The sequence below is a fragment of the Serratia sp. PL7 genome (assembly GCF_945957435.1).
In genome coordinates this window covers 1-57,403 of record NZ_CAMFLB010000003.1, presented here as the reverse complement: position 1 = coordinate 57,403, position 57,403 = coordinate 1, and the positions used below count along the sequence as shown (strand labels likewise).

Annotated in this window: 52 protein-coding genes (1 of these 52 cut by a window edge); 36 read left to right on the top strand and 16 right to left on the bottom strand. The window is 61.0% G+C overall.

The window, feature by feature from the left end; all coding sequences use genetic code 11:
- The 4 genes from aceF to yacL all read left to right on the top strand — a co-directional run.
- On the top strand, window positions 1–382 hold the 3' portion of the coding sequence (gene aceF / locus N6G83_RS18390) for a pyruvate dehydrogenase complex dihydrolipoyllysine-residue acetyltransferase (protein WP_197832261.1). 1,502 nt of this gene lie to the left of the window's left edge; 382 of the gene's 1,884 nt are visible here — the last part of the coding sequence; its start codon lies off the left edge, out of view; the stop codon is at window positions 380–382.
- 233 nt (window positions 383–615) lie between these two features.
- A complete protein-coding gene (lpdA, locus tag N6G83_RS18385; RefSeq protein ID WP_004937500.1) occupies window positions 616–2,040 on the top strand; it encodes a dihydrolipoyl dehydrogenase in 1,425 nt (474 codons plus the stop codon).
- A gap of 515 nt (window positions 2,041–2,555) precedes the next feature.
- The gene (acnB, locus tag N6G83_RS18380) at window positions 2,556–5,153 is read left to right on the top strand and encodes a bifunctional aconitate hydratase 2/2-methylisocitrate dehydratase (protein ID WP_049205547.1); all 2,598 of its coding nucleotides are present in this window, start codon (window positions 2,556–2,558) and stop codon (window positions 5,151–5,153) included.
- A gap of 139 nt (window positions 5,154–5,292) precedes the next feature.
- Entirely contained in the window at window positions 5,293–5,655 is a 363-nt protein-coding gene (yacL, locus tag N6G83_RS18375) for a protein YacL (RefSeq protein ID WP_004937507.1), read from the top strand.
- Between the two features lie 32 nt (window positions 5,656–5,687).
- On the opposite strand, the gene speD is transcribed toward yacL, so the two are convergent.
- The 3 genes from speD to N6G83_RS18360 all read right to left on the bottom strand — a co-directional run bounded on the left by speD (window position 5,688) and on the right by N6G83_RS18360 (window position 7,846).
- Window positions 5,688–6,482 (bottom strand): adenosylmethionine decarboxylase, encoded by a 795-nt coding sequence (speD, locus tag N6G83_RS18370; protein WP_004937510.1) that lies wholly within the window; start codon window positions 6,480–6,482, stop codon window positions 5,688–5,690.
- Between the two features lie 27 nt (window positions 6,483–6,509).
- Window positions 6,510–7,373 carry a polyamine aminopropyltransferase gene (gene speE, locus N6G83_RS18365; RefSeq protein WP_043141308.1) on the bottom strand — a complete coding sequence of 288 codons (864 nt, stop codon included), beginning with the start codon at window positions 7,371–7,373 and terminating at the stop codon, window positions 6,510–6,512.
- Window positions 7,374–7,498: 125 nt separating this feature from the next.
- Window positions 7,499–7,846 (bottom strand): YacC family pilotin-like protein, encoded by a 348-nt coding sequence (locus N6G83_RS18360; RefSeq protein ID WP_004937515.1) that lies wholly within the window; start codon window positions 7,844–7,846, stop codon window positions 7,499–7,501.
- Window positions 7,847–8,063: 217 nt separating this feature from the next.
- Here N6G83_RS18360 and cueO point away from each other — a divergent pair, with 217 nt between their 5' ends.
- Together cueO and hpt are read left to right on the top strand one after the other, a co-directional pair.
- A complete protein-coding gene (gene cueO / locus N6G83_RS18355) occupies window positions 8,064–9,707 on the top strand; it encodes a multicopper oxidase CueO (protein WP_147823233.1) in 1,644 nt (547 codons plus the stop codon).
- A gap of 98 nt (window positions 9,708–9,805) precedes the next feature.
- Entirely contained in the window at window positions 9,806–10,342 is a 537-nt protein-coding gene (gene hpt / locus N6G83_RS18350; RefSeq protein ID WP_048234659.1) for a hypoxanthine phosphoribosyltransferase, read from the top strand.
- 38 nt (window positions 10,343–10,380) lie between these two features.
- On the opposite strand, the gene can is transcribed toward hpt, so the two are convergent.
- Window positions 10,381–11,037, bottom strand: a complete 657-nt coding sequence (gene can, locus N6G83_RS18345) for a carbonate dehydratase (protein ID WP_016930066.1) — start codon at window positions 11,035–11,037, stop codon at window positions 10,381–10,383.
- Window positions 11,038–11,247: 210 nt separating this feature from the next.
- On the opposite strand from can, the gene N6G83_RS18340 reads away from it, so the two are divergent.
- The 3 genes from N6G83_RS18340 (at window position 11,248) to N6G83_RS18330 (ending at window position 14,396) form a co-directional block, all read left to right on the top strand.
- On the top strand, window positions 11,248–12,171 hold the full coding sequence (locus N6G83_RS18340) for an ABC transporter ATP-binding protein (protein WP_015379030.1): 924 nt from the start codon (window positions 11,248–11,250) through the stop codon (window positions 12,169–12,171).
- Window positions 12,168–12,938: an ABC transporter permease gene (locus tag N6G83_RS18335; protein ID WP_260515637.1), complete on the top strand. Its 771-nt coding sequence runs from the start codon at window positions 12,168–12,170 to the stop codon at window positions 12,936–12,938. Before N6G83_RS18340 ends, N6G83_RS18335 begins: the two co-directional genes overlap by 4 nt.
- Window positions 12,939–13,115: 177 nt before the next feature.
- Complete coding sequence (locus N6G83_RS18330; protein ID WP_049208402.1) at window positions 13,116–14,396, top strand: polysaccharide deacetylase family protein; 1,281 nt, start codon at window positions 13,116–13,118, stop codon at window positions 14,394–14,396.
- 34 nt (window positions 14,397–14,430) lie between these two features.
- Here the strand turns inward: N6G83_RS18330 and panD are convergent, their stop codons facing one another.
- From panD to panB, 3 genes are all read right to left on the bottom strand, one after another.
- Complete coding sequence (gene panD / locus N6G83_RS18325; RefSeq protein WP_004937544.1) at window positions 14,431–14,811, bottom strand: aspartate 1-decarboxylase; 381 nt, start codon at window positions 14,809–14,811, stop codon at window positions 14,431–14,433.
- 145 nt (window positions 14,812–14,956) lie between these two features.
- A complete protein-coding gene (panC, locus tag N6G83_RS18320; RefSeq protein WP_049296228.1) occupies window positions 14,957–15,811 on the bottom strand; it encodes a pantoate--beta-alanine ligase in 855 nt (284 codons plus the stop codon).
- A 23-nt stretch (window positions 15,812–15,834) separates the two neighbouring features.
- Window positions 15,835–16,629: a 3-methyl-2-oxobutanoate hydroxymethyltransferase gene (gene panB / locus N6G83_RS18315; protein WP_025304226.1), complete on the bottom strand. Its 795-nt coding sequence runs from the start codon at window positions 16,627–16,629 to the stop codon at window positions 15,835–15,837.
- A 166-nt stretch (window positions 16,630–16,795) separates the two neighbouring features.
- Here panB and qseB point away from each other — a divergent pair, with 166 nt between their 5' ends.
- Together qseB and qseC are read left to right on the top strand one after the other, a co-directional pair.
- Window positions 16,796–17,458, top strand: a complete 663-nt coding sequence (qseB, locus tag N6G83_RS18310) for a quorum sensing response regulator transcription factor QseB (RefSeq protein WP_004937550.1) — start codon at window positions 16,796–16,798, stop codon at window positions 17,456–17,458.
- A complete protein-coding gene (qseC, locus tag N6G83_RS18305) occupies window positions 17,455–18,813 on the top strand; it encodes a quorum sensing histidine kinase QseC (protein WP_089181280.1) in 1,359 nt (452 codons plus the stop codon). The genes qseB and qseC overlap by 4 nt, the downstream gene beginning before the upstream one ends.
- Before the next feature lie 5 nt (window positions 18,814–18,818).
- Here qseC and folK read toward each other — a convergent pair whose 3' ends face one another.
- The 6 genes from folK to thpR form a co-directional block, all read right to left on the bottom strand.
- Entirely contained in the window at window positions 18,819–19,319 is a 501-nt protein-coding gene (folK, locus tag N6G83_RS18300; RefSeq protein WP_043141296.1) for a 2-amino-4-hydroxy-6-hydroxymethyldihydropteridine diphosphokinase, read from the bottom strand.
- Window positions 19,319–20,866, bottom strand: coding sequence for a polynucleotide adenylyltransferase PcnB (pcnB, locus tag N6G83_RS18295; protein ID WP_071826146.1), 1,548 nt, complete (start codon window positions 20,864–20,866; stop codon window positions 19,319–19,321). Before pcnB ends, folK begins: the two co-directional genes overlap by 1 nt.
- A gap of 61 nt (window positions 20,867–20,927) precedes the next feature.
- On the bottom strand, window positions 20,928–21,839 hold the full coding sequence (gene gluQRS, locus N6G83_RS18290; RefSeq protein WP_025304222.1) for a tRNA glutamyl-Q(34) synthetase GluQRS: 912 nt from the start codon (window positions 21,837–21,839) through the stop codon (window positions 20,928–20,930).
- A 72-nt stretch (window positions 21,840–21,911) separates the two neighbouring features.
- Window positions 21,912–22,367 (bottom strand): RNA polymerase-binding protein DksA, encoded by a 456-nt coding sequence (gene dksA, locus N6G83_RS18285; RefSeq protein ID WP_004937569.1) that lies wholly within the window; start codon window positions 22,365–22,367, stop codon window positions 21,912–21,914.
- A 183-nt stretch (window positions 22,368–22,550) separates the two neighbouring features.
- Complete coding sequence (gene sfsA / locus N6G83_RS18280) at window positions 22,551–23,258, bottom strand: DNA/RNA nuclease SfsA (protein WP_060448072.1); 708 nt, start codon at window positions 23,256–23,258, stop codon at window positions 22,551–22,553.
- Complete coding sequence (thpR, locus tag N6G83_RS18275) at window positions 23,255–23,797, bottom strand: RNA 2',3'-cyclic phosphodiesterase (RefSeq protein ID WP_043141288.1); 543 nt, start codon at window positions 23,795–23,797, stop codon at window positions 23,255–23,257. Before thpR ends, sfsA begins: the two co-directional genes overlap by 4 nt.
- 189 nt (window positions 23,798–23,986) lie before the next feature.
- Between thpR and hrpB the strand changes: the two genes are divergently transcribed.
- The 7 genes from hrpB to N6G83_RS18240 all read left to right on the top strand — a co-directional run bounded on the left by hrpB (window position 23,987) and on the right by N6G83_RS18240 (window position 35,675).
- Window positions 23,987–26,425, top strand: coding sequence for an ATP-dependent helicase HrpB (gene hrpB / locus N6G83_RS18270; RefSeq protein ID WP_260515632.1), 2,439 nt, complete (start codon window positions 23,987–23,989; stop codon window positions 26,423–26,425).
- 118 nt (window positions 26,426–26,543) lie between these two features.
- Window positions 26,544–29,036, top strand: coding sequence for a bifunctional glycosyl transferase/transpeptidase (gene mrcB / locus N6G83_RS18265; protein ID WP_025304218.1), 2,493 nt, complete (start codon window positions 26,544–26,546; stop codon window positions 29,034–29,036).
- A 250-nt stretch (window positions 29,037–29,286) separates the two neighbouring features.
- Entirely contained in the window at window positions 29,287–31,479 is a 2,193-nt protein-coding gene (gene fhuA / locus N6G83_RS18260; RefSeq protein ID WP_043141280.1) for a ferrichrome porin FhuA, read from the top strand.
- A gap of 47 nt (window positions 31,480–31,526) precedes the next feature.
- The gene (gene fhuC / locus N6G83_RS18255; RefSeq protein WP_260515630.1) at window positions 31,527–32,324 is read left to right on the top strand and encodes a Fe3+-hydroxamate ABC transporter ATP-binding protein FhuC; all 798 of its coding nucleotides are present in this window, start codon (window positions 31,527–31,529) and stop codon (window positions 32,322–32,324) included.
- Window positions 32,324–33,232 (top strand): Fe(3+)-hydroxamate ABC transporter substrate-binding protein FhuD, encoded by a 909-nt coding sequence (fhuD, locus tag N6G83_RS18250; protein WP_141998950.1) that lies wholly within the window; start codon window positions 32,324–32,326, stop codon window positions 33,230–33,232. The genes fhuC and fhuD overlap by 1 nt, the downstream gene beginning before the upstream one ends.
- Window positions 33,229–35,217, top strand: a complete 1,989-nt coding sequence (gene fhuB, locus N6G83_RS18245) for a Fe(3+)-hydroxamate ABC transporter permease FhuB (RefSeq protein ID WP_049296223.1) — start codon at window positions 33,229–33,231, stop codon at window positions 35,215–35,217. Before fhuD ends, fhuB begins: the two co-directional genes overlap by 4 nt.
- 305 nt (window positions 35,218–35,522) lie before the next feature.
- The gene (locus N6G83_RS18240) at window positions 35,523–35,675 is read left to right on the top strand and encodes a Hok/Gef family protein (RefSeq protein WP_188016089.1); all 153 of its coding nucleotides are present in this window, start codon (window positions 35,523–35,525) and stop codon (window positions 35,673–35,675) included.
- Window positions 35,676–35,798: 123 nt separating this feature from the next.
- Here N6G83_RS18240 and metK read toward each other — a convergent pair whose 3' ends face one another.
- Window positions 35,799–36,953, bottom strand: a complete 1,155-nt coding sequence (gene metK / locus N6G83_RS18235; protein ID WP_016926681.1) for a methionine adenosyltransferase — start codon at window positions 36,951–36,953, stop codon at window positions 35,799–35,801.
- Window positions 36,954–37,851: 898 nt separating this feature from the next.
- Between metK and speA the strand changes: the two genes are divergently transcribed.
- From speA to N6G83_RS18220, 3 genes are all read left to right on the top strand, one after another.
- Window positions 37,852–39,828, top strand: a complete 1,977-nt coding sequence (speA, locus tag N6G83_RS18230; RefSeq protein WP_004937600.1) for a biosynthetic arginine decarboxylase — start codon at window positions 37,852–37,854, stop codon at window positions 39,826–39,828.
- Window positions 39,829–40,022: 194 nt separating this feature from the next.
- Window positions 40,023–40,943 carry an agmatinase gene (gene speB, locus N6G83_RS18225; RefSeq protein ID WP_004937606.1) on the top strand — a complete coding sequence of 307 codons (921 nt, stop codon included), beginning with the start codon at window positions 40,023–40,025 and terminating at the stop codon, window positions 40,941–40,943.
- Window positions 40,944–41,278: 335 nt separating this feature from the next.
- Complete coding sequence (locus N6G83_RS18220; protein ID WP_197825159.1) at window positions 41,279–41,431, top strand: Hok/Gef family protein; 153 nt, start codon at window positions 41,279–41,281, stop codon at window positions 41,429–41,431.
- 109 nt (window positions 41,432–41,540) lie between these two features.
- On the opposite strand, the gene N6G83_RS18215 is transcribed toward N6G83_RS18220, so the two are convergent.
- Window positions 41,541–42,782 carry an MFS transporter gene (locus tag N6G83_RS18215; RefSeq protein WP_049296214.1) on the bottom strand — a complete coding sequence of 414 codons (1,242 nt, stop codon included), beginning with the start codon at window positions 42,780–42,782 and terminating at the stop codon, window positions 41,541–41,543.
- 398 nt (window positions 42,783–43,180) lie between these two features.
- On the opposite strand from N6G83_RS18215, the gene N6G83_RS18210 reads away from it, so the two are divergent.
- The 14 genes from N6G83_RS18210 (at window position 43,181) to N6G83_RS18145 (ending at window position 56,287) form a co-directional block, all read left to right on the top strand.
- Window positions 43,181–43,498: a non-heme iron oxygenase ferredoxin subunit gene (locus tag N6G83_RS18210; RefSeq protein WP_004937614.1), complete on the top strand. Its 318-nt coding sequence runs from the start codon at window positions 43,181–43,183 to the stop codon at window positions 43,496–43,498.
- A gap of 2 nt (window positions 43,499–43,500) precedes the next feature.
- The gene (locus N6G83_RS18205; RefSeq protein WP_004937617.1) at window positions 43,501–43,809 is read left to right on the top strand and encodes a recombinase-like helix-turn-helix domain-containing protein; all 309 of its coding nucleotides are present in this window, start codon (window positions 43,501–43,503) and stop codon (window positions 43,807–43,809) included.
- Between the two features lie 20 nt (window positions 43,810–43,829).
- Window positions 43,830–44,873 carry an aromatic ring-hydroxylating oxygenase subunit alpha gene (locus tag N6G83_RS18200; protein WP_060434497.1) on the top strand — a complete coding sequence of 348 codons (1,044 nt, stop codon included), beginning with the start codon at window positions 43,830–43,832 and terminating at the stop codon, window positions 44,871–44,873.
- Window positions 44,870–45,625, top strand: a complete 756-nt coding sequence (locus tag N6G83_RS18195; protein ID WP_025304203.1) for an SDR family oxidoreductase — start codon at window positions 44,870–44,872, stop codon at window positions 45,623–45,625. The genes N6G83_RS18200 and N6G83_RS18195 overlap by 4 nt, the downstream gene beginning before the upstream one ends.
- Window positions 45,626–45,662: 37 nt before the next feature.
- Window positions 45,663–46,457 (top strand): IclR family transcriptional regulator, encoded by a 795-nt coding sequence (locus tag N6G83_RS18190; protein WP_004937625.1) that lies wholly within the window; start codon window positions 45,663–45,665, stop codon window positions 46,455–46,457.
- Between the two features lie 109 nt (window positions 46,458–46,566).
- Window positions 46,567–47,508, top strand: coding sequence for a VOC family protein (locus tag N6G83_RS18185; RefSeq protein WP_089196252.1), 942 nt, complete (start codon window positions 46,567–46,569; stop codon window positions 47,506–47,508).
- Window positions 47,505–48,716 carry an NAD(P)/FAD-dependent oxidoreductase gene (locus N6G83_RS18180; protein ID WP_260515623.1) on the top strand — a complete coding sequence of 404 codons (1,212 nt, stop codon included), beginning with the start codon at window positions 47,505–47,507 and terminating at the stop codon, window positions 48,714–48,716. Before N6G83_RS18185 ends, N6G83_RS18180 begins: the two co-directional genes overlap by 4 nt.
- A 23-nt stretch (window positions 48,717–48,739) precedes the next feature.
- Window positions 48,740–49,996 (top strand): MFS transporter, encoded by a 1,257-nt coding sequence (locus N6G83_RS18175; RefSeq protein ID WP_043141251.1) that lies wholly within the window; start codon window positions 48,740–48,742, stop codon window positions 49,994–49,996.
- A 168-nt stretch (window positions 49,997–50,164) separates the two neighbouring features.
- Complete coding sequence (locus N6G83_RS18170) at window positions 50,165–50,689, top strand: cupin domain-containing protein (protein WP_004937634.1); 525 nt, start codon at window positions 50,165–50,167, stop codon at window positions 50,687–50,689.
- Window positions 50,689–51,507 (top strand): alpha/beta fold hydrolase, encoded by an 819-nt coding sequence (locus tag N6G83_RS18165; protein ID WP_049208797.1) that lies wholly within the window; start codon window positions 50,689–50,691, stop codon window positions 51,505–51,507. The genes N6G83_RS18170 and N6G83_RS18165 overlap by 1 nt, the downstream gene beginning before the upstream one ends.
- Window positions 51,504–52,298, top strand: coding sequence for an SDR family oxidoreductase (locus N6G83_RS18160; protein ID WP_043141245.1), 795 nt, complete (start codon window positions 51,504–51,506; stop codon window positions 52,296–52,298). Before N6G83_RS18165 ends, N6G83_RS18160 begins: the two co-directional genes overlap by 4 nt.
- 15 nt (window positions 52,299–52,313) lie before the next feature.
- On the top strand, window positions 52,314–53,108 hold the full coding sequence (locus N6G83_RS18155; protein WP_025304196.1) for an aspartate dehydrogenase: 795 nt from the start codon (window positions 52,314–52,316) through the stop codon (window positions 53,106–53,108).
- 16 nt (window positions 53,109–53,124) lie between these two features.
- Window positions 53,125–54,594, top strand: coding sequence for an aldehyde dehydrogenase (locus tag N6G83_RS18150; RefSeq protein ID WP_049208798.1), 1,470 nt, complete (start codon window positions 53,125–53,127; stop codon window positions 54,592–54,594).
- A 52-nt stretch (window positions 54,595–54,646) separates the two neighbouring features.
- Window positions 54,647–56,287 carry a thiamine pyrophosphate-binding protein gene (locus N6G83_RS18145; RefSeq protein ID WP_025304194.1) on the top strand — a complete coding sequence of 547 codons (1,641 nt, stop codon included), beginning with the start codon at window positions 54,647–54,649 and terminating at the stop codon, window positions 56,285–56,287.
- Window positions 56,288–56,328: 41 nt separating this feature from the next.
- On the opposite strand, the gene N6G83_RS18140 is transcribed toward N6G83_RS18145, so the two are convergent.
- On the bottom strand, window positions 56,329–57,081 hold the full coding sequence (locus N6G83_RS18140) for a M48 family metallopeptidase (protein ID WP_016930039.1): 753 nt from the start codon (window positions 57,079–57,081) through the stop codon (window positions 56,329–56,331).
- Between the two features lie 238 nt (window positions 57,082–57,319).
- Here N6G83_RS18140 and N6G83_RS54935 point away from each other — a divergent pair.
- A partial coding sequence (locus N6G83_RS54935; RefSeq protein WP_134267863.1) for a hypothetical protein occupies window positions 57,320–57,403 on the top strand: 84 nt, incomplete at its 3' end.

Sequence of the window (57,403 nt, the reverse complement as noted above, 5' to 3'; positions counted from 1 at the left end):
CGGCCTGGTGGTTCCGGTGTTCAAGGACGTGAACAAGAAGAGCATCACCGAGCTGTCTCGCGAACTGATGGCCATCTCCAAGAAAGCGCGCGACGGCAAGCTGACCGCGGGCGAGATGCAGGGCGGCTGCTTCACCATCTCCAGCCTGGGTGGCATCGGGACGACCCACTTCGCGCCGATCGTCAACGCGCCGGAAGTGGCTATCCTGGGCGTCTCCAAGTCTGCGATGGAGCCGGTCTGGAACGGTAAAGAGTTCATGCCGCGCCTGATGATGCCGATGTCGCTGTCCTTCGACCACCGCGTTATCGACGGTGCCGATGGTGCGCGCTTCATCACCATCATCAACAACATGTTGTCCGACATTCGCCGTCTGGTGATGTAATGCAAAAGGGGCGCAGCATGCTGCGCCCCTGATGATTCTGTAGCAGTTTTGTCGGATTTTGCACAACTCGACAAAATTGTTGAGACACGGGTCACTCGAACACGCTTTGCAGATTATTAACAATTCTGTAAACTGCTCGCGGTGTAAGCGTCCCGGTGGATGAAGGGCGTTATGAGATCGATTAGCAATAAAAATGACGTCTGACCCGCCGGACAATCAATTAAGAGGTCATGATGAGTACTGAAATTAAAACTCAGGTCGTGGTACTTGGGGCGGGCCCGGCAGGTTACTCTGCAGCCTTTCGTTGCGCTGACTTAGGTCTTGAAACCGTTCTGGTTGAACGTTATTCCACTCTGGGCGGGGTTTGCCTGAACGTGGGATGTATCCCTTCCAAAGCACTGCTGCACGTTGCCAAAGTGATCGAAGAAGCCAAAGCGCTGGCCGAACACGGCATCGTTTTCGGCGAGCCGAAAACCGACATCGACAAAGTGCGCGTCTGGAAAGAAAAAGTCATCACTCAGCTGACCGGCGGTCTGGCTGGCATGGCGAAAGGCCGTAAAGTGAAAGTGGTCAACGGCTTGGGCAAGTTCACCGGCGCTAACACCCTGGTTGTGGAAGGCGAAAACGGCCCAACCACCATCAACTTCGACAACGCCATCATCGCTGCAGGTTCTCGTCCGATCCAACTGCCATTCATTCCTCATGAAGATCCACGCGTGTGGGATTCCACCGATGCGCTGGAGCTGAAAACCGTCCCAGAGCGTCTGCTGGTTATGGGCGGCGGCATCATCGGCCTGGAAATGGGCACCGTATACCATGCACTGGGTTCACAGATCGACGTCGTTGAAATGTTCGATCAGGTTATCCCGGCGGCAGATAAAGACGTGGTGAAAGTCTTCACCAAGCGTATCAGCAAGCAGTTCAACCTGATGCTGGAAACCAAAGTGACCGCGGTAGAAGCCAAAGAAGACGGCATCTACGTCACGATGGAAGGTAAAAAAGCGCCGGCAGAACCACAGCGTTACGACGCGGTGCTGGTGGCGATCGGCCGCGTGCCGAACGGCAAACTGCTGGATGCTGGCAAAGCCGGTGTTGAAGTTGACGAGCGTGGCTTCATCAACGTCGACAAACAGCTGCGTACCAACGTGCCGCACATCTTCGCTATCGGCGACATCGTCGGTCAGCCGATGCTGGCGCACAAAGGCGTGCACGAAGGCCACGTTGCCGCAGAAGTTATCGCCGGCATGAAGCACTACTTCGATCCGAAAGTGATCCCATCCATCGCTTACACCGAGCCGGAAGTGGCATGGGTGGGTCTGACCGAGAAAGAAGCGAAAGAGAAAGGCATCAGCTACGAAACCTCCACCTTCCCGTGGGCGGCTTCCGGCCGTGCGATCGCTTCCGACTGTGCAGACGGCATGACCAAACTGATCTTCGACAAAGAAACTCACCGCATCATCGGTGGCGCGATTGTCGGCACCAACGGCGGTGAACTGCTGGGTGAAATCGGTCTGGCTATCGAGATGGGCTGCGACGCGGAAGACATCGCGCTGACCATCCACGCTCACCCGACCCTGCACGAATCCGTGGGCCTGGCGGCGGAAATCTACGAAGGCAGCATCACCGACCTGCCTAACCCGAAAGCCAAGAAGAAGTAATTCTGCTGGTTTGACCGGTTAACAAGCGGCTCCTGAGAAGGGGCCGTTTTTTTTTTGCTCAGATGCAGAACGCGGTTTTTTGTGGCCGCTGCGCCAAATTCCGATCCTCATGCTTATATCCGTTTTAATTATGTGGATATAATGCCCTGTTTGTCCGGCAGCCGATTACGCTGCGCTCAACGATTCAGCAAAGATTTAATGTTGCTTTTATGTGAACGAATTAACAACCGTTTCAAATCCTGATATGCTGGCTGAGCGGAACCGGGCACTGTACCTTACAGTCCAGGACATCGACAGCAGTGCCCCGTCAGGATAGATGGCATCAATATCGCCGTGCGCTCTACCCATCAGTCTTTCATGCTGTAACGCTGTTTGACCGTGCTTGTTTGCCCCAATCACCGTTTCGGGGCCTTTACGGGCCGATCGCCTAGCCACAGAGTGAAACCCCAAGGGTATAAACCCGGTTTGCATATACGCCAGGCACAATAAATGACAATGAGAGCGAGGAGAACGTCGTGCTAGAAGAATACCGTAAGCACGTAGCCGAGCGTGCTGCTGAGGGCATCGCCCCTAAGCCGCTAGACGCCACCCAAATGGCCGCGCTGGTCGAACTACTGAAGAATCCGCCAAAAGGCGAAGAAGAATTCCTGTTAGACCTGCTGATTAACCGTGTTCCACCGGGCGTCGACGAAGCCGCCTACGTTAAAGCAGGTTTCCTGGCGGCCATCGCCAAAGGCGAAGCGACATCCCCCCTGGTTACCCCCGAGAAAGCCATTGAACTGTTAGGCACCATGCAGGGCGGTTATAACATTCATCCGCTGATCGATGCCCTGGACAACGAAACGCTGGCGCCTATCGCCGCCAAAGCGCTGTCCCACACGCTGCTGATGTTCGACAACTTCTACGACGTGGAAGATAAGGCCAAGGCCGGTAACCCGCACGCCAAGCAGATCATGCAGTCCTGGGCCGATGCCGAATGGTACCTGTCGCGCCCTGAGCTGGCGGAAAAGATCACCGTCACCGTGTTCAAAGTCACCGGCGAAACCAACACCGATGACCTTTCTCCGGCGCCGGACGCCTGGTCGCGTCCTGACATCCCGCTGCACGCGCTGGCGATGTTGAAAAACGAACGTGAAGGCATCGTGCCGGATCAGCCGGGCAGCGTTGGCCCGATCAAACAGATCGAGCTGCTGAACAAGAAAGGCTTCCCGCTGGCCTACGTCGGCGACGTGGTCGGCACCGGTTCCTCCCGTAAATCCGCCACCAACTCGGTGCTGTGGTTCATGGGTGATGACATCCCGCACGTGCCGAACAAGCGCGGCGGCGGCGTGGTGCTGGGCGGCAAGATTGCACCTATCTTCTTCAACACCATGGAAGATGCTGGCGCATTGCCGATCGAAGTGGACGTGTCCGAGCTGAACATGGGCGACGTGATCGACGTTTACCCGTACAAAGGTGAAGTACGCAACCACGAGACCAGTGCGCTGATCGCCAACTTCGAGCTGAAAACCGACGTGCTGCTGGATGAAGTGCGCGCCGGCGGCCGTATCCCGCTGATCATCGGCCGCGGCCTGACCACCAAGGCGCGCGAAGCGCTGGGCCTGCCGCACAGCGACGTGTTCCGTATCGCCAAACCGGTTGCCGCGAGCAGCAAAGGCTTCTCGCTGGCGCAGAAAATGGTCGGCCGCGCCTGCGGCGTCGCCGGCATTCGCCCTGGCGAATACTGCGAACCGAAGATGACCTCCGTCGGTTCTCAGGACACCACCGGCCCGATGACCCGCGATGAACTGAAAGACCTGGCCTGCCTCGGCTTCTCCGCCGATCTGGTCATGCAGTCGTTCTGCCACACCGCCGCGTACCCGAAACCGGTCGACGTGACCACGCACCACACGCTGCCTGACTTCATCATGAACCGCGGCGGCGTCTCGCTGCGTCCGGGCGACGGCGTGATCCACTCTTGGCTGAACCGTATGCTGCTGCCTGACACCGTCGGCACCGGCGGCGATTCCCACACCCGCTTCCCGATCGGCATCTCCTTCCCGGCCGGTTCCGGCCTGGTGGCGTTTGCCGCCGCGACCGGCGTGATGCCGCTGGATATGCCTGAGTCGGTGCTGGTGCGCTTCAAAGGCAAAATGCAGCCGGGCATCACCCTGCGCGATCTGGTGCACGCCATCCCTTACTACGCGATCCAGCAAGGGCTGCTGACCGTCGAGAAGAAGGGCAAGAAAAACATCTTCTCCGGCCGCATTCTGGAGATCGAAGGCCTGCCGGACCTGAAGGTCGAGCAGGCGTTTGAGCTGACCGATGCGTCCGCCGAACGTTCCGCCGCCGGTTGTACCATCAAGCTGGACAAGGCGCCGATCGAAGAGTATCTGAACTCCAACATCGTGCTGCTGAAGTGGATGATCTCCGAAGGCTACGGCGATCGCCGTACGCTGGAGCGCCGTATTCAGGGCATGGAAAAATGGCTGGCGGATCCGCAACTGCTGGAAGGCGATGCGGATGCGGAATACGCAGCGGTGATCGACATCGATCTGAACGAGATCAAAGAGCCGATCCTGTGCGCGCCGAACGATCCTGACGATGCACGCCTGCTGTCCGACGTGGCCAACAGCAAAATCGATGAAGTGTTCATCGGTTCTTGCATGACCAACATCGGCCACTTCCGCGCGGCCGGCAAGCTGCTGGATCAGCACAAGGGCCAGCTGCCGACCCGTCTGTGGGTGGCGCCGCCAACCAAGATGGATGCGGCTCAGCTGACCGAAGAAGGCTACTACAGCGTCTTCGGCAAGAGCGGTGCGCGTATCGAGATCCCGGGCTGCTCGCTGTGTATGGGCAACCAGGCGCGCGTGGCGGACGGCGCGACGGTGGTATCCACCTCGACCCGTAACTTCCCGAACCGTCTGGGCACCGGTGCCAACGTCTATCTGGCGTCTGCCGAACTGGCCGCGGTAGCGTCCCTGTTGGGCCGCCTGCCGACGCCGGACGAGTACCAGACCTATATGGCGCAGGTCGACAAGACGGCGGCGGATACCTACCGCTACCTGAACTTTGACCAGCTGGGGCAGTACACCGAAAAAGCCGACGGCGTGATCTTCCAAACCGCCGTGTAAGCCGCTATATTGCGCAACTGTTTAACGGGAGGCCTTGGCCTCCCGTTTTATTTTGCTCAGTTGCCAACTTTGCGAGCGCTCACTGAGTTAGTCCGCCATTTATGTTTACACTAAGAAAAAGGGCTCAGGAGGGCATGCTATGGATTACGAATTTCTGCGTGACGTCACCGGTCAGGTGATCGTCAGATTTTCGATGGGGCATGAAGCGATTGGCCACTGGATCAACGAAGAAGTTAAAGGCGATTTCAACCTGCTGGACCGGATTGAAGCCGGTGCGGCCGAGGTCAAAGGCAGCGAGCGTCAATGGCAGCTGGAAGGCCATGAATATACGCTGCTGATGGATGGTGAAGAAGTGATGATCCGCGCCAATCAGCTGGAGTTTGAGGGCGATGAAATGGAAGAGGGGATGAACTACTACGACGAAGAAAGCCTCTCATTCTGCGGCGTTGAGGACTTCCTGCTGGTGTTGAAGGCCTATCGTTCTTTCATGCTGAAGTACTAAGCATCAGGGCGCGGCGTGCCGCGCCCTTTCCATCACAGATGCGGAATATTGCGGCCGTAATAGATTTCCTGCATCTCTTTCCATAACAGATCGGTGATCTGCTTGCGTTCGGCTGCGCTCAACGCCTCCGGCTCCGCGTTAAACAGGTAGTGCTTCAGATCGAAATCTTTCAGCAACATCTTGGTATGGAAGATATTTTCCTGGTAAACGTTCACGTCCATCATGTGGTACAGCGCCTTGATGTCTTCCGACATAAAGTTCTGGATCGAATTGATCTCGTGATCGATGTAATGTTTCACGCCGTTCACGTCGCGGGTAAAACCGCGCACGCGATAGTCCATGGTGACGATGTCGGATTCCAGTTGGTGAATTAAGTAGTTCAGCGCCTTGAGGGGCGAAATGACGCCGCAGGTCGAGACCTCGATATCGGCGCGAAAGGTGCATAGCCCGCCTTCCGGATGGCTTTCCGGGTAGGTATGTACGCAGATATGGCTTTTGTCCAGGTGCGCGACGACCGTATTCGGCAACGGGCCTGGGTGTTCCGACGTATCGACGTCTTTCGGATCGATGGGCTCTTCGCTGACCAGGATGGTGACGCTGGCGCCCTGCGGCTCGTAGTCCTGACGCGCGATGTTCAGAATATTGGCGCCGATGATCGAGCAGGTCTCGCTCAGGATCTCGGTCAGCCGGTTGGCGTTATATTGTTCGTCTATGTAGGCGATATAGCCGTCGCGATCGTCCGCGGTTTTGGCATAACAAATATCGTAAATACAAAAACTCAGGCTCTTGGTCAGGTTGTTGAAGCCGTGCAGTTTTAGCTTATGCAATTTAGGCCACCTCCTTTATCTTCTCGCTTAACGTGTTACGTTCAGGGCATTGAGCAAATATTGCGGCAGGGCAAAGCTGCCGACGTGAATTGCCGGGTTGTAATAACGGCAGTGTAGGCCGCTTTGGTTAAAGCGCTGTTGCAGAGTCGGCAGATCGATCTGGCGCAGTGCCGGGTTCTGGCTCGCCCAGGCAAAGGTCATGATGCCGCCGTAATAGGTCGGGATCGCCGCCTGATAGAAGCTGACGTCGCTAAAGTAGCGGCTCAGTTTGGCGTGGCTGTTGATTGCCTCGTCCTGTTGCAGGAAGCAGACGCCGTTCTGCGCAACGAAAATGCCGCCCTCATTCAGGCAGCGGGCGCAGCCTTCATAAAACGCCGAGGTGAACAGGCTTTCGCCGGGGCCGATCGGATCGGTGCAGTCGGAGATGATCACATCGAACGTTTCGTCGGTTTGATTCACGAAGTTGACGCCGTCGTCGATCACCAACTTGAAGCGCGGATCGTCATAGGCGCCGGCGCTGTGGTTGGGCAGGTATTGGCGGCAGAACTCGACGACACCGGCGTCGATCTCGACCATGGTGATCTGCTCCACGCCAGGATGCCGGCTGACTTCGCGCAGCATGCCGCCGTCGCCGCCGCCGATGATCAGCACTTTCTTCGCCTGGCCATGCGCTAGCAGCGGCACGTGGGTCAGCATTTCGTGATAGATGAACTCGTCACGCTCGGTGGTTTGCACCACGCCGTCGAGCGCCATCACGCGCCCCAGGACCGGGTTCTCGAAGATCACCAGATCCTGATGATCGGTCTTCTCGCGGTACAGCACCTTCTCTACCGAGAAATACTGGCCGAAGCCCGTATGCAGCGTTTCGTACCAAATTTCTTTCTGGGTCATGTGCGGGAAACTCCGTAATAACAGCCATGAAAAATCGGCGCAACATCATAGCTAACTCTGTCTGGCGATGCACGGTTGAATTTCAGACAGAGAGAGCGAAAGGCGGGTGGGGGAGAGGGGCGGAATTAGTTGGCGTAGGCCAGCAGGCTCAAAGAGTCGCGCGCCAGCGATTTGCACTTCTTAGGCGTTGGAATGGCGATGCCGCTGAGATCGCGATAGCTGTCTTCGCCCAGCGCCTTCATGTTAAAGCTGTTGTAGTTGCTCAAATCCCAGCGGTTTTGTTGCGCGAAATAGACAATGGCGCGTTTGATTTGCGCATTTGGCAAATCGTTGTAGCCGCAATCATTTTTCAAATAAATAAATACCGCCGTCAGATCGGCCAGATCTTCCGCCTCGGATTCATTCAGCGCCAGACTGGCGTTGGAGAAGCCCAGCATCGCCAGCAACAGCATCGATAACGTTGTTTTTTTCATCATGAAATAGGCCTGTTTGTCGTCTGCTGACGTTACCACACTTGCCTGTAAAGGCACCAAATTTTATTGCTGCCGGGCCGGCGTCGCGCGTGCCGGTCATACTCTCTTGATTGTGAGGCATAGCTTAAAATACCGCCAGGAAAGGCTTGACCTTCCGCCTGGGGGAAGGTTTAGGCTGACGGCATTGAGTTATGTCACTGAGAAAAGGGAGTCAGCGATGTTACGCCGTGATTTTATTAAATTAACCGCTGCGCTGGGCGCGGCGAGCGCATTGCCGTTATGGAGCCGGGCCGCCTGGGCGGCCGATCGGCCGGCCTTGCCGGTACCGCCGCTGTTGATGCCGGACGCGCAGGGAAAGATTGCGCTGGCGCTGCAGGCGGGTGAAACCCGCTGGTTGCCCGGTGCCGCCACCAAAACCTGGGGATTCAACGGCGCGCTGCTCGGGCCGGCGGTGAAGCTGCAGCGTGGCCAGCCGGTGACGGTCGATATCAAAAACAGCCTGGCGGAGGCCAGTACCGTCCACTGGCACGGGCTGGAAATTCCCGGCGACGTCGATGGCGGCCCGCAGGCGCTGATCCACCCCGGCGCGACGCGCACGGTGAATTTCACCGTCGAACAACCGGCCGCTACCTGCTGGTTCCACCCGCACACGCACGGTAAAACCGGCAGCCAGGTGATGATGGGGCTGGCGGGGTTGGTGCTGCTGGAAGACGATGAAAGCGCCAAACTGCCGCTGCCGAAAACCTGGGGGCAGGATGATATTCCGGTGATCCTGCAGGATAAGCGGCTGGGCAAAGACGCGCAGATCGAATACCGCCTGGACGTGATGAGCGCGGCGGTAGGCTGGTTTGGCGATCGCATGTTCACCAACGGCGCGCAGTATCCGCAACATCTGGCGTCGCGCGGCTGGCTGCGTCTGCGTTTTCTCAACGGCTGCAACGCCCGCTCGTTGAATCTGGCGGCCAGTGACAACCGTCCGCTGTATGTTATCGCCAGCGACGGCGGTTTCCTGGCGGAGCCGGTGAAGCTGACCGAGCTGCCGATGCTGATGGGCGAACGCTTTGAAGTGCTGGTGGATGCCTCCGACGGGAAAGCGTTCGATATCGTGACGCTGCCGGTGAAACAGATGGGCATGACGCTGGCTCCGTTCGATCAGCCGCTGCCGGTGTTGCGCATTCAGCCGTCGTTGGCACAGGGTATCAAAACCATGCCGGACAGCCTGGTGAAGCTGCCGACATTGCCTGCCACCACTGGTATCCAGGAGCGTTGGCTGCAGCTGATGATGGATCCGCAGCTGGATATGCTCGGCATGCAGGCGCTGATGGATCGTTATGGTCACCAGGCGATGGCCGGCATGAGCATGAATCATGGCGCGACGGGCGCTGGAGACATGAAAGGCATGGAGAAGGGCGGCATGCAGGGCATGGACCACGGCAACATGAAGGGCATGGATCATGGCAAGATGGCCGGGATGGATCACGGCGGCGCGCAGAGCAAAGCCAAACCGTTCGATTTCAGCCACGGCAACATGATCAACGGCAAGGCCTTCGACATGAACAAACCGATGTTTGCCGCCAAACGGGGTCAGTATGAAAAATGGACCATTTCCGGTGAGGGCGACATGATGCTGCACCCGTTCCACATTCACGGCACCCAGTTCCGTATCCTGTCGGAAAACGGCAAACCGCCGGCGGCGCATCGCAGCGGCTGGAAGGACACGGTGCGCGTCGAAGGTTGGCGCAGCGAAGTGCTGGTGCGTTTCGATCATCCGGCAAGCAGCGAACATGCGTATATGGCCCACTGCCACCTGTTGGAGCATGAAGATACCGGCATGATGATGGGCTTTACCGTCGACGACTGATCGCGGTTCATCGCTCAGGTGGCGGTGCGCTCGCGTCGCCACCGGCGAAAGGCTATGCTAAACTCTGCGCCTTTCTTCCGGCAACTGACCTGAATACTATGAAACACACTGTAGACGTAATGATTTCCGAGCAGGAAGTTAAGACCCGTATCGCCGAACTTGGCCGCCAGATCACCGAACATTACCGCGACAGCGGCAGCGACATGGTGCTGGTCGGGCTGCTGCGCGGCTCCTTCATGTTCATGGCCGATCTCTGCCGCGCGATCGACGTGCCGCACGAAGTCGACTTTATGACCGCCTCCAGCTACGGCAGCGGTATGTCCACCACCCGCGACGTGAAGATCCTCAAGGATCTGGACGAAGACATTCGCGGCAAAGACGTGCTGATCGTGGAAGACATCATCGATTCCGGCAACACGCTGAACAAAGTGCGCGAGATTTTGGCGCTGCGCGGGCCGAAATCGCTGGCGATTTGCACCTTGCTGGACAAACCTGAGCGCCGTGAAGTGCAGGTGCCGGTCGAATATGTCGGCTTCTCGATCCCGGATGAGTTCGTGGTGGGGTATGGCATCGACTACGCTCAGCGCTACCGTCACCTGCCGTACGTCGGCAAAGTGGTGCTGCTGGACGAGTAATTGGATGTGGGGCGCGGCAAGCCGCGCCCGCGGCGGGGTTATACGCCTTTATCCTGCTTCAGTTTGGCTATCGCTTTGCGGTAGCCCATCTCCAGGCTCTCGCGGCTGGTCGCCAGCACTTCCATATCGCGCAGACGGCCGTCCTGAATGCCGTACACCCAACCGTGAATCATCACCTTCTGGCCGCGCTTCCAGGCGGACTGCATGATGGTGGAGTGGCCCAGGTTGTACACCTGCTCAATGACGTTGATCTCGCACAGCATGTCGAAACGCTGTTCCGGCGGCAGCTCGCCCAGCAGCGAGCTGTGCTTGTACCACAGATCGCGAATGTGCAGCAGCCAGTTGTCGATCAACCCCAGCTCCGGGTTTTCCACCGCCGCCTGCACGCCGCCGCAGCCCAGGTGGCCGCAGATGATGATGTGTTCGACTTCCAGCACATCTACCGCATACTGCACCACCGACAGGCAGTTAAGATCGGTATGGATAACGAGGTTCGCCACGTTGCGATGGACGAACAGTTCACCCGGCTCGAGGCCGGTCAGGCGTTCTGCGGGAACGCGGCTGTCAGAGCAACCAATCCATAAGAAGCGGGGCTTTTGCGCCTGGGCTAAACGTTCAAAAAATTCCGGGTCTTCCTGACTGATATTGGCCGACCAGGCCTGGTTGTTGGCGATAAGCTCTTCGATTTCTTTCATGAAGGTGATTGACCCGTAACGAACAGATTGCGTTGGAGTAATATAGGGTAAGCGTCACAATTTGGAAATCGGAACAGTGGTGCAACCTCATTTACCGCACGGATTCGACGCAGTGAAAACGCCGTCGATGCTAGGATTATTGTTAGTGTTTCAAGCCTCGCAAACAGGGGCGCGGCGGCATACTCATCGTCATAAGGTACTATTTTACATATGAATTATGCACTGGAATTAGCGCAGCTGACCAAGACTTACGCCGGTGGCGTCAAGGCGCTGCGCGGCATCGACCTGAGCGTCGAAGCGGGGGATTTTTATGCTCTGCTGGGGCCAAACGGCGCCGGAAAGTCCACCACCATCGGCATCATCAGCTCGCTGGTGAACAAAACCGCCGGCAGCGTGCGGGTGTTCGGTTATGACATCGATAAAGACATCGTCAACGCCAAGCGCCAGCTCGGCCTGGTGCCGCAGGAGTTCAACTTCAACCCGTTTGAGACCGTGTTGCAGATCGTGGTGAACCAGGCGGGTTACTACGGCGTCACGCGGCGTGAAGCGATGGCGCGCGCCGAGAAATACCTCAATCAGCTGGATCTGTGGGGCAAGCGCAACGAGCGCGCCCGTATGCTGTCCGGCGGCATGAAGCGCCGTCTGATGATCGCCCGCGCGTTGATGCACCAACCGAAGCTGCTGATCCTCGATGAGCCGACCGCCGGGGTGGATATCGAACTGCGTCGCTCGATGTGGGGCTTCCTGAAAGAGCTGAACGCCCAAGGCACCACCATCATCCTCACCACCCACTATCTGGAAGAGGCGGAAATGCTGTGCCGCAACATCGGCATCATCCAGAACGGGGAACTGGTGGAAAACACCTCGATGAAAGGGCTGCTGGCCAAGCTGAAGTCGGAAACTTTCATCCTCGATCTGGCGGCGAAGAGCCCGCTGCCGAAGCTGGACGGTTACCACAGCCGCCTGACGGATACCTCGACGCTGGAAGTGGAGGTGATGCGCGAGCAGGGGCTGAACGGCCTGTTCGCCCAGCTAAGCGCGCAGGGCGTGCAGGTGCTGAGCATGCGCAATAAGGCGAACCGCCTGGAAGAGCTGTTTGTCACCCTGGTTAACGGCAATGGAGAGAAAGCATGACGCGTTTGTATTGGGTGGCCTTACAAAGCATCTGGGCCAAAGAGGTAAACCGCTTCGCGCGCATCTGGATCCAGACCCTGGTGCCGCCGGTGATCACCATGACGCTGTACTTCATCATCTTCGGTAACCTGATCGGTTCGCGCATCGGCGATATGCACGGCTTCAGCTACATGCAGTTCATCGTGCCCGGCCTTATCATGATGGCGGTGATCACCAACTCCTATGCCAACGTCGCCTCGTCGTTCTTCAGCGCCAAGTTTCAGCGCAACATTGAGGAACTGCTGGTGGCGCCGGTGCCGACCCACGTGGTGATCGCCGGCTATGTCGGCGGCGGCGTGGCCCGCGGTATCTGCGTCGGCGTGCTGGTGACCATCATCTCGCTGTTCTTCGTGCCGCTGCAGGTACATGCCTGGTGGGTGATTGCGCTGACGCTGTTGCTGACGGCGATCTTGTTCTCGCTGGCGGGGCTGATCAACGCGGTGTTTGCCACCACTTTCGATGATATCAGCCTGATCCCGACCTTCGTGCTGACGCCGCTGACTTACTTGGGCGGGGTGTTCTACTCGCTGTCGCTGCTGCCGCCATTCTGGCAGGCGGTGTCCAAGCTGAATCCGATCGTCTATATGATCAGCGGCTTCCGCTACGGCTTCCTCGGCATCAACGATGTGCCGCTGGCGTTCACCATGGCGGTGCTGGTGGCGTTTATCGCGCTGTTCTATCTGCTGTCCTGGTATCTGATCGAGCGCGGCCGCGGCCTGCGCAGCTGATCATATCGCGCTCCCGCTTTCCCGGCGGGGGCGCCTTTCTTGATTTGGCGCAGGCGGCGCGTAAATCAATAGAATTGCTCAAATAACCGCTAGTTCCCCGCTGTTCAAATCGTGCTATGCTGGCGCTCCACATTTCCTTCACTTTTGTCATTACGCACTCGTAAGCAGAACATCATCATGCGGTCTCAATACACGTTAACGGCTGGGTTACTCGGCATTCTGATGTCGTTGGTTTCCCCTGTGAGCCTGGCTAATCTGCTGTCGGAAGACGGCGCGGTTAAATCTGAATACATGGAAGCGCAGCGCGATAGCGAAGTCTATGCGTTGGTGGGCGAGCATGTGATCCCGGTAGGGGAAGTGAAGCGCGGGCAGCTGATCCAAGTCTTCCCGGCGGATGCGGAATACTACGAATTCAAATTCGGGCACGGTACCGGCTTTATCGATAAAGACGACGTGCGTGAATTGAAGAAGTCGCGCAAGGTGCAAGACGATTTGGGCGAGCTGAACAAACCGCTGACCAACCAGAATCTGATCACGCAAAAAACGATAGACGTATACACCGCAGCGGACAAGGACAGCGAGGTCTTGGGCACGCTGGAAGGCAACCTGCGCTATCCCATCATCGGCAAGCTGAAAGATCGCCTGAACAACACCTGGTACGAGGTCAACATCGGCGAGCGGCTGGGGTTCATTAATGAGTTGGACTGCGAGATCGATAACGGCATACCGGTGCTGACTTACCACCACCTGCTGAAAAACGAAGAGAACAAACGCTTCCGCCACACCTCGACCACCACCTCAGACGTGGCGTTCAGCAACCAAATGACCTATCTGAAGCAGGCGGGCTACGACACCATTTCGCTGTATCAGCTGGAAGCCTACCTGAAAAATCAGATCAACCTGCCTGGCAAGGCGATCGTGCTGACCTTCGACGACGGGCTGAAGTCGGTTTATCGCTACGCTTACCCGGTGCTGAAGGATTACGGTTTCCGCGCCACGGCGTTCATCATCTCTTCGCGCATCAAACGCCACCCGCAGAAATGGAACCCGGACTCGCTGCAGTTTATGAGCGTTTCGGAGCTCAAGCAGATTCAGGACGTGTTCGACGTGCAGTCGCATACCCATTTTCTGCACCGCACCGACGGCAACCGCCAGCCGATTTTGCTGAGCCGTTCGTTGCACAATATCGAGTTCGATTTTGAGCGCTCGCGCCGCGCGCTGTCGCAGTTCAATCCGCACGTGCTGTATCTGTCTTATCCGTTCGGCGGCTATAACCAACGGGCGATTCAGGCGGCGCAGGACGCTGGGTTCCATCTGGCGGTGACCACGGTGCAGGGCAAGGTGAAGCCGGGGGATAACCCCTATACGCTGAAGCGGCTGTATATTCTGCGCACCGACTCGATCCAGACCATGGCGGATCGGATAGCCAACAAGCCGGGTACGGTGGTGGTGCAGTAGGGAAGAACGGGCGCGTAAGGCGCCCGTTTTATTGTCAGGCGACCTGAACCGGCACGGCTTTCGCCTTGCGCTGCAGGTTGTTGTCACCTTCGAAATAGGCGACTTTCGGGTGGTGCTGGCGGGCGTCGGCGTCGGTCATTTGCACATAGGAGCAGATGATCAGTTTGTCGCCCACGCAGGCGCAGCGCGCGGCGGCGCCGTTGACCGAAATGATGCGCGAACCGCGCTCGGCGGCAATGGCGTAGGTGGAGAAGCGCTGGCCGTTATCCACGTTGTAAATATCGATCGCTTCATATTCCAGAATGCCGGCGGCTTCCAGAAAATCCTGGTCGATGGCGCAGGATCCTTCATAGTGCAAGTCAGCCTGAGTGACTTTGACGCGATGCAGCTTGCCTTGCAGCATAGTACGTATCATAGCTTTACCTAACTGAATATCGGCCTTCACAGGCGCTGGGGTTGAACATCTCTCCTGCATCCCTGCAATCTCTATCGTCACCGATTGCTCCGCCATTGTCTACCAATGGCCAAGGCTTCAGGGTGACGACAGTATAAAAAACGGCTTATAGCGTCAGGTCAACCTGCTGGTTGTCGATAAGACGCGCCTTGCCCAGCCAGGCGGCCATCAGCACCACCGCCCGCTGGCTATCTACCGTCAGCGGCTGCAGGCTATCGGCGTCGCGAATAAACAGCTCATCCGGCGTAAAGCCGGCGGCGCGCAGTTGCTCGGCGGTCTGCTCCAACAGCGTTTCAACATGGCGTTCGCCATTGGCCAGCTGCTGCGCCAGCGCGTTCATGATCTTGCTCAGCTGCGGCGCGATCTTGCGCTCTTCGGCGGTCAGGTAACCGTTACGCGAGCTGAGGGCCAGGCCGTCTTTGGCGCGCACGGTCGGTACGCCGACGATATCGATGTCGTAACCCATGTCCGCCACCATTTTGCGGATCAGCGCCAGCTGTTGGTAATCCTTCTCGCCGAAGCAGGCCAAATCAGGCTGCACCAGGTTGAACAGCTTGCTGACGATGGTGGAAACGCCGCGGAAGTGGCCCGGCCGGCTTGCGCCTTCCAGGATGCTGGAGATGCCGGGCACGTCGACGTAGGTCTGCTGCTCCAGCCCCTGCGGATAGACCGCGGCCGGGGCCGGCGCGAACACCAGATCGACGCCGCGGCGGGTCAGCTTCTCGCTGTCTTCCTGCAGCGTGCGCGGGTAGCGCGCCAGATCGTCCGGCCGATCGAACTGCATCGGGTTGACGAAGATGCTCACCACCACCACGTCGGCGCGGGCACGCGCTTCATCGACCAGCGTCATGTGGCCGTCGTGCAGGTTGCCCATGGTCGGCACCAGCGCGATGCGTTTGCCTTCCTGGCGCCAGCGGCGGATCTGCTGACGCAGCATCGGCAGGGTTTCGATAATAATCATTGGGTGACTCCTGGAACCATCGCTTAGTTAAAAGAGTGTTCAGCCGCCGGGTAGAGGCCTTGCTCCACTTCCTGAATGTAGTGCTGCACCGCCGTGCGGATATCGCCGCTCTGCGCCAGGAAGTTCTTGGCGAACTTCGGCGTGTGGCCGCCGGTAATGCCGAAGGCGTCGTGCATCACCAGGATCTGGCCGTCGGTGCCGCTGCCGGCGCCGATGCCGATGACCGGAATGGACAACGCTTCGGTGATCTGGCGCGCCAGCTCGGTCGGCACGCATTCCAGCACCAGCAGCTGAATGCCGGCCAGTTCCAGATTCTGCGCGTCCTGCAGCAGCTGTTTGGCGGCCAGTTCGTCGCGCCCTTGCACCTTATAGCCACCGAACACGTTGACCGACTGCGGCGTCAGGCCCAGGTGGCCGCACACCGGCACGGCGCGCTCGGCGAGCATTTTCACCGTGTCGCACAGCCAGCTGCCACCTTCCAGTTTCACCATGTTGGCGCCGGCGCGCATCAGCTCGGCGGCGTTGGCGAAGGTCTGTTCCGGGGTGGCGTAACTCATGAACGGCAGATCGGCCAGCAGCAGGCAGGCCGGCGCGCCGCGGCGCACGGCGCGCGTGTGGTAGGCCACGTCGGCGACGGTGACCGGCAGCGTGGAGTCGTGGCCCTGCAGCGTCATGCCCAGCGAATCGCCCACCAACAGGACTTTGATGCCTTGCTCTTCAAACAGTTTGGCAAAGCTGGCATCGTAGGCGGTAAGGGTAGCAAACTTGCGCTGCTCCTGTTTCCACTGGCGCAAATGGGTCACGGTGGTGGGTTTCATCACAACGTCTCCTGAAACGGGCCGTGCGGCTTACGCAGGCCCAGGCTGCAAAAAAGTGCAGCCATTCTACTGTAACCCGATCGGGGTGGGTAGCGCGGATCGCCATGCTTAAGCGGTTCTTAAGAACCTTGTGGTGCAATGGCGCCAAGACTCAAAAGGGATACTCATGCGAATTCTGTTGATCGAAGATGACAAACTGATCGGTGACGGCATCAAGGCCGGGCTGACCAAACTCGGCTTCAATCTGGACTGGTTCACCGACGGCGCCGTCGGCAAAAATGCGCTGGACAGTGCGCCGTACGACGCGGTGATCCTCGATCTCAGCCTGCCGGGCCTCGACGGCCTGGATCTGCTGCGCCAGTGGCGCCAGGCGGGGCAGGACGTGCCGGTCCTGATCCTCACCGCCCGCGACGCGCTGGAGCAGCGGGTCAGCGGGCTGCAAAGCGGCGCCGACGATTACCTGTGCAAGCCGTTCGCGCTGGCCGAAGTGGCGGCGCGCCTGCAGGCGCTGATCCGCCGTCGCCACGGCCAACTGATGCCACAGCTGACGCACGGCAACGTGGTGTTCGACAGCGCCACCCGCAGCGTGAGCTGCAACGGCGAGCCGGTGACGCTGACGCCGCGCGAATTGGCGGTACTGGAGCTGTTTCTGCACAACAAGGGGCGGGTGCTGGCGCGGCCGTTGATCCAGGAGAAGCTGTACAACTGGGATGACGAGGTGAGCAGCAACGCGGTGGAGGTACATATTCACCACCTGCGGCGCAAGCTGGGCAACGGCTTCATCCGTACCATCCACGGCGTGGGTTACACGCTGGGGGATGCGCCGTGAAGCGTCTCAGCCTGCGGCTGCGCCTGATCCTGATCTTCAGCCTGCTGGCGCTGCTGACCTGGAGCACCGCCAGCGTGGTGGCCTGGGTGATGTCGCGCAACACCATCAACGAAGTGTTCGACACCCAACAGATGCTGTTCGCCAAACGACTGGCGACCGCCAACCTCGGCGATCTGCTGGCCGATGAAAGTGCGCGCAGCCTGCCGAAAACCAAGAAGCTGGTGCATCATGGCAAGCGCGGCGAGCAGGACGACGACGCGCTGGCGTTCGCCATCTTCGATCGCGACGGCAAGATGCTGCTCAACGACGGTGAGAACGGCGCTGATTTCCTGTTTGACGGGGAGCGTGAAGGTTTTACCGACGGTGAGCGCAAAGGCGATGATGACAGCTGGCGCCTGGTATGGTTGACCAGCCCGGACGGGCGCTACCGCATTGTCGTGGGGCAGGAGTGGGATTACCGGCGCGATATGGCGCTGGGCATGGTGACGGGCCAATTGGTGCCCTGGCTGGCGACGCTGCCGGTGCTGATGCTGCTGATCGCGCTGATGGTGGGGCGCGAGCTGCGGCCGCTGCGTGCGGTGGCCGCCGGTTTGCGTCGGCGTGCACCCGATGACGCCACGCCGCTGGATGCGCGCCAGGTGCCGACCGAGGTGCGCCCGCTGGTGGATGCACTCAATGCGCTGTTCGCTCGCATCAACGCTTTGCTGGTGCGAGAGCGACGCTTCACCTCCGATGCCGCGCACGAATTGCGCAGCCCATTGGCGGCATTGCGGGTGCAGACCGAAGTGGTGCAGTTGGCGGGGGATGATGCGCCGATGCGCGAGCACGCGCTGGACAATCTGACGGTCGGCATCGATCGCGCGACCCGGCTGGTGGATCAGCTGCTGACGCTGTCGCGGCTGGATTCGCTGTCGGATCTGGCCGAGCTGACGCCGATCGACTGGAACGATCTGGTGACGATGACCCTGGCGGAACAGGATCGGCAAGCCCATGCGGCGGGTGTGACGCTGCGCTATGAACATCGGGGAACGCCACCGCCGCGTCAGGGGGAAACCTTGCTGTTGTCGCTGCTATTGCGCAACTTGCTGGACAACGCGGTGCGCTATACCCCGCAGGGCGGCGTCGTCACCGTGACGCTGAGCGAACGTTCGCTGACGGTAGAGGATGACGGCCCGGGGGTGACCGCGGAGCATCTGGCGCGGCTGGGAGAACGTTTCTATCGCCCGCCGGGACAGGAACAAACCGGCAGCGGGCTGGGGTTATCTATCGTGCAGCGTATTGCCGGCTTGCATGGTTTACAGATCAGTTTCGCCAATCGCTCGGCGGGGGGATTCGTTGCGCGGTTGGCGCTGTAGGTAGGTCAGGATTTCGGTTTTGGCTGATGCCATAGCGCCATGCCGTTTTCCGGCACGCGCTTGAGGCAGCTGGCGAGCGGTTCGCCATCGGGGAAAATCAGATCGGGGGCGATTTCCGCCAGCGGGTAGAGCATGAATTCGCGCTCTTTCAGGCCGTAATGCGGTACGGTCAGGCGATCGGTATGGATCACCTTGTCGCCGTACAGCATGATGTCTAAATCGAGCGTGCGCGGCCCCCAGCGTTCATCCTTGCGCACGCGCCCCTGATTGCGTTCTATCGCCTGGGTATGGTCGAGCAGCTGTTCGGGCGGCAACAGGGTATCCAGCGCCACCACCGCGTTGAGAAAGTCCGGCTGGTTTTGCGGCCCCAGCGGCTTGGTGCGGTAAAACGAAGAACAGGTGACCAGCCGGGTGCGCGGGAGATGCTCCAGCGCCTCCAGCGCGGCGTTAACCTGTTGCAGCGGCTGCGCCAGGTTGCTGCCCAGCGCGATATAAACGCGGATCATTATGCCCCTTCTTTACGCGGTGCCCGGCGACGAGGACGGCGTTGACGCGCGCGGCGCGGCGCCGGATCGTCACCCAGGGTGCTCAGCATGGCTTTCTGCCGCGCCGGCGTGGCGTCTTGGAACTCACCCCACCACTCGGCCAGACGCAGCATCTCCTGATTGTCTTCCACTTCCGCACGCAGCGCCAGCAAATCATAGGCGGCGCGGAATTTCGGATGTTCCATCAGTTTGTGCGCGCGTTTGCCCTGACGGCGGGACAGGCGCAGCTGCAGCTGCCAGATATCGCGCACCAGCGTGGTGATGCGTTTCGGGATCGCCAGCGAGCGGCACTGCTCGTCGAGTACGTCGTTCATCGCCAGCGCGAAGGCGTCGTAGTACGCCAGGCCGCTTTCCTGCGCCAGCTTCTGCGCGTGCTCCAGCAGCGGGTACCACAGCATGGCGGCAAACAGGAAGGCTGGGTTGACGCGCATGTCGTTCTGCAGACGGTGATCGGTGTTCTTCAGCACCTGCGCCAGAATGCGCTCCATCGGCGTATCGTGGTTCGGCGTGAAGTTGCGGGCGATCAGCGGGAACAGCGGTTGGAACAGCTGGTATTCGCACAGCTTCAGGTAGGTCTGGAAACCGTAACCCGCCTGCAGCAGCTTGAGGGATTCTTCGAACAGGCGCGCCGGCGGGATCTCGTGCAGCAGCGAGGCCAGGCGCGGGATCGGCTCGGCGGTCTCTTCGCTGATGCGCATATCCAGCTTGGCGGCGAAGCGCACCGCGCGCAGCATGCGCACCGGATCTTCGCGGTAGCGGGTTTCTGGATCGCCAATCAGGCGGATCACGCCTTGCTTCAGATCGTTCAGGCCGCCGACGTAATCGCGCAGGGTGAAATCCGCCACGCCGTAGTACAGGCTGTTGATGGTGAAATCACGGCGCTGGGCGTCCTCCTCGATCGAACCGAAGATGTTGTCGCGCAGCAGCATGCCGTTTTGCGCCTGCTGAGACGAGTTCTTGTCGGATTCCTGATTCTGTTCGTGGTGACCGCGGAAGGTGGCCACTTCGATGATCTCCGGCCCGAACATCACGTGCGCCAAGCGGAAACGGCGGCCGACCAGGCGGCAGTTGCGGAACAGCTTGCGCACTTGCTCCGGCGTGGCGTTGGTGGTGATGTCGAAGTCTTTCGGCTTTTTGCCGAGCAACAGATCGCGCACCCCGCCGCCGACCAGATAGGCCTCGTAGCCGGACTTGTTCAGGCGATAAAGCACTTTCAGCGCATTTTCGCTGATGTCTTTACGGGAGATCGAGTGCTGTTCGCGCGGGATCACGGTCATCGAGTCGTTGCTCTCGGCGATAGGAAAAGGCGGACGCTTGCGCGGCGTTGAGCGGCGGGCAGGGGCGTTGCTGCCGTTATCGGCGGCGCGCGGCTGCGGCGCAGGGCGGCTTGGCGCCGCGGCACGCTCTTCGCGGACTACGTTTTTATCGCCGGCCGCCGCGTCGTCGCGGGGCAGCTTGTCATCGCGGGTCAGTACCTTACGACAGAAGTTGGCTACTCGGGTAAAAATGGTACACCTCGATAGTGACTGATAAAAATGGAGCTAACAAAAAATAGCGGCTAATCATAGCTCACCATGGCTCCTTTGAGAATGCCGGCGTGTTTTCATCCAGAGGGATAGCCTCCTGACGCGGCACGTTTTCCAACCGCCAGTGTTCGATCGCCCAGCTCAATAATAATGGCAGGTCAAGATCTTGCCAGCTTTCCGGCAGCGGTTGGCGCAGAAATTTCAGCGCGGCGATCAGCACCGGCCGCGGATCGCCAGCGGGCAATGCCGGCGCATGGTTTTGCTTCGACAGCTTGATGCCGTTGGCACCCAGCGCCAGCGGCAGATGCACATAAGTGGGCACCGGCGCCTGCAGCTGGCGGTAAAGGGCAATTTGGCGCACCGTCGGTTCGATCAGATCGGCGCCGCGGACAATCTCGGTCACGCCCTGAAAATGGTCGTCGATCACCACCGCCAGATTGTAAGCGAACAGCCCGTCGCGGCGGCGAATGATAAAGTCTTCCCCCGCCAGCGCCGGATCGGCGTGCAATTCTCCCTGCAGGCGATCGTGGAACCGGTAAACGGGGGCGGTCTGACGCAAGCGGATGGCGGCACCCTGCGGGCCGAGCTGCAAATCGCGGCAGTGGCCGTCGTACAATCCGCCGATGTGCTGGATGCGGCTGCGGGTGCAGGTGCAGTAATAGCTGAGCCCCTGGCGCTGCAACAGATCCAGCGCGGCGCGATAGGCGTCGTGACGTTGGGATTGATAGATGACCTGGCCGTCCCAGTGGAGACCATAATGTTCCAGCGCGGACAGGATGCGAGCGGCGGCGCCGGGGACTTCGCGCGGCGGGTCGATATCTTCGATGCGAACCAGCCACTGCCCGCGTTGGGCGCGAGCCTGAAGGTAGCTTCCCAGAGCGGCAATCAGCGAACCGAAATGCAGATCCCCGGAAGGCGATGGGGCAAAGCGCCCCACATAATGACTTTCTTGCATATCAGAGGGGAGAGGTTCCCTTTTCTCTGTGCGGCGCACGCAGGTGCGCACGCCGCAGCGGTAACAACGGTATTAGCCGGCCATCTGCTTTTCGCGGATCTCAGCCAGCGTCTTGCAGTCGATGCACAGATCGGCGGTCGGACGCGCTTCGAGGCGACGAATGCCGATCTCCACGCCACAAGATTCGCAGTAGCCGAAATCATCGTCTTCCACTTTCTTCAGCGTTTTCTCGATCTTTTTGATCAGTTTGCGTTCACGGTCACGGTTACGCAGTTCAAGGCTGAACTCTTCTTCCTGGGTAGCGCGGTCGGCCGGATCAGGGAAGTTGGCTGCCTCTTCTTGCATATGCGATACAGTACGGTCCACTTCGTCCCTGAGCTGGTTGCGCCACGCTTCAAGAATGCGCTTGAAATGCGACAACTGGGCGTCGTTCATGTACTCTTCGCCCGGCTTCTCTTGGTACGGCTCCACCCCAGCGATGGCGAGAATGCTCAAGGACGAGGTTTTACGGTTTTGCCCTTCTTGCATGTTGCTTCTCCTACATACACACGCACTATCGAATCCCCAATGCGGGGGAAAAACAGGCCGCTATAAATAACAGAAGGAAGGTAGGTTGGCAATTATTCCTGTCGCCCGCTTGACAATCGTGTGAAGGAGGGCGTATTTGGCGATCGTGCTGGCCGGTTGTCTATTTATAGGGACCCGACTGCGCTAATCGATAAAAAACGGCAGCTTATCGCAGAGATAAATACCGTCAGGTGATAATTTTGCCCCATAGCAAACCACTTCCACTCCCAACTGCCGGACCTGTGCCAACAGCGCCGCATAGCGCTCATCTATATGATGTGCCGGTGCGACCTGCTCAATACCGCTGTGTAACACGGCAAAGAACAACACCGCCCGTTGCCCGCTTTCAACCACGCTGAGCAACTCACGCAGGTGCTTTTGCCCTCTGAGCGTTACCGCATCAGGAAAGTAACCACGTTGTTGTTGCAGTAATGTGACTGACTTAACTTCAATATAGCAGTTAACCCGATTTTCTGCCTGTAATAACAAATCGATACGGCTGTTTTCACCGCCGTATTTCACTTCGCCACTAATTTTACTGTAACCGGATAATTCATTGATTAAATTGTGTTCAATCGCCTCGCGCACCACCGCGTTGGCGCGCAGGGTGTTGACGCAGATCCAGTGTCCCTGTTGGGTATGGGTCAGCTCCCAGCTGTGGGCGTATTTACGTTTGGGGTTGTCCGAGGTGGAGTACCAAACGGTATCGCCGGGCGTGGCGCAGCCGGTCATGGCGCCGGTATTGGCGCAGTGCAGCGTAAAGGTTTCCCCTTCCGGGGTGATCACGTCCGCCAGAAAGCGCTTGTAACGTTTGATCAGCGTGGCGGAACGCAGCGGTGGAGAGAAAATCATGCGGATGCCTGCTTGGCCAGCGGCCACTGTTCGAGGTGTTGATAGCGGGTGCGGCCGTTTTCGAACACCGACTCATATAAGGAAAAGGCGTCGGCGCTGAACGCCCAGCCCGGCGTCGCCGGCGGGATGGCCACCGGCTGGGTGGCGGCGCGCAACAGCGTGATGTGCGGATGGAACGGCAGCGCGCTTTGGTGGCAGCCGCTGCGGGCGGCCTGCGAACGCAGCAGCTCGGCCAGCTGCAGCAGCCCGCGCGGTGCGCGGCGGGTGCCGAGCCAGACCACGCCGGGGCGCGGCCAATGGCCGAGATCGTCGAGCCGCATGCTGAAGCCGGGTTGAACGATGCGGCCGGCCAGTTTGCGCAGCGCCAGCTCTTTCTGCGCGGTGACCTCGCCAAGAAACGCCAGCGTCAGGTGCAAATTGGCCGCCGCCACCGGTCGGCCGGCCTCCGGCGCAAACGCCTCGGCGCGCCAGCGGATCACCTGCTGTTGCAGGGTATCAGGCAAAGACAGGGCGAAAAACAGGCGGCGCGAATTGGACATGGGGGCTCGGTAAATAATGACAAATCCGTCAGGAACAGACTTGAATGCGGTTTGCAACGGTCTCGCGCGAAGCGGGGCGCATGGATGAGCTCCGTACTATAGCTAACGACGCCGCAGTTTGAAAGGCTACGGGGGCAAAGCTAATGCTACACTGTACGCCGTTTAACGTTAACCACCACGGAGAGTTCAGTGTCTTCATTGCCCGTCAGCGCGGTGCTTGATGAGTTGCTGGCTGCGCTGCAGTCCGCTCCTCAGGTGCTGTTGCACGCCCCGACCGGCGCCGGTAAATCCACCTGGTTGCCGCTGCAGATCCTGGCTAAGGCCGGATTGCCGGGGCGCATTATCATGCTGGAGCCGCGGCGGCTGGCAGCGAAAAATGTCGCTTACCGCCTGGCACAGCAACTGGGGGAGGAGCCCGGCCAGACCGTGGGCTACCGCATGCGCGCCGAAAGTAAAAGCGGGCCGCAGACCCGGCTGGAAGTGGTGACGGAAGGCATTCTCACCCGCATGCTGCAGCAGGATGCCGAGCTGCAGGGCGTGTCGCTGGTGATCCTCGATGAATTTCACGAACGCAGTCTGCAGGCCGATTTGGCGCTGGCGCTGCTGCTCGACGTGCAGCAAGGGCTACGCGACGATCTGAAACTGCTGATCATGTCGGCCACGCTGGACAACGTCCGTATGACGCAGCTGTTGCCGCAGGCGCCGGTGGTGGTGTCAGAGGGACGCAGCTTTCCGGTTGAACGTTTATATCAGCCGTTGGCCAGCCATCAGCGGCTGGAGGATGGCGTAGCGGCGGCGGTGAAGCGTCTGCTGGCCGAACAGCCGGGGTCTTTGCTGTTGTTCCTGCCGGGCGTAGCGGAGATCAATCGGGTGCTGGAGAGATTGACCGGCGAGGTGGCGAGCGATACCGATCTTTGCCCGCTGTATGGTGCCCTGCCTTTGGTGCAACAGCAAAAAGCGATTCAGCCGGCGGCGCCTGGCCGCCGCAAGGTGGTGCTGGCGACCAACATCGCCGAAACCAGCCTGACGATCGAGGGCATTCGGTTGGTGGTGGACAGCGGCCTGGAGCGCGTGGCGCGTTACGACGTACGCAACGGTTTGACGCGGCTGGCGACGCAGCGCATCAGTCAGGCCTCGATGGTGCAGCGTGCCGGGCGCGCCGGGCGCCTGGAGCCGGGCCTTTGCTGGCACCTGTTCGCCAAAGAGCAGGCGGAGCGTGCGGCGGAACATGCCGAACCGGAAATTTTACAGAGCGATCTCACCGGCTTCTGGCTCGAATTGCTGCAATGGGGGTGCCATGATCCGGCGCAGCTGACCTGGCTTGATGCGCCTCCGACGGCGGCATTGGCAGCGGCCAGGGCACTGTTGCACCGGCTGGGAGCCACGGATGACGGCGGCAAACTTACCGCGCCGGGGCGCCAGATGGCCGCGCTGGGGTGCGAGCCGCGGCTGGCGGCGATGCTGGTCGCCGGGGCGGCACTGAGCGCCGACGGCCTGGCGACGGCGGCGTTGCTGGCGGCATTGCTGGAAGAACCGCCGCGCGGCAGGCAGATGGATATCGGCTACTGGCTGAGCCGCCCGGAACCGAACTGGCGGCAGCGCGCCGCGCAGTTGACCAAACGCCTGCCGCAACGTGCGGGGCAAGTCGACGTCGATCTGGCGCCGCGCCTGTTGGCGCAGGCGTTTACCGATCGCATCGCCCAGCGCCGTGGCCAGGCCGGCCGCTACCTGCTGGCCAACGGCCTGGGCGTGGCGATGAACCAGGACGAGGCGCTGTCGCGCGCGCCCTGGCTTATCGTTCCCAGCCTGTTGCAGGGCCACAACAGCCCCGATGCGCGTATCCTGCTGGCGCTGCCGGTGGACATCGAAGCCCTGGCGGCGCAGCTGCCGGCGATCGTCACGCAGCGCACGGCGGTGGAATGGGATGAAGAGAAGGGCACGCTGCGCGCCTGGAAGCGCCAGCAGATCGGTCGTCTGACGCTGCGCGCTCAGCCGCTGGCCAAACCGGCGGACGAAGAGCTGCAGCAGGCGCTGCTCGACTGGGTGCGCGCACAGGGGTTGGCGGTGCTCAATTGGGAGGGGGCCGCTGAACAATTGCGGGTGCGCCTGCAGTGCGCGCAAGCCTGGCTGCCGGAGGCGGAGTGGCCGGCGATGGATGAAGAGCCGCTGCTGGCGGCGCTGGAGCAGTGGCTGTTGCCGTCGCTGAACGGCGTGCGCGATCTGCGCGGATTGAAGCAGGTCAACATCGCCGAGGCGCTGTCCCGTCTGCTGGACTGGCAGCAAAAGCAGCGGCTGGATAATGCGCTACCCACTCATTACACTGTGCCGACCGGCAGCCGCTTACCGATCCGTTATGAGGCGGGTAAACCGCCGGCGCTGGCGGTGCGTTTGCAGGAGGTGTTCGGCGAGCAGCGCAGCCCGATGTTGGCGGAGGGTCGCATCCCGGTGGTGCTTGAGTTACTCTCACCGGCGCACCGGCCGTTGCAAATCACCGGCGATCTGGCGGCCTTCTGGCAAGGCGCCTATCGCGAGGTGCAAAAAGAGATGAAGGGCCGCTACCCTAAACACGTTTGGCCGGACGATCCGGCCACGGCGGTACCGACGCGCCGAACGAAGAAATATCAGTAGGTCGCGATCATTTAAGGTTTGGAATTCAGATGTTTCTTCTGGTCAGCGCTGCGGCGTAGGCACAGATTAAGCGACTAATCATGGCCGGCAGTGTCGGCAAGCTCGGAGAACAACAGCCATGGCTGGGGATGACCGCGAGCCCATCGGGCGCAAAGGAAAACAACCAAAAAGCACCGCGTCGCGCAAGCCGCCGCGCCGTCGCCGAGACGACGATTATGACGATTACGAAGAAGACGAGTATGACGATGATGAGTATGAAGAGGAGGAGGAACGCATGCCGCGTAAGGTAAAAGCGACTCCGCCGCGTAAAAAACGCCGTTGGCTCGGCCTGTTTATCAAACTGATCCTGGTGATCGCCGTCTTGTTGGCAATCTATGGCGTCTACCTGGACTCGCAGATCCGCAGCCGCATCGACGGTAAAGTCTGGCAACTGCCGGCGGCGGTGTACGGCCGCATGGTCAACCTGGAACCGGGTATGCCGTACAGCAAGAAGGAGATGGTCAACCTGCTGGAAGGCATGCAGTATCGCCAGGTCAGCCGCATGACGCGCCCGGGCGAGTTTACCGTGCAGGCCAACAGCATCGAAATGCTGCGCCGCCCGTTCGACTTCCCGGATGGTAAAGAAGGGCAGATCCGTGCCCGCCTCGATTTCCAGAACAACCGTCTGGCGAAGATCGAAAACCTGGACAGCGGCCGCAGCTTCGGCTTCTTCCGCCTCGATCCGCGTCTTATCACCATGCTGCAGTCGCCTAACGGTGAACAGCGCCTGTTCGTGCCGCGTTCCGGTTTCCCGGATCTGTTGGTAGACACGCTGATCGCCACGGAAGACCGCCATTTCTATGAGCATGACGGCATCAGCCCGTACTCCATCGGCCGCGCGGTGCTGGCCAACCTGACCGCTGGCCGTGCGGTGCAGGGCGGCAGTACCCTGACGCAGCAACTGGTGAAGAACCTGTTCCTGACCAACGAGCGTTCGCTGTGGCGTAAGGCCAACGAAGCCTATATGGCGCTGTTGGTGGATTACCGTTACAGCAAAGACCGCATCCTGGAGCTGTATCTGAACGAGGTGTACCTCGGCCAGAGCGGTAGCGACCAGATCCGCGGCTTCCCGCTGGCCAGCCTGTATTACTTCGGCCGTCCGGTGGACGAGCTGAGCCTCGATCAGCAGGCGTTGCTGGTCGGCATGGTCAAGGGCGCGTCGCTGTATAACCCGTGGCGCAACCCGAAACTGGCGCTGGAGCGCCGCAACCTGGTGCTCAAACTGTTGCAGAACCAGGGCGTGATCGACGGCGAGCTGTATGACATGCTGAGCGCGCGTCCGCTGGGCGTGCAGCCGAAAGGCGGCGTCATTACGCCACAGCCGGCGTTTATGCAGATGGTGCGTCAGGAACTGCAAACCAAGCTGGGCGATAAGGTCAATGACCTGTCCGGCGTGAAGATCTTCACCACGCTGGATCCGGTGTCGCAAGACGCGGCGGAAAAAGCGGTCGAAGACGGCATCCCGGCGCTGCGCGCTGCGCGTCACCTGCAGGATCTGGAAGCGGCAATGGTGATCGTCGATCGCTTCAGCGGTGAAGTGCGCGCCATGGTCGGCGGCGCCAACCCGCAGTTCGCCGGCTTCAACCGCGCCATGCAGGCGCGCCGTCTGGTCGGCTCGCTGGCCAAGCCGCCGACGTACCTGACCGCGCTGTCCGAACCGGATAAATACCGCCTCAACACCTGGCTGGCGGATGCGCCGCTGTCGCTGAAACAGCCGAACGGCGCCGTCTGGCAGCCGAACAACTATGACCGTAAATTCCGCGGTCAGGTGATGCTGGTGGATGCGTTGGCCAACTCGCTGAACGTGCCGACGGTGAACCTCGGCCTGTCGGTCGGGCTGGATCAGATCAGCGCCACGCTGCAACGCCTGGGGATCCCGAAAGCGGAGATCAATCCGGTGCCTTCGATGCTGCTGGGGGCGATCGGCCTGACGCCGATGGAAGTCGCGCAGGAGTACCAGACCATCGCCAGCGGCGGTAACCGTGCGCCGCTGTCGGCGGTGCGTTCGGTGATCGCCGAAGACGGCACGGTGCTGTACCAGAGCTTCCCGCAGGCGGAGCGCATGGTGCCGGCGCAGGCCGCTTACCTGACGCTGTACGCGATGCAGCAGGGCGTGGCGCGCGGGACCTCCCGCTCGCTGTCGGTGAAGTTCCCGAACTACAACCTGGCGGCGAAAACCGGTACCACCAACGATCTGCGCGACAGCTGGTTCGCCGGCATCGACGGCAAGGAAGTGGCGATCGCCTGGGTGGGGCGCGACAACAACGGCCCGGCCAAGCTGACCGGCGCCAACGGCGCGTTGACCCTGTATCGCCGCTATCTGGAAAACCAGACGCCGCTGCCGCTGATGCTGCAGCCGCCGGAAGGCATAAACCAGATGAGCATCGACTCTGCCGGCAACTTTATCTGCGGCGGCGGCAGCTGGCGCACCATCCCGGTCTGGACCGACAATCCGCAGGGATTGTGCCAGGCCAGCCAGGCGGCGGTGCAGCAACAGCAGCAACCGGCGGCGGGTGAGCAAAAAGATGGCGATGGCGTCGCCGGCTGGATCAAGGATATGTTCGGTCAGTAATCGCTACCGGGGCGTCGGCCCCGGTGAAAATTTTTCTTTGTTATTAGGCCCGTAACCGTGGTTGCGGGCTTTTTTGTTTTTCCGCTCGTTTTATTTCCCTGTTAACTACATGGCTAAGCGCCTAATCCTTAACCTATTTGCCCTATGAATTCGGCTTGCAGTTTAATTTGGCTTCTGCATAAAATGCGACGCTTATAATAATTATTATCGTTTACATTCGTCATTTAATAATTCATCAGAGAAATAAATCATGCCGACCAAGCGTCTTTCATCATCCGCGGCCAAACAGGGCCGTCTCCCCGTCAGCGCGTTAGCGATCACCGTCGCTGCGGCGTTAGGCACGCTGGCGATGCCGGCTTTTTCCGCCGACGCCAAGCCGGCCGCCAAGGAAGACACGATTACCGTTGTGGGCGGCAGCAATTCCGCCCAGCAGGAAAGCGCCTGGGGGCCGGTCGGCACCTATGTCGCCAAACGTAGCGCCACCGGCACCAAAACCGATACGCCGATCGAAAAGAACCCGCAGTCCGTTTCCGTGGTGACGCGTGAAGAGATGGACATGCGCCAGCCGGATACGGTGAAAAGTGCTCTGGCCTATGCGCCGGGCGTATTCGCCAGCCGCGGCAGCTCCACGACCTATGACGCGGTGGCAATCCGCGGCTTCCCGGCTACCAACACCACCCAGTATCTGGATGGCCTGCGGTTGCTGGGCGACAACTACAGCGAAGCGTCCATCGATCCTTATTTCCTCGAACGCGCCGAGCTGCTGCGCGGCCCGGTCTCGGTGCTGTACGGTAAAAGCAACCCGGGCGGTTTGGTCTCGATGGTCAGCAAGCGGCCAACCACCGAGCCGCTGCGCGAAATCCAGTTCAAAATGGGTACCGATAACCTGTTCCAGACCGGTTTCGATTTCAGCGACGCGCTGGACGATCAGGGCATCTATTCCTATCGCCTGACCGGCCTGGCGAAAGACAGCGATACGCAGCAGAACATGAGCAAAGAGAAGCGCTATGCGATCGCGCCGTCCTTTAGCTGGCGCCCGGATGACAAAACCAACTTCACGCTGCTGGCCAACATTCAAAACGATCCCTATACCGGTTATTACGGCTGGTTGCCGAAGCAGGGCACGCTGATCCCATTGCCGGACGGCAGCAAACTGCCGACCGATTTCAACGAAGGCGAAGCCAGCAACTATATGGCGCGCAAGCAGCGGATGATCGGGTACAGTTTCGAACACGCCTTCAACGATACTTGGGCGGTGCGCCAGAACCTGCGTTATATGCAGGTGGACACCGATATGAAGAGCATCTACGGATTCGGCTTGTCATCACCGACGACGATCAATCGCGCTTACGTTCAGTCGAAAGAGCACCTGAACAATTTTGCGGTTGATACTCAGGCACAGGCGAAGGTGAAAACCGGCGATATCGACCATACGTTGTTGTTTGGCGTAGATTATTCGCGTATGCGCAACGATATCAATTCCGACTATGGTTCCACAGACGGCCTGAGCATGACCCGGCCGCAGTATGGCAATGATGTGGTCAATATCAACTTCCCATACAAGTACTTGAACCGTCAGGAGCAAACCGGTTTGTATGTGCAGGAGCAAGGGGAGTGGAACCAGTGGCTGTTGACGCTGGGCGGGCGCTATGACTGGGCGAAAACGTCGGCCAATAACCGCGTTCTCGGGTACACCAACGAACGCTCCGATGGGCAGTTTACCTGGCGCGGCGGATTGAATTACCTGTTCGACAACGGCGTGACGCCGTATTTCAGCTACAGCGAGTCGTTTGAACCGACCCTCGATACGTCAATCAATGGCCAGACCTTTAAGCCCTCGATCGGCAAGCAGTATGAAGCCGGTGTGAAATACGTGCCGAAGGATCGCCCAATCGTGCTGACTGGTGCGTTGTATCAACTGACCAAGAACAACAACCTGACGCCGGATCCGGATAACGCGCAGTTCAGCGTGCAGAGCGGCGAGATCCGTTCGCGCGGTGTGGAGCTGGAAGCCAAGGCGGCGTTGAATGCCAACGTCAACCTGATCGCCTCCTATACTTATACCGATGCGAAGTACACCAAGGACAACACCTATCAGGGCAAACCGACCGTCGAAGTGCCGAAACACATGGCGTCGCTGTGGGCGGATTATACCTTCCACGAAACGGCGGTGAGCGGTTTGACGCTGGGTTCCGGTGTGCGTTACGTCGGCTCCAGCTCGAGCTTCAACAGCGATAACACCACCTTCAAGGTGCCGGACTACACGCTGGTGGACGCCACCATTAAATACGATCTGGCGCGCTTTGGCCTGCCGGGCTCGTCCGTGGGCGTCAACATCAACAACCTGTTCGACAAGACCTACGTGTCGAGCTGCTACCGCGACTACGCCTGCTACTGGGGCGCAGAACGCCAGGTGGTCGCCACCGCAACCTTCCGTTTCTAACCGGATAGCCGGGGCGGCGCCGCGTCGCCCCGGACAAAGCAGGATCTATGCAGGACAAACTTCTTAATCCCGGCGCGGCCTTTGCGCTGGATAACGCCAGCTTCGCCGTCCCCGGCCGGGTGCTGCTGCAACCGCTGTCGCTCAGTTTTCCCCAGGGCAAAGTCTGCGGCCTGATCGGCCATAACGGTTCCGGTAAATCCACCCTGTTGAAACTGCTCGGGCGGCATCAAGCCCCCAGTGGCGGCCAGGTACTGCTCAATCGGCAGCCGCTGGCGCAGTGGGACGGCAAATCCTTCGCTCGCCAGGTGGCTTACCTGCCGCAGCAGTTGCCGGCGGCGGAAGGCATGACGGTGCGTGAGTTGGTGGCCGTCGGCCGTTATCCGTGGCATGGCGCGCTGGGGCGTTTTGGCGCCAACGATCGTCAACAGGTGGAAGAGGCCATCGCGCTGGTGGGCTTGAAGCCGTTCGCCAACCGGCTGGTGGACAGCCTGTCCGGTGGCGAGCGCCAACGCGCCTGGCTGGCGATGATGGTGGCGCAGGACAGCCGCTGTCTGTTGCTCGACGAGCCGACGTCGGCGCTGGACATCGCGCACCAGGTCGAGGTGCTGGCGCTGATCCAGCGCCTGAGCCGCGAACGCGATCTCACGGTGATCGCCGTACTGCACGACATCAATATGGCGGCGCGCTACTGCGACTATTTGGTTGCGCTGCGCGGCGGTGAAATGATCGCCCAGGGCGGCCCGCTGGAACTGATGCAGGGGCCGGTGCTGGAGCAAATTTACGGTATTCCTATGGGCACGTTGCCGCACCCAAGCGGCGGCGCGCCGGTGAGTTTTGTCTACTGATGTCCTCTGCATTCACTTCTTCTCACGATCCGCTGCGCCGCCGCCTGTTGATGGCGCTGGCGCTGTCGCCGCTGTTGGGATCGTTGCCTGGGCGAGCGGCGGAGGCGCCGCCGGATATCGCGCGCGTTGCGGCGCTGGAATGGCTGCCGATCGAGCTGCTGTTGGCATTGGGCGTGACGCCGCTGGCGGTGGCCGATGTCCATAACTACAACCTGTGGGTGGCGGAGCCGAAGCTGCCGGCGACGGTGGTCGACGTCGGCCAGCGCACCGAACCGAATCTCGAACTGCTGCAGCAGCTCCAGCCTTCGCTGGTGTTGCTGTCGCAGGGCTATGGCCCGACGCCGCGAAAAATCCAACCCATCGCGCCAACCATGAGCTTCGGCTTCAACGATGGCAGCGGCAAACCGCTGACCGTCGCCCGCCAGTCGCTGCTGGCGCTGGGGCAACGATTAGGCATAGAAAGCCGGGCGATAAACCACCTGGCGCAGTTCGACCGCTTTATGCAGGACGCCCGTCAGCGCCTGCAAAGCTACACCCGCCAACCGTTGCTGCTGTTTTCCCTGATAGACACGCGCCATGCGTTGATCATCGGCCAGAAAAGCCTGTTCCAGGAAGCGATGGACCAACTGGGCATCCGCAATGCCTGGCAGGAGCCAACCGACTTTTGGGGCACGGCGGTGGTGGGGATTGAACGGTTGGCCACGGTGCGTAACGCCCGAGTCATCTATCTCGATCACGGCAATCAGGCGATGATGGACAAGGTCAGCGCGACGCCGCTGTGGCAGTCATTGCCCTTCGTGCGGCAAAACCAGCTGCGGCAGGTGCCGGCGGTGTGGTTCTACGGTGCCACGCTGTCGACGATGCGGTTTTGCCGCCTGTTGGCACAGGCTCAGGAGAGTGCGGCATGAATGCTGGCATCCGGAAATTACCGCTGACGCTGATCCTGCTGTTGCTGGCGGCGGCAGGTGGCCTGACGATATACAACCTGACGCAGCAGCTGCCGCCGGCGCAATGGGCACGGGCGCTCAGCGCGCCGGACATCGACGACGTGCGGCAAATGCTGTTCCATTACAGCCTGCTGCCTCGGTTGACGGTGTCGCTGTTGGCCGGCGCCGGCCTGGGGTTGGTCGGCGTGCTGTTCCAGCAGGTGTTGCGCAATCCGTTGGCGGAACCGTCGACGCTCGGCGTGGCCGCCGGTGCGCAGCTCGGCCTGACCATCGCCACGCTGTGGGTGCTGCCGGGGGGCGAATTTACCCGCCAGCTGGCCGCTATGGTGGGTGCGATTGTGGTGGGCGGGCTGGTGTTCGGCGTCGCCTGGGGCAAGCGGATGTCGCCGGTGACGCTGATTCTGGCCGGGCTGGTGTTGGGACTGTACTGCGGCGCGGTCAACAGCTTGTTGGCGCTGTTTCATTACGATCAGCTGCAGGGCATGTTCCTGTGGGGCACCGGCGCGCTGAACCAACAGGATTGGAGCGCCGTACAGTTCCTCCTGCCGCGTTTGCTGGTGGCAGGCCTGCTGGCGGCGCTGTTGCTGCGCCCGCTGACGCTGCTGGGGCTGGACGACGGCGTGGCGCGCAACCTGGGGTTGGGGCTATCGATGGCGCGCTTCTGCGCCTTGGGGCTGGCCATCATTTTCAGCGCCATGTTGGTGAGCGCGGTGGGCGTTATCGGCTTTATCGGCCTGTTTGCGCCGCTGATGGCGAAGATGCTGGGCGCTCGCCGCCTGGCGCATCGCATGATGTTGGCGCCGTTGCTGGGGGCGTTGCTGCTGTGGCTGACCGATCAGGTGATGCTCGGGGTGACGCAGGTGTGGCGTGAGATCCCGACCGGCGCGGCCACTGCGCTGTTCGGCGCACCGCTGCTGCTGTGGCTGTTGCCGCGTTTGCGCAGCGCCACCACGCCGCCGCCGATGAACCTTGGCGACAAGGTGCCTGCCGAGCGCGGGAATCTGCCCGGCTGGATCCTGCTGGGTGGCCTCGTATTGCTGATCGGTCTGACGCTGGCGCTGATGCTGGGCAAAAATGCCGGCGGTTGGCACTGGAGCCTGGGTGCGGAGCTGGATTCCCTGCTGCCGTGGCGCTGGCCGCGGGTGCTGTCGGCGCTGGCGGCGGGCATGATGCTGGCGGTCGCCGGCACGTTGATCCAGAAATTGACCGGCAACCCGATGGCCAGCCCGGAAGTGTTGGGGATCAGCTCCGGCGCCGCTTTTGGCGTCGTGATGATGCTGTTTATGGTGCCGGGCGACGCCTTCGTTTGGCTGCTGCCCGCCGGCAGTTTGGGAGCGGCCGCTACGCTGCTGATCATCATGATCGCCGCAGGCCGCGGCGGTTTCTCGACGGAACGCATGCTGCTCGCCGGTATCGCGCTCAGCACCGCCTTTACTACCGTCATCTTCCTGCTGTTGGCCAGCGGCGATCCGCGTATGGGGGGCTTGCTGACCTGGCTCTCCGGTTCGACCTATTCGGTGGAGCCGGCGCAGGCGCTGCGTACCGCTCTGGTGGCCGCCGGCCTGATGGTATTGGCGCCGCTGTGCCGCCGTTGGTTGACCATCCTGCCGCTCGGCGGCGCCACCGCCCGCTCGGTGGGCATTGCGCTGACGCCGGCGCGGTTGACCATTTTGTTGCTGGCTGCCACCCTGACCGCCATGGCGACCCTGACCGTCGGGCCGCTGAGCTTTGTCGGGCTGATGGCGCCGCATATGGCGCGTATGCTGGGCTTCCGCCGCGCGCTGCCGCAGATGGTGATCGCCGCGCTGCTGGGCGGCTTGCTGATGGTGTTTGCCGACTGGTGCGGGCGTATGCTGCTGTTCCCGTATCAGATCCCCGCCGGGTTATTGGCGACCTTTATCGGTGCGCCGTACTTCGTTTATCTGTTGCGTAAGCAGACGTCGTAAGCTTCAGCCCTACTTTGCTTTCTCCGCCATCAAAGGCCCAGCGTTGCTGGGCCTTTTTTCAACGCCTTGCAAGGCGTTGCGTGCCGCTACGCAAGAAAGACATTTAACGTGAAAAGGAACGCGGGAAGAGAGGGGGAGGTGAATATACTGCGGGCGGGTGCTCTGGATCTTTGTCTCTGGAGCCTGCGTGAAAGATACAAAGAGAAAAGCCCCGAGTCGATATCCATCAACCCGAGGCCTACTCTAACGCACGACAACGTTAAGTTAGCCTCTTACCCGCCGCGAGGCAAGGAGAAGAAGGCATGATGCCGAACAAACGGAGCCTGTTAAAATTGGTGGTTATTTGTGCCACGGTAATATCACTGGCATGGATAACCCGCAGCACGCGGTGTGAGCTGCGTATCCGATCGGGCACTACGGAGGTTGCGGCCATTTTGGCTTACGAATCCGAACGGTAAGGCAACCCGGCGGCGGGGGCTTTGCCTCCGCCGGCCGGCAGTCGATGCGTTGATCCAGGAGCACCCATCCGTTCAAAAAAAACGGCGAGCCCAGGCTCGCCGTTTTCATGTTGATGTCGGGGCTTATTTCAGGCCGGCGGCATCGCGCAGCAGTGCGGCTTTGTCGGTCGCTTCCCACGGGAAGTGCTCGCGGCCGAAGTGGCCGTAGGCGGCAGTTTCGCGGTAGATCGGCTGCAGCAGATCCATCATCTGGATCAGGCCGTATGGGCGCAGATCGAAGAATTCGCGCACCAGCAGCGTCAGCTGTTCGGTTGGCACTTTCTCGGTACCGAAGGTTTCCACCATGATGGAGGTCGGTTCCGCTACGCCGATAGCGTAAGACACCTGAATCTCGCAGCGATCGGCCAGGCCGGCGGCAACGATGTTTTTCGCCACGTAGCGCGCCGCGTAAGCCGCGGAACGGTCAACCTTGGACGGATCCTTACCGGAGAAGGCGCCGCCGCCGTGGCGAGCCATGCCGCCGTAGGTGTCGACGATGATCTTACGGCCGGTCAGGCCGCAGTCGCCCATCGGGCCGCCGATAACGAAACGGCCGGTCGGGTTGATGTGGTATTTGGTGCCCGCCGTCAGCCATTCCGCCGGCAGTACCGGCTTGATGATCTCTTCCATCACCGCTTCTTGCAGATCTTTCAGCGAGATGTCTTCTGAGTGCTGGGTGGACAGCACCACGGCGTCGATGCCGACGATTTTGCCGTCGTCGTACTGGAAGGTCACCTGGCTCTTCGCATCCGGGCGCAGCCACGGCAGGGTGCCGTTTTTGCGCACTTCGGACTGGCGCTGCACCAGACGGTGCGCGTAGGTGACCGGTGCAGGCATCAGCACGTCGGTTTCGTTGGTGGCGTAGCCAAACATCAAGCCCTGATCGCCAGCGCCCTGCTCGAGAGGATCGGTGCGGTCAACGCCCTGATTGATGTCCGGGGATTGTTTGCCGATGGCGCTCAAGACTGCACAGGAGTTGGCGTCAAAGCCCATGTCCGAATGAACGTAGCCGATCTCGCGCACGGTCTTGCGGGTAATCTCTTCGATATCGACCCAGGCACTGGTGGTGATTTCACCGCCGACCAGCACCATACCGGTTTTCACGTAAGTTTCGCAGGCGACGCGCGCTTTCGGATCTTGTTCCAGGATGGCGTCGAGGACGGCATCGGAGATCTGGTCGGCGATTTTATCGGGATGTCCTTCGGAGACGGATTCGGACGTGAAGAGGTGTTTAGCCATTGTGTTCTTTACCTTGCATAAGACGGGTTAGAAATTACTGCACAGCGCTGGAGATCCGGCATCGAAGCGAAGGGTCTTCCGCTGATGGCGCGAGATGCATCCTGCAACGCCCCTCAGGCAAAGCCGTTAAGCAGTTTATCAGTTAACCAGTATAGATGGATTAACATCTGGACGTCTATTTTAGGTCAGGGTTTAGCCAGATTGCCAGTAATTTTTTGCGCTTTCGCTCTTTTGCGCAAACGGGTTGGCGCCATTTTCATCGCTTGAAACAGTTTTCGGCGAATTTTCATTTTGCTTTTTCACCTGCTTACCGGTATAAACTGCGCGCGCGGTTCATTTGCTGCACAGTACGGCGGTCTGGCGTGGGGGAAGGTGCGATAAACTTCCGCTTTGCATTCGCCAGCGTTGCGCTATTATCCGTCGCGGGCGTTCGCCGCTTCATCGAACGGTCACGTTCTTACACTATATTTAGAGGCTGGGTCGTTCACTCCGAACGGCGCGCGTGGAGGTGGTTGGATTAATGATCCGTTGTCTACCGGTTGTTGGTTCTCAACAGCAGTGCCGTTCTGGCGCACATTCTTCTGCTATTTCCCGTCTTGTCTCTCTGTCACTTACCAGGTGCGATAAACACTTGGCCGCTACTCAGGATTCTCGGGCCGGCTAACGGTCGTCTGAAGAACTGAACAAGGGTAGCCTGCAGCCTTCCTGTGGGATGTTTCTTGGCCCGATTCACGAGGTTTGAACAGGGTGTCTTACAATTATATGAGTGATAAACCGATCGCTGACCGCGAACGGCAGTTCTCTTCGCTGCCGCCGGCGCGGCTTGTTGGGTTGTTCTCGCGGGTTGTAGCTGCGATAGTGGCTGACGGTTTCGTCAGTAGGGAATGTGAGGCGAACCATGTCTGATGATCTGTTGATTCACCGTCCGCCGGTTGCGGGCGAGTCTTTATCTTTGCGCTCCATGCAGGAGGTTGCCATGAATGATCGTAATGCCAGCAAGATGCTGCGTACTTATAACGTCGCCTACTGGGGCAACAATTACTATGACGTCAACGAGCTGGGCCATATCAGCGTGTGCCCGGATCCGGATGTCCCGCAGGCGCGCGTCGATCTGGCAGAACTGGTGAAAACGCGCCAGCAAGACGGCCAACGTCTGCCGGCGCTGTTCTGCTTCCCGCAGATCCTTCAGCATCGCCTGCGCTCTATCAACGCCGCGTTCAAACGCGCGCGTGAATCCTTCGGCTACCAGGGCGGTTATTTCCTGGTGTATCCGATCAAGGTGAACCAACACCGCCGCGTGATTGAATCGCTGGTGAACTCCGGCGAACCGCTGGGGCTGGAAGCCGGCTCCAAGGCCGAACTGATGGCGGTGCTGGCGCATGCCGGCATGACCCGCTCGGTGATCGTCTGTAATGGTTATAAAGATCGTGAATATATTCGTCTGGCGCTGATCGGGGAAAAGCTGGGGCACAAGGTGTACCTGGTGATCGAGAAGATGTCCGAGATCAACCTGGTGCTGGAAGAGGCCGAGCGGCTGAACGTCATACCGCGCCTGGGCGTGCGTGCGCGTCTGGCATCGCAAGGCTCCGGCAAATGGCAGTCGAGCGGCGGCGAAAAATCCAAGTTCGGTCTGGCGGCGGTGCAGGTGCTGAAGCTGGTGGAGACCCTGCGTGAAGCGGGCCGCCTCGACAGCCTGCAGCTGCTGCACTTCCATTTGGGTTCGCAGCTGGCCAATATTCGCGACATCGCCACCGGCGTGCGCGAATCGGCGCGCTTCTACGTTGAGCTGCACAAGCTGGGCGTCAACATTCAGTGCTTCGACGTGGGCGGCGGCTTGGGCGTCGACTACGAAGGCACCCGTTCGCAGTCCGATTGCTCGGTCAACTACGGCCTGAACGAATATGCCAACAACGTGATTTGGGGCATCGGCGACGCCTGTAACGAACACGGCCTGCCGCACCCGACGGTGATCACCGAGTCCGGTCGCGCCGTGACCGCGCACCACACGGTGCTGGTCTCCAACGTGATTGGCGTCGAGCGCAACGAGTTCAGCGAACCGCAGCCGCCGGAAGCCGACGCGCCGCGCGCGCTGGAAAGCATGTGGGAAACCTGGCTGGAAATGAACGAGCCGGAGAACCGCCGCTCGCTGCGCGAATGGCTGCACGACAGCCAGATGGATCTGCACGACGTGCATACCCAATACGCGCACGGCATGCTGGACCTGACCAAGCGCGCCTGGGCCGAGCAGCTGTATCTGAACATCTGCAACAAGATCCAGCAGCAGCTCGATCCGAGCAACCGCGCGCACCGTCCTATCATCGACGAACTGCAAGAGCGCATGGCGGACAAGTTCTACGTCAACTTCTCGCTGTTCCAGTCGATGCCGGATGCATGGGGCATCGACCAGCTGTTCCCGGTGCTGCCGCTGGAAGGGCTGGATAAGCCGCCGGAAGGCCGTGCGGTGCTGCTCGACATCACCTGCGACTCCGACGGCACCATCGATCATTACGTCGACGGCGACGGCGTGGCGACCACCATGCCGATGCCGCCGTACGATCCGGAGAACCCGCCGGCGTTGGGCTTCTTCATGGTCGGCGCGTACCAGGAGATCCTTGGCAACATGCACAACCTGTTCGGCGACACCGCCTCGGTTGACGTGTACGTGTTCCCGGACGGCAGCGTCGAGACCGAGCTGTCCGACGAGGGCGATACCGTGGCGGACATGCTGGAGTATGTGCAGCTCGATCCGAGCGCGCTGCTGTCCAAGTTCCGCGATCAGGTCAAAGAAACCGATCTGGACAGCGAGCTGCAGGCGCAGTTCCTGGAAGAATTTGAGGCCGGTCTGTACGGTTATACGTATCTGGAAGACGAGTAACCGCCCTCTTCAGGGGGGCGCTGTTGACCCCCTTGAAGCATGAACAAAATGCGGCCATAATCTGCCGTATCGGTAGCACCGAAACACACATCGAATAAATCCCTTTCTCGTCGGGCTAACGACGCGGGAGGGATTTTTTTTTGTAACGGCCCGGCGTCTGCGCCCGGCAACTTGTTGAACTACGAGGGTTTACTATGAGCACCTTAGGCCATCAGTCCGATAATTCATTAGTGTCCAACGCCTTTGGTTTCCTGCGCTTTCCGCTGAACTTCATGCCTTACGACAGCGATGCAGAGTGGGTCATCACCGGCATTCCGTTTGACATGGCGACCTCCGGTCGCGCCGGCGGCCGCCATGGCCCGGCGGCCATCCGTCAGGTGTCCACCAACCTGGCCTGGGAAGGCAACCGTTGGCCGTGGAGCTTCGATCTGCGCGATCGCCTGAACGTGGTTGACTGCGGCGACATCGTGTTCAACTTCGGCGATGCGCAGGACATGAGCGACAAGCTGCAGGCGCACGCGGAGAAACTGCTGAAAGCCGGTAAGCGCATGCTCTCGTTCGGCGGCGACCACTTTGTCACCCTGCCGCTGCTGCGCGCGCACGCCAAGCATTTCGGCAAGCTGGCGCTGGTGCACTTCGACGCCCATACCGATACCTACGCCAACGGCAGCAAGTTCGACCATGGCACCATGTTCTATCATGCGCCGAACGAAGGCCTGATCGATCCGCACCACTCGGTGCAGATCGGCATTCGCACCGAGTTCGATCACGACAACGGCTTTACCGTGCTGGACGCCGCGCAGGTGAACGATCGCAGCGTGGACGACCTGCTGACCCAGATCAAGGGCATCGTCGGCGATATGCCGGTGTACCTGACCTTCGACATCGACTGCCTGGATCCGGCGTTTGCACCGGGCACCGGCACGCCGGTGATCGGCGGCCTGACTTCCGATCGCGCGCTGAAACTGGTACGCGGCATGCAGTCGCTGAACATCGTCGGCATGGACGTAGTGGAAGTGGCGCCGGCCTATGACCAGTCCGAGATCACCGCACTGGCCGCGGCGACATTGGGTCTGGAGATGCTGTACCTGCAGGCGGCCAAGAAACACGCCTGACGCTTGGCCACGCCTCGCTGAAAAAGCGGCTCCCATCGTATGGGGGTCGCTTTTTTTATTTCATTTTTCGCCATCCGTGCGGCGATTTTCAGTCTGTTGCAACGCCTTTGCGCAATTTTGCGCAGAAATGAAACGGAGTCAGTAAAAAGGAATCGGGATAACGGGGAGGATGAATATACTGCGCGCGGGTGCTCTGGATCTTTGTATCTAGAGCCTGCGTGAAAGGTACAAAGAGAAAAGCCCCGAGTCGATATTCATCAACCCGAGGCCTACTCTAACGCCAGCAACGTTAAGTTAGCCTCTTACCCGCCGCGAGGCAAGGAGAAGAAGGCATGATGCCGAACAAACGGAGCCTGTTAAAACTGGTGGTTATTTGTGCCACGGTAATATCACTGGCATGGATAACCCGTAGCACGCTGTGGGAGCTGCGGATCCGATCGGGCACTACGGAGGTTGCGGCCATTTTGGCTTACGAATCCGAACGGTAAGGCAACCCGGCGACGGGGGGGGCCCCCGTCTGCTGGTTGTTGGCGTCCAGATCCATGAGCACCCTCTCAACGCTTTCGGTTTGCCGCCGTAGAACACGGTGAAACGGATTTATGCCCGTTTCACCTGGCGCGCCAGCAACATGCGGCTAAACAGCGCGCCGCCCGCCAGCAGCGTCAGCAGCTGTGAGGCAATCAGTACCGCAAAGCCCGAGGACACCTTGCCCTGGCTGGCCATCACCATGCCCATCGCCATCGGCACAAACGCCGAGAACAGATTGCCGATGCCGTTGATCAGCCCATAGGCGCTGCCGACCGCCTCCGGCCGCGCATAATGCTGCAGCAGAGTGGGGATTGCCGCGCCCTGTGCGCCCCAACAGGCGTTGGCCGCCAGCAGGAAGAAGGCGATCCAGCCAAGCTGATGACTGTTCATTACGCCATAGATGCACAGTGCGGTCGCCGCGCCGCCAAAGACGAAGATCAGTGGCGCCTGATAGGGGCGGATACGATCGAGCAGCACGCCGCCGAGGTATTTTGAGGCGATGCTGACGATGAAAGGCAGTGCGGCCATCCATCCCATCTGCTTGATGGAGAATCCTTTTTCATCAGTCAGGTAAGCCGGCAGCCAGGCGCTGGATCCCCACAGGTAGCTGAGCGTGGCGATCTCGATCAGCAGGATCCAACCGAGCATCGGTGTGCGCCAGGCCAGCGCGAAGGTGTGCCAGACGCGGCTCAACACCGGCTGAGGATCGGCGGGGCGTGAAGATGAGGGTAAGGCGAGCGGATGAACGAACAGCCGCACCAGCGCCAGGCCCAACAGCAGGTTGAGCAGCGCCAGCAGGTGAAACGACATCGCCCACCCGAAGTGCGCCATCAGAAAACTCACCAGCGGAAAGCCGATCACCAGCCCCAACGAGACGCCCAGCGCGCTGACCGCGTTGGGTTTGCCGCGCTCGTCGGCGGCGAAATGATCGCTGATGTACATGGTCTTGAGCGAGAACAGCGGCCCTTCGCTGACGCCAAGCAACGCGCGCACCGCGCACAGCAACAGCAGCGATCCCGCCAACGGCGAGGCGGCGGTGAGCAGCGCCCACAGCACCACGCTCAGCGTCAGCGCGCGGCGGTAACCCATCAGCGTTTCCAGAAACGGCGTCAGCAACATGGCGGACAGGCCGTAACCGAGTAAAAACACCGTCATCAGCGTGCCCTGATGGGCGCGGTCGCCGCCGAGTTGAAAGTGTTGCAGGAAGTCGGGATTGACCAACATCACGGCGATATTAACCCGATCCGCATAGGCGATAACGATCAGAAACAGCAGGGCGATCACCCCAAACCAGCGTTGACGTTGTTGCACGGCGCGTTCCTCAGTGCGAGCGGTTGACGAATTCAGGCAGCAGTAAACTCGCCCGCGGAGGCCATTACGCGCAAACGCGGGGGACGAGGCTGATTAATGTAAAATAATTGTTATTAAATTGAGTGTAAAAGACAGTGAGAAAACACTTTTACGCGCAATGCGCCGCCGGGATCAACGCATTTTTTGCCATAAATTAGCGGAAGAGCGCACAACTGACATAGGTTTTTCATATCGGTGCATGATTTCGTGATCCCTCCCGCATTTGTCATTTTTAAACAACCTTTCATTAACATTTGCCGTTCCGCTCGCTTGACGAAAGTTTCGCCAGACTTATAGTGGCTGTATTAAATAAGAAACTGAGTTTCATATATGAAACAATCAGATAGAGGATAAAAGCAATGAGCTGGAAGAATGTGTGCGAAGTGTCTCAGGTGAAAGAAGATTTTCCTTTCTCCGGCAAAGTGGAAGGAAAAGAGATCGGGGTGTACCTGCTCGACGGTAACTACTACGCGCTGGAAGACGTCTGCCCGCATGCTTATGCCTTGCTCAGCCAGGGGTTTGTAGACGACGGTAAGGTTGAGTGCCCGCTGCACGAAGCGCTGTTTGACGTGCGCACCGGCCAGTGCCTGCGCGAGCCAGGCGGCCGCGATCTGCAAACCTATCCCACCCGGGTGGTCGACAACCAAATCCAGATCACCTTTATCGCGGAGGAGTAATCATGCAGCACATCACCGATTTCAATCCCTGGCTGCCGGACACCCAACAGGTGACGCCGGCCCGCGAAGGCGGCAACGGCCAAATCCATCAGCCGGGCCAGTTCCGCAATGTCATCTGGCAAAACCGCGCCCGGGTGCCGGACGGTTTCGAAACCGCGCTGGTGGCGGCGCTGGAAACGATCTTCGATCAGGGGGCGGAAGAGCTGGAGCAGATCGTCAGCGCGTTGAATCAGCGCCGCCTGTTCGATCGCAGCGGCCAACCGTGGAATGAGGCGACGTTCCGCGAATTCCTTCACGTTAACGGTTTCTGAGCCACATCCGGGAGAAGACAATGACAGCAAACACAACATCCTCCGAACAGAGCCTGCAGGACTATCTTGACCAGGGATTGCGCGGCATGTGGTATCCGGTGCTGGCCAGTTGGGAAGTGGGCAACAACCCGGTCGGCATCACCCGTCTCGAGCAGCAAATCGTGGTGTGGCGCGACGGTGAAGGCCAGATCCACGCGTTGGAAGATCGCTGCCCGCACCGCGGCGCGCGGCTTTCCATGGGGTGGAACCTCGGCGATCGTATCGCCTGCTGGTATCACGGGGTGGAAGTCGGCGGCGACGGAACGGTGAAAGACGTGCCGGCGGTGGATCGCTGCCCGCTGGTGGGGCAAAAATGCCTGCGGTCTTACCCGGCCAAAGAAGCCTACGGCGCAGTGTTTCTCTATTTCGGCGTGACGGCGGATGAAGCGCCGGCGGCGCTGACTTTCCCGCAAGAGCTGGCGGACGAAGCGTCGTACAGTAATTTTCTGTGTACCGCCAGCTGGGACTGCAACTACCAGTACGCATTGGAAAACGTGATGGATCCGATGCACGGCACCTACCTGCACTCTTCCTCACACTCGATGGCGGAAGGGGATCGCAAGGCGGATATGGGGCTGGAGCCGACCGACAGCGGGTTTATCTTCAAAAAGAACGGACAGATCGGGGTTAACTTCGACTGGGTGGAATTCGGCAGCAGCGGCGCGTATTGGATGCGCCTGTCGATCCCGTACAAGAAGCGCTTTGGGCCGGGTGGTCACTTCTGGATCATCGGCATGGTGGTGCCGGAAGACAAGGATCACTGCCGGGTGTTCTTCTGGCGCATCCGTAAGGTCAAAGACTGGCAGCGCGACATGTGGCGCTTCATGTACCGTAATCGCCTGGAATCGTTGCATTGGGACGTGCTCGAGCAGGATCGCATCGTGCTCGAGAACATGGCGCCTAACGCCCGCGGCCGCGAATACCTGTACCAGCACGACGTCGGTCTGTCGCGCCTGCGCCGCCTGATGCAGAAAGAGGCGCAGAAACAGCTGGCGACGCTGCGCGAGCGGGAGGCGGCGCAGTGAACGGCTTGCTGGACGGCAAGCGCATCGTGGTCACCGGTGCGGCGCGCGGCCTGGGCTACAGCTTTGCCGCCGCCATCGCCGCCGCCGGCGCGCAGGTGGTGATGTGCGACATCTTGGCGGATGAGCTGGCGGCGAGCGGCGCCGCGCTGCGCGAGCAGGGCGCTCGGGTGGAAACGCAGACGATCGATCTGGCCTCACCGGATTCGATCCGCTTGGCGTTCGAGAAGATCGCCGCTGGCGGCGGGATCGACGGTCTGGTGAACAACGCGGCGCTGGCGACCGGCGTCGGCGGTAAAACCATGATGGAATACGATATCGATCTGTGGGATCGCGTGATGCAAGTCAACGTGCGCGGCACCTGGCTGGTGAGCCAGGCGGCGGTGCCGCTGCTGGCGCGCAATCCGCACGCCAAGATCGTCAACGTGGCGTCGGACACCGCGCTGTGGGGCGCGCCGCGCCTGATGGCCTATGTCGCCAGTAAAGGCGCGGTGATCGCGATGACCCGATCGATGGCGCGCGAGCTGGGCCCGCAGGGTATCTGCGTCAACGCCATCGCGCCGGGCCTGACGCGAGTGGAAGCCACTGAGTATGTGCCCGCCGAGCGCCATCAGCTGTACGAGCAGGGGCGCGCGCTGGCCGGGGCGCAGCACCCGGACGATGTGAACGGTACGGTACTTTATCTGCTGTCGTCGCTGGCGGATTTCGTCACCGGCCAACTGCTGCCGGTTAACGGCGGCTTCGTATTCAACTGACGGCCCGCAGGGCAGGCGCACAGCGCAGGAGCGAGAGATGGCGGACGAGCAAGCATGTAAGTATCTGATCCCGGGACTGGATCGCGGGTTGCAGTTGCTGCTGGCGTTTGGCGAGCAGCATAAGGAAATGACTTTTGCCGAGTTGCATCGCCTGGTCGATATGCCGAAGGCCACCGCCTACCGCGTGGTGCAGACGCTCGAGCACCTGGGCTTTCTGGAGCGCAATCCGCGCACCAATACCTTCGCACTGGGCATCAAGGTGCTGCGTCTCGGTTTTGAATACATCGCGTCGCTGGACGTCGCGCAGGCCGGCCAGCCGGTGATCGAGCAGTTGCGCGATCGCAGCCAGTGCAGCAGCCATCTGGCGATCCGCGACGGGCGCGACGTGATCTATATCGCCCGCGTCAGCGCCGCCGGTTCACAGATCAATCAGGTCAGCGTCGGCACCCGCTTGCCGGTGCACCAAACCTCGCTCGGCCGCATGTTGTTGACCAGCGCCACCCGCAGCGAGTTCGAACAACTCTATCCGGACGCGCAGCTGCCGGGCAACGCGCCGGGCACCCCGGCGGATCGCGAAACGCTGTGGCAGATGGTGCAGCAAGACAAGGCGCGCGGCTATGTGATCGGCGAATCGTTCTTCCGCCACGGCATCTCCTCGATCGTCTACCCGATCTTCAACCGCGAGCAGCGGGTCGAGGCGGTGGTCAGCATCATGGTGCCGTCCGATGAGATCCCGAAAGCGGATCGCGAGCGGCTGCGCATGGAAGTGCGCGACGCGGCGGAGAAAATTTCTGGCTTCCTCGGCGCGCCGCCGCAGGCCAACGTCGGCTAACCGACAGGACCGACTCTTTCACTCAGGCAAGGATAAGGCCCACAGTAAACAGGGGCCGGGGTTCACTCATGCCTGAAAACCGTATGCAGCGAGAACGTGAGGCTGAACAATGAGCGTAATCGGAATCGAAAAACTGGAATTTGGCGTCGAAGATCTGCCAACCTGCGAAAAATTTATGCAAGACTTCGGCCTGCAGCCCGCCACGCAACATTGGGGCGAACCGCAGCGCGAATTCACCACCCTGAGCGGGGCGCAGGTTGTCCTGTACCCGTTGCAAAGCGCGGCGCTGCCTGCGGCGTTTGAAGGCGGTTCTACCCTGCGCCGCATGACCTGGGGCGTGGGCTCACCCGCCGATCTGGCGCGCCTGCAGCCGCGTTTGGCGTTGATGCCCGGCTTCCGTCAGGTGGGAGAAGAGCTGGAATGCCTCGATCCCAACGGCATGACGCTGCGCTTCGTCGTCAGCCGCCAGCAGGCGGTTGAGGTGCCGGTCACGCCGATCAACCAATGGGGCGACGTGCGCCGCATCGATCAACCCAGCCCGGTCTATTCGCAGGCGCAACCGATCAATATTGGCCACGTAGTGTTCTTCGTTGAAGATCTGGCGGCGACCGAGCGTTTCTATCGCGAGCTGTTGGATTTCCAGGTTTCCGATCGCTATATCGATCGCGCCGTCTTCCTGCGCACCCAGGCGCGCGGCGGCCACCATAACCTGTTCCTGCTGAAGCTGCCTAACCGCCCACGCGGCCTGAACCATGTGGCGTTCACCGTGCGCGATATCCATGAAGTGATCGGCGGCGGCATCGCCATGAACAAAGAGCAGTGGAGCACCTTTATCGGCCCCGGCCGCCACCCGATTTCCTCGGCCTATTTCTGGTACGTCAACAGCCCGACCGGCGGCGCGTTCGAGTATTACACCAACGACGATTATCTGACGGAAAACTGGCAGCCGCGCGAGCTGGAGCATTCGCTGGTCTCCTTCACCGAATGGGCGGTAGAGGGCGGCATCGATCACGATACGCGCCGCCAGCATAAAAAGGCGCAAGCGTTATGAACCGGCCAGAACAGACGGGCATCGTCATCGTCGGCGGCGGCCAGGCCGGCGGCTGGGCGGCCAAGACGCTGCGCGACCGCGGTTACAGCGGCCGGCTGACGGTGGTCAGCGACGAGCCCTACGATTTTTACGAGCGGCCGCCGCTGTCGAAAGCGGCGCTGCTGGATGCCGCGGCTCCCCTCAGTCGGCTGTTCAGCGAACAGGCGGTGGAGGCGCTGAACATCGACTGGCGTCGCCCGCTGCGCGCCGAGTCCATCGACGCTGAACAGCAAATCGTCACGCTCAGCGACGGGCAACGGCTGCAGTTCGAGCAGCTGCTGATCGCCACCGGCGGGCGGCCGCGTGTGCCGGGCGCCGCTTGGGCGCAGCATCCGCGCGTGATGACGCTGCGTTCCTGGGACGATGCGGCCCGGTTGCGGCAGGGCCTGCAAGGTTGCCGCCGTCTGGCGATCGTCGGCGGCGGTTGGATCGGGCTGGAGATCGCCGCTTCTGCGCGCCGTCTCGGCGCCGAGGTGACGGTGTTTGAACGCCAGCCCGCGCTATGCATGCGCAGCGTCGGCGCCGATGTCTCGCAGGCGTTGCTCGAACTGCATCGCCGGCAGGGCGTTACGGTGTTGTGTGGCTGCGGCGAGATCTCGCTGGAAGATCGCGACGGCGCCGCCTGGATCGGCAGCGAAGTCAGCGATCCGCAGGTCTTCGATCTGGTGGTGGTGGGGATCGGCGTCGAGCTGAATCTCGAACTGGCGCGCAGCGCCGGGCTGGCGATCGAGTCCGGCATCGTGGTCGACGGCCAAGGGCGTACCAGCCATCCGGCGATCTTCGCCGCCGGCGACGTGGCGCGCCACCCGACGCTTGGCCTGTGCCTGCAGTCCTGGGCCTACGCGCAAAATCAGGCCATCAGCACCGCCTGCGCGATGCTCGACGCCTTTGCCGCTCCGTATGACGACGTGGCCTGGCTGTGGTCGGATCAATATGACGTCAATATCCAGATCCTCGGCGTGCCGAGCGGCGGCGTGCACCATGTGGTGCGCCGCACGCCGCAGTCGCAGGTGTTCTTCACGCTGAACGCCGATCGGCAGCTGGTGCAGATGGTGGCGTTCAACGACGCGCGCACCATCAAGCTCGGCAAGCGCTGGTTGGCGAGCGGCCGGGTGCTGGATCCGCAGCAGCTGGCGGATGCGGAGTTTTCTTTGATGGCGTTGAAATAACGCCCGAACCTCGGGAGCGTTTTATGACTACGCAAGACATTGACGCCCGCGCTGGACGGGCGGGGGAAGCCGTTGCCGAAAATCCGCAGCAACGGGTGCGCTGGTCGGTGCCGATCGCGCTGTTCGCCTGCGTGCTGCTGGCGTTTTTCGACAAGATCAGCATCGCGGCGCTGTTTTCCGACGCCGAGTTTCAGCAGGCGTTAGGGATCGGCTTTGACCCGGCGCGGCTGGGCTTGCTGATGAGCGCGTTTCTGTTCTCCTACGGCATCTCCTCGATGCTGCTCAGCGGCATCGGCGATCGGCTTAACCCGGTAAAAGTATTGATTGGCATGATGGTGGTGTGGGGCGTGCTGATGGTGTTGATGGGGCTGGTGCGTTCCTATCATGCCATGATGACGCTGCGCATTCTGCTCGGCATCGCCGAAGGGCCGCTGCTGCCGATGGCCTACGCCATTATTCGTCAGGCCTTTCCGCCGCAGCTGCAGGCGCGCGCCACCATGCTGTGGCTGCTCGGCACGCCGCTCGGGGCCGCGCTCGGCTTCCCGGTCACCCTGTACATCCTCAATACCTTCGACTGGCAGACCACCTTCTTCTTTATGGCGTTTCTGACGCTGCCGGTGATGTTGCTGGTGCTGTTCGGCATGCGCCACCTGAACGTCTCGCGCCCGGCGGCGGCGGCCAAGCCGGCGGTGTCCGAACGCCAACAGCACCGCCGCGAGCTGCTGCGCAGCCCGCATTTCTGGATGATTTGCCTGTTCAATATCGCCTTCCTGACCTACCTGTGGGGCATGAACGGCTGGTTGCCGAGCTATCTGATCAAGGGCAAAGGCATTCATCTGGAACATGCCGGTTACCTCTCTTCGCTGCCGTTCATCGCCATGCTGCTCGGCGAAGTGCTGGGCGCCTGGCTGTCGGACAAGCTGGATCGGCGCGCGCTGGCCTGCTTCCTGTCGCTGTGCGGCGCCGGTCTCGGTCTGGCGGTGGTGCTGCACCTGCAGGGCACCTACAGCGTGATCGCCGCCATGGCCTTCAGCACCTTTATGTGGGGCGCCGGCGCACCGAATATTTTCGCGCTGTTGGCGAAGGCGACCAGCAGCAAGGTCAGCGCCACCGCCGGCGGCATTTTCAACGGGTTGGGCAATTTTGCCGGCGCGCTGGCGCCGGTGCTGATGGGGGCGTTGATCGCCGCCACCGGCAATATGGATAACGGCCTGCTGTTCCTGGTGGTGATGGCGTTCGTCGGCTGCCTCATTCTGCTGCCGTTGCTGAGAAAGTACTGAATTAACAATTGCTAAGCCCAATGGATTTCATGCTGTGGCTAGGCGGCAAGTTCGTGAGTCTCCAGGAGCTTACTGCGGTAAGTGACTGGTGCGAACGAATGCAGCCAACAACGCCACAGCGTGAAAGACGAAGGGGATAACCATTTGATTCAACAGAGGAGTGACAACATGTCTCAGGTTGAGAATAAAGCCGGCGTCAAGCCGCAGGATCTGTCGATGGAAAACTGGGTAGAGTCGCGCATCGCCCGTTTCGAGGGCCGCAAATACGACTGGAACGCGCTGAAATTCCAGGCCGACTTTGACCCGAAATACCGCCGCGCTCAGATGCGCTACATCGGCACCGGCGCTACCGGCGTGGCCAGCGACGCCAACACCATTCCGGCGGGCAACTTCACCTTTTCCACCATGGTGCTGCCGTCGAAATGCGAGGGCCCACTGCACCTGCACGACGACGTGGAAGAAGTGTTCTTCATGCTGAAAGGCAGCATCACGCTGATGATCCAGGATGGGGAAGAGTATTACGAAACCAGGCTGAAAGAGCGCGATCTGATCTCGGTGCCGGCGGGCGTGTACCGCGGCCTGTTCAACCACGGCGAGGAAGAGGCGCTGATGTGCGTGATGCTCGGCACCGCCAAACCAGAGATCCCGACCTATCCGGCGGATCACCCGCTGTCCAAAGTGAAGCGCAACTGATGAACGGCCTGGCGCAACGTCAACGGGCGCGCTGCGGGGCGTACACCCTGAGCTGGCGCGAGACCGGGCAGGGGCGGCCGGTGGTGTTGCTGCACGGCATCAGTTCCGGATCCGCCTCGTGGATAAAGCAGTTTAACGACAGCGGCCTGACGGACGGTCATCGTCTGTTGGCGTGGGACGCGCCGGGCTACGGCGGCAGCCTGCCGTTGGCGGATCCGCAGGCTGACGCCGCCGGTTATGCGGCGGCGTTGGCGGCGCTGATTGATGAACTGCAGCTGGCGCAGCCGCTGATCGTTGGCCATTCGCTGGGAGCGCTGATCGGCAGCGCCTACGCCGCCGGCTATCCGGACGGGCTATGTGGGCTGGTGTTGGCGGATCCGGCGCAGGGCTATGCCGCGGCGCCGGAGGAAAAACGCCGGCAGGTGTACGGCCAGCGCCAACAGATGATGGAGACGCTGGGGCCGGTGGGCTACGGCGAGCAGCGGGCGGCGGCCTTGCTGCGCGAAGGGGCGGATCCGCAGGACATCGCCTGGGTGCGCAACGGCATGCAGCAGCTCGATCCCGACGGTTTTCTGAGTGCCGCCTGGATGCTGGCCAACGACGACATCGGCCGCTATCTGGCGCGCTATCGCGGCCCGCTGGAAGTGTGGTGCGGTGAACAGGATCGCATTACGCCGCCGGAGAAGGCGGCCGAGCTGGCGCGTGAGCAAGACGCGACGCTGCGTCTGATTGCCGCCGCCGGTCACGCCAGCTACCTCGATGCGCCGGCGTGTTTCAACCGCTATCTGCGGGATTTTACGGGAGCAATCCAACGATGAATTTTCAGCTTGAGGATCGGGTGGCGGTGGTGACCGGCGGCTCGTCGGGCATCGGTTTCGAAACTCTGAAGCTGCTGCTGGCCGAAGGGGCGAAGGTGGCGTTCTGCGGCCGCGATCCGGACAAACTGGCCGGCGCGGAGGCCAGCCTGCGCGCGGACTTCCCGCAGGCGGAGATCCTGGCGCTGCGCTGCGACGTGCTGGACGCGCAGCAGGTGGCGCAGTTCGCCGCTCAGGTGACGGCGCGTTTCGGCGGCGTGGATCTGCTGATCAACAACGCCGGTCAGGGCTTCGTCGCCCATTTTGACCAGACGCCGCGCGAGGCCTGGCTGCATGAGGCCGAGCTGAAGCTGTTCGGCGTGATCAACCCGGTGCAGGCGTTTTTACCGGCGCTGGAACGATCGGCGATCGCGTCTATCACCTGTGTGAACTCGCTGCTGGCGCTGCAGCCGGAAGAACACATGATCGCCACCTCGGCGGCGCGTGCCGCGCTGCTCAACATGACGCTGACGCTATCGAAAGAGCTGGTGGACAAAGGTATTCGCGTTAACTCGATCTTGCTGGGGATGGTGGAGTCGGGTCAGTGGCGCCGCCGTTTCGAAGAGCGCAGCGATAAAGATCAAAGTTGGGAGCAGTGGACGGCGGCGATCGCCGAACGGCGCGGCATCCCGATGAAGCGCCTGGGCAAGCCGCAGGAGCCGGCGCAGGCGCTGCTGTTCCTCGCTTCGCCGCTGGCTTCTTTTACCACCGGTGCGGCGCTGGACGTTTCCGGCGGCTTTAACCGCCATGTGTAGCAGGGGCAGAAAAAGATGAAGAAGATCATGATGATTGGCTACGGCGCGATGGCGAAGGAAGTGATCGCCCGTTTGCCGGAAGGCGTGGAGGTCGGTTGGATCCTGGCGCGCGCAGCTCATCATGCGGCGATCGCCGAGGCTTTTGGCGGGCGGGTGCAGGCGCTGGCCCATCCTGGGCAGTGTTCGCAGCGGCCGGATCTGGTGCTGGAGTGCGCCAGCCAGCAGGCGGTGGCGGAGTTTGGCGAAGCGGTGCTGCAGCGCGGCTGGCCGCTGGCGCTGATCTCGACCGGCGCGCTGGCGGACGCCGCATTGCAACAGCGGCTGCAGCAGGTTTGCCGCCGCCATCACGGGCAGCTGATCGTGCTGTCCGGCGCGGTGGCGGGGATGGACGGGCTGGCGTCGGCGCGCGAAGGCGGGCTGGAGAGCGTGACCTATCAGGCCAGTAAAAGCCCGGCCAGCTGGCGCGGCAGCCCGGCGGAACAGTTGATCGATCTCGATGCGGTGAGTGAAGCGCAGGTGTTTTTTGAAGGTTCGGCGCGTGAAGCGGCGCGTTTGTTCCCGGCTAATGCCAACGTGGCGGCCACCATTGCGCTCAACGGCCTGGGGATGGACGCCACCCGGGTACGCCTGCAGGTCGATCCCGCCACCCGACGCAATACCCATCGCCTGCAGGTGTGCGGCGATTTTGGCGAGTTTCACATCGAGCTGAGCGGCACCCCGCTGGCGAGCAATCCCAAAACATCAACCCTGGCGGCGCTGAGCGCGGTACAAGCCTGCCGCCGTCTGGTGGACGGCGGTTTTATTGCCTGAACGGCAGGAGCGGAGCATGGAACGATTGAATATTTTTGTCGCCGGACGCTGGCGCGAAGGGCGTGGCGAAGAGATGGCTTCGGTATTCCCGGCCGACGGCAGCGTCAACGCGCGGCTGCGTGCCGCTAACGTCGAGGACGTGAATGAGGCGGTGGAGGCAGCGGAACGCGCCTGGCGCGCGCCGGAGTGGCGTGGGTTGGTGCCGCACCAACGCGCCTCGATCCTCTACCGCGTCAGCAACCTGATCCTGGCGCAGCAGGAACAGCTGGCCGAGCTGCAGACCCGCGACAACGGCAAGCCGCTGGCGGAGACCCGCGGGCTGGTGGCCAGCGCAGCGGCGACCGCGCGCTACTTCGCCGCCGCCTGCGAAGTGTTGGAAGGCGAATTGCCGACCCCGCGCAGCGCCGAGGTGATGACGCTCAGCCAGTATCAGCCGATGGGGGTGATCGCCGCCATCACGCCGTGGAACTCACCGATCGCCAGTGAAATGCAGAAGGTGGCGCCGGCGCTGGCGGCGGGCAACGCGGTGGTGCTCAAACCGGCCGAAGCCACGCCGCTGATGGCGCTGAAGCTGGCCGAGCTGTTCGAACAGGCGGGCCTGCCTGCCGGGCTGCTCAGCGTGCTGCCGGGCAAAGGTTCGGTGATCGGCGAGGCGTTGGCGCGCCATCCGCGGGTGAAAAAGATCGCCTTTACCGGTGGGACCAGCACCGGGCGCCATTTGGCGCATATCGCCGCCGACAAGCTGATCCCCACCTCGTTGGAACTGGGGGGCAAATCACCGACCATCGTGCTGGAGGACGCCGATCTGGAACAGGCGGCGCGCGGTATCTGCTACGGCATTTTCAGCTCCGCCGGCCAGGCGTGCATCGCCGGATCGCGGCTGTTCGTGCATCGTTCGCTGTATCAGCCGCTGCTGGCGCGCTTGACCGAACTGACGGCGGGGCTGCGCATCGGCAACCCGCTGGTGCCGGGCGTGCATCTCGGCCCGCTGATCAGCGCCAAACATCGGCAAAGCGTGGCGGACTACGTGGCGCTGGCGCGGCAGGAGGGTGGCCGGGTGATCATCGGCGGCGAAGCGCCGGCCGATCCGCAACTGGCGAGCGGTAGCTATTACCTGCCGACCATTATTGAAGGCTTGAACAACGACGCCCGCGTGTGCCAGGAGGAGATCTTCGGCCCGGTGCTGGTGGCGCTGCCGTTCGACGACGAGCAACAGCTGATCGAACAGGCCAACGACTCGGTGTACGGCCTGGCGGCCGGCATCTGGAGCCGCGATTTCCCGCGGGCGATGGCGCTGGCGGAGCGGCTGGAAACCGGCACCGTCTGGATCAACACCTACAAAACGTTCTCGATTTCTACACCGTTCGGCGGTTTCAAGGAAAGCGGGCTGGGCCGCGAAAAGGGCCTGAACGGCATCAAGGCCTACATGCAGCAGAAAAGCGTGTATCTGGCGCTGAGCCATCAGGTGAACCGCTGGAGCGACTAGGCCGACACCTCTACGCATAACCCTAATAACGACTACCCTAAGAAGGCAGATGATGAGCGATAAAATCACGGTTGGCGAGGCGATAGCCCGGACTCTGGAACAGTACGCGGTGTCGGCGATGTACGGCATCATTTCGATTCATAATCTGCCGATCGCCGATGCGGTGGGGCAGCGCGATAAAATTCGCTTCGTGCCGGCGCGCGGCGAAGCGGGCGCGGTCACCATGGCCGACGCGCACGGGCGCTTCTCCGGCCTGGGCGTGGCGTTGACCAGCACCGGCGCCGGCGCGGGCAACGCGGTGGGGGCGATGATTGAGGCGCTCAACGCCAACACGCCGCTGCTGCATATCACCGGCCAGGTGGAAAAAGCCTATCTGGACGCCGACGCCGGTTTTATTCATGAAACCCGCGATCAGCTCGGCTTCCTGCGCGCCTGCTCCAAGCGCGCTTACCGGGTCAATTCGCCGGAGCAGGCGGTGGCGGTGATCCAGCGGGCGATCCTGGATGCGCAAACCGTGCCCTGTGGCCCGGTGGCGGTCGAGATCCCGATCGATATCCAAAGCAGCCTGGTGTCCCGTTCGGTGCTGACTGAAGCGTTGGCGCCGGCGCCGCTGCCGAAGGCGGACGATGCGGCGGTGGAGCGGCTGCATCAGCGGCTGAAACAGGCCAAGCGTCCGCTGCTGTGGTTAGGCGGTGGCGCCTTGGCCTGCGGCGACGCGGTGCGCAAGCTGGCGGACGCCGGCGTGGCGGTGATCTCCAGCACCCACGGGCGCGGCATTCTGCCGGACAGCCATCCGCGCAGCCTGCGGGCGTTCCACAACTCGCCGAGCATCGAGGCGATCCTGACGCAGTGCGACCTGACGCTGGTGGCTGGTTCGCGCCTGCGCAGTAATGAAACCCGCACCTGGACGCTGCCGCTGCCGCGCCCGCTGGTGCAGATTGACATCGATCCGGCGGCGGCCAACCGCAACTACCTGGCCGATGAGCAGATCAACGGCGACTGTGCGGCGCTGCTGGCCGCGCTGGCGGCGCGGCTGAGCCCCGGCGAGAAGGTTAACGCCGAGTGGGATGCCGAGATCGCGGGGGCGGTGCAGCAGGCGGAGAGCGCGTTGCGTCAGCAGTCCGGTGAATACGCCAAACTCAACGACGCCATCGACGCCGCGTTGCCGCAGGACGGATTGCTGGTGCGCGATATCACCGTTTCCGGCAGCGTCTGGGGCAGCCGTTTGTTCCGCGCGATCTCGCCGCTGTGCAACATTCACTCGCTGGCCGGTGCTATCGGCATGGGGCTGCCGATGGCGATCGGCACCGCGATCGCCAACCCGCAGCGCAAGGTGGTGGGGCTGGTGGGCGATGGCGGTTTGGCGCTGGGCCTGGGGGAACTGGCGACCATGGCGCAGGAACAGGTGAACATCACCCTGCTGATCATGAACGACGGCGGTTATGGCGTGATGCGCGGCATTCAGGACAAGTATTTCGCCGGGCGCCAGTATTACAACGAGCTGCATACGCCGGCCTTTACTCAAATAGCCGAAGCGATGGGGCTGAAAGCCTGGAAGGTCGAGGCGGCGGCGCAGTTCAACGGCGTATTGGCCGAGGCGATCAACTACCCGGGGCCGTCGGTGGTCGAGGTGGACATGAAGCAGGTCGGGCCGCTGACCTTCGCCGGGCCGCCGCAGAAAACCCTGTATTGAGACGATAAAAAACGCCCGGCGGTTGCCGGGCGTTCTCGTTGTTACTTCTCTGCCGCGATGCGATCGCGAATGTGCTGTGCACGCGCTTGGGAAGACGGGTGATCGTCGAACATGCTGCTCTGACGGCCGGCTTCCATTTGGGCCAATTTTTCGAAGCTGGTGGCCAGGCCGTTCGGATCGATGCCGCGCTTTTTCAGCAGATCGAACGAGTAATCATCCGCTTCGCTTTCCTGCTTCTGCGAGAACTGGGCGCTGACCAGTTTCTCGCCGATGTCCGCCAGCTGCGACTGCGACAGCGAGCCGATGACGCCGCCGGCGGAGGACGCCGCGGTGCGCAGCGCCACGGTGCCGTAAGCCACCTGCATCGCTTTACGGGTGTGGCCCAGCGCCACGTGGCCCATTTCGTGGCCCAGCACGCCTTCCACTTCGTTGTCGTTCATCATGTCCATCAGGCCGCTGTAGACGCGGATACAGCCGTTGGCCATCGCCCAGGCGTTGACGTCTTTGGTCACGTAAACCTTATAGTTGGCCGGGGTGCCGTTGATGTTGTCGCCCAGCGCCGCAGCGATTTTGTTGAGACGCTTGGCGTAGGTGCTGCCGGCCGGCGCGATTTGTGCCTTGCTGTCCATCTCGGCGCAGGATTTATCACTCAGGGCCTTAACGTCGTCGTTGCTCAGGGTCGCCGCCTGGAACGCCTGCGCGCCGGACTGCATCAAGGTTTCGGTATTCAGGTTTTGACAGCCGGTTGCCAAGGTGGCAATGCCCAACGCAATCAAAGAGGTACGGATCTTCATAACGCCATCTTCCTGTGAAGGTAACAAGGTAAAAGAGTCATTTTGCTTTGAGGAAATCTTGTCGCAAGAGCCTAGTGTACGCCAGCTAAGGCGAGAATAGTGTTATTCCGAAAAAGCGTCCAATCGTGCTAATAAGTGGTGAACTCGCTCTCATTTGGCATTAGGGATTGCCGTTGTGATGTGGAGTCTGAGAAAATAGGGAACTTGACTGCTTTTTTTATCCGACCTGGAGTAAAACATGTCCTCTCGTAAAGAGCTTGCCAACGCCATCCGCGCACTCAGCATGGACGCCGTACAAAAAGCAAATTCCGGCCACCCGGGT

Bases quoted from the DNA above. Each gene is read 5' to 3' on its own strand.
- lpdA (WP_004937500.1), top strand. From the start codon at position 616: ATGAGTACTGAAATTAAAACTCAGGTCGTGGTACTTGGGGCGGGCCCG.
- yacL (WP_004937507.1), top strand. From the start codon at position 5,293: ATGGATTACGAATTTCTGCGTGACGTCACCGGTCAGGTGATCGTCAGA.
- speE (WP_043141308.1), bottom strand. From the start codon at position 7,373: ATGACCCAGAAAGAAATTTGGTACGAAACGCTGCATACGGGCTTCGGC.
- N6G83_RS18360 (WP_004937515.1), bottom strand. From the start codon at position 7,846: ATGAAAAAAACAACGTTATCGATGCTGTTGCTGGCGATGCTGGGCTTC.
- cueO (WP_147823233.1), top strand. From the start codon at position 8,064: ATGTTACGCCGTGATTTTATTAAATTAACCGCTGCGCTGGGCGCGGCG.
- hpt (WP_048234659.1), top strand. From the start codon at position 9,806: ATGAAACACACTGTAGACGTAATGATTTCCGAGCAGGAAGTTAAGACC.
- can (WP_016930066.1), bottom strand. From the start codon at position 11,037: ATGAAAGAAATCGAAGAGCTTATCGCCAACAACCAGGCCTGGTCGGCC.
- N6G83_RS18340 (WP_015379030.1), top strand. From the start codon at position 11,248: ATGAATTATGCACTGGAATTAGCGCAGCTGACCAAGACTTACGCCGGT.
- N6G83_RS18335 (WP_260515637.1), top strand. From the start codon at position 12,168: ATGACGCGTTTGTATTGGGTGGCCTTACAAAGCATCTGGGCCAAAGAG.
- N6G83_RS18330 (WP_049208402.1), top strand. From the start codon at position 13,116: ATGCGGTCTCAATACACGTTAACGGCTGGGTTACTCGGCATTCTGATG.
- panD (WP_004937544.1), bottom strand. From the start codon at position 14,811: ATGATACGTACTATGCTGCAAGGCAAGCTGCATCGCGTCAAAGTCACT.
- panC (WP_049296228.1), bottom strand. From the start codon at position 15,811: ATGATTATTATCGAAACCCTGCCGATGCTGCGTCAGCAGATCCGCCGC.
- panB (WP_025304226.1), bottom strand. From the start codon at position 16,629: ATGAAACCCACCACCGTGACCCATTTGCGCCAGTGGAAACAGGAGCAG.
- qseB (WP_004937550.1), top strand. From the start codon at position 16,796: ATGCGAATTCTGTTGATCGAAGATGACAAACTGATCGGTGACGGCATC.
- folK (WP_043141296.1), bottom strand. From the start codon at position 19,319: ATGATCCGCGTTTATATCGCGCTGGGCAGCAACCTGGCGCAGCCGCTG.
- gluQRS (WP_025304222.1), bottom strand. From the start codon at position 21,839: ATGCAAGAAAGTCATTATGTGGGGCGCTTTGCCCCATCGCCTTCCGGG.
- dksA (WP_004937569.1), bottom strand. From the start codon at position 22,367: ATGCAAGAAGGGCAAAACCGTAAAACCTCGTCCTTGAGCATTCTCGCC.
- sfsA (WP_060448072.1), bottom strand. From the start codon at position 23,258: ATGATTTTCTCTCCACCGCTGCGTTCCGCCACGCTGATCAAACGTTAC.
- thpR (WP_043141288.1), bottom strand. From the start codon at position 23,797: ATGTCCAATTCGCGCCGCCTGTTTTTCGCCCTGTCTTTGCCTGATACC.
- mrcB (WP_025304218.1), top strand. From the start codon at position 26,544: ATGGCTGGGGATGACCGCGAGCCCATCGGGCGCAAAGGAAAACAACCA.
- fhuA (WP_043141280.1), top strand. From the start codon at position 29,287: ATGCCGACCAAGCGTCTTTCATCATCCGCGGCCAAACAGGGCCGTCTC.
- fhuC (WP_260515630.1), top strand. From the start codon at position 31,527: ATGCAGGACAAACTTCTTAATCCCGGCGCGGCCTTTGCGCTGGATAAC.
- fhuD (WP_141998950.1), top strand. From the start codon at position 32,324: ATGTCCTCTGCATTCACTTCTTCTCACGATCCGCTGCGCCGCCGCCTG.
- fhuB (WP_049296223.1), top strand. From the start codon at position 33,229: ATGAATGCTGGCATCCGGAAATTACCGCTGACGCTGATCCTGCTGTTG.
- N6G83_RS18240 (WP_188016089.1), top strand. From the start codon at position 35,523: ATGCCGAACAAACGGAGCCTGTTAAAATTGGTGGTTATTTGTGCCACG.
- metK (WP_016926681.1), bottom strand. From the start codon at position 36,953: ATGGCTAAACACCTCTTCACGTCCGAATCCGTCTCCGAAGGACATCCC.
- speA (WP_004937600.1), top strand. From the start codon at position 37,852: ATGTCTGATGATCTGTTGATTCACCGTCCGCCGGTTGCGGGCGAGTCT.
- speB (WP_004937606.1), top strand. From the start codon at position 40,023: ATGAGCACCTTAGGCCATCAGTCCGATAATTCATTAGTGTCCAACGCC.
- N6G83_RS18220 (WP_197825159.1), top strand. From the start codon at position 41,279: ATGCCGAACAAACGGAGCCTGTTAAAACTGGTGGTTATTTGTGCCACG.
- N6G83_RS18210 (WP_004937614.1), top strand. From the start codon at position 43,181: ATGAGCTGGAAGAATGTGTGCGAAGTGTCTCAGGTGAAAGAAGATTTT.
- N6G83_RS18205 (WP_004937617.1), top strand. From the start codon at position 43,501: ATGCAGCACATCACCGATTTCAATCCCTGGCTGCCGGACACCCAACAG.
- N6G83_RS18200 (WP_060434497.1), top strand. From the start codon at position 43,830: ATGACAGCAAACACAACATCCTCCGAACAGAGCCTGCAGGACTATCTT.
- N6G83_RS18190 (WP_004937625.1), top strand. From the start codon at position 45,663: ATGGCGGACGAGCAAGCATGTAAGTATCTGATCCCGGGACTGGATCGC.
- N6G83_RS18185 (WP_089196252.1), top strand. From the start codon at position 46,567: ATGAGCGTAATCGGAATCGAAAAACTGGAATTTGGCGTCGAAGATCTG.
- N6G83_RS18180 (WP_260515623.1), top strand. From the start codon at position 47,505: ATGAACCGGCCAGAACAGACGGGCATCGTCATCGTCGGCGGCGGCCAG.
- N6G83_RS18175 (WP_043141251.1), top strand. From the start codon at position 48,740: ATGACTACGCAAGACATTGACGCCCGCGCTGGACGGGCGGGGGAAGCC.
- N6G83_RS18170 (WP_004937634.1), top strand. From the start codon at position 50,165: ATGTCTCAGGTTGAGAATAAAGCCGGCGTCAAGCCGCAGGATCTGTCG.
- N6G83_RS18165 (WP_049208797.1), top strand. From the start codon at position 50,689: ATGAACGGCCTGGCGCAACGTCAACGGGCGCGCTGCGGGGCGTACACC.
- N6G83_RS18160 (WP_043141245.1), top strand. From the start codon at position 51,504: ATGAATTTTCAGCTTGAGGATCGGGTGGCGGTGGTGACCGGCGGCTCG.
- N6G83_RS18155 (WP_025304196.1), top strand. From the start codon at position 52,314: ATGAAGAAGATCATGATGATTGGCTACGGCGCGATGGCGAAGGAAGTG.
- N6G83_RS18150 (WP_049208798.1), top strand. From the start codon at position 53,125: ATGGAACGATTGAATATTTTTGTCGCCGGACGCTGGCGCGAAGGGCGT.
- N6G83_RS18145 (WP_025304194.1), top strand. From the start codon at position 54,647: ATGAGCGATAAAATCACGGTTGGCGAGGCGATAGCCCGGACTCTGGAA.
- N6G83_RS18140 (WP_016930039.1), bottom strand. From the start codon at position 57,081: ATGAAGATCCGTACCTCTTTGATTGCGTTGGGCATTGCCACCTTGGCA.